Raw genomic sequence first — 57,671 nt, forward strand, 5'->3', positions numbered from 1 at the left:
TGGAGCAGACTCACCGCAAGGGCAGGCGACTGAGCATCCTCGGTCTGCTCCAACCGTTCGTGAGTTTCGCGTATGGATTGGTGATTGGCAGCTTCAACGCCGAGCGCTACATCCGGCTAATGGATGAGCAAGCCCGTCAGGCCAAGCCCCGGTTTAAGGCCAATGGATGCATTCGAGTCATTGTTCAAGATAACAGCCCCATTCATACCAGTCGAGCTGTGCAAGACAAATGGGCAGACTGGCAAGCTCAGGGACTTTACCTGTTCTTCTTACCCAAATATTGCTCGGAGCTCAATCCGATTGAACCCGAGTGGCATCAGGTGAAAACCCATGAGTTAAATGGGCAGATGTTTGAAGATGAATTGGATTTAGCCTATGCCGTTATCGACGGCTTTGAGGCGAGAGCTGAAAAAGCGGGATACTCCGTCGAGCGATTTCGATTTCCGTCTCAACTCGCTTCTTCATCATCTGTTATATAGATGCGCGTTTTTACCTTTACCTACTTAATTCTGAATATCGTTTGGGCTAACCCCATACTGTTGCTGCACTTGGCGAATGGCATCTTCCGTTGCTGCATCCGATTGGCCAGAATTAATCTGCATTTGCTGGAGTCGCTGCTGCAAGATCTGGGTACTGTAGGGCGAATCCTGATTAATCGATCCGGGAGCCGTCGGTACTAAATCGGCGGGTGGCAACTCAATCGAACCGGGTGCAACCTGGGGCATCACGGTTTGACCTGGACTTGTGGCCTGCACTGGAATCGGCGTGACGGGTTCAGCCAGAGGCTCAGCATGGACGGGAATCGGCGTAACCGGCACCGGCACATTGGTTGACGGCAAACTAAATGTGGGAGCCGTTGATACCGCTGGGCTGGGACTGGTAGACACCGCTGGGCCAGGCTCTGTGAACTCTGGTGTAATGGGTGCTGGAGTTGACGCGCTAGCGGTTTCAGTATGCTGCTCCAACGTCGCCCGAGTATTCGATCCGGCGATCCCATCCACCGTCAGCTCATACGCGGCTTGAAACTCGCGCACCGCCGCTTCAGTCTGCGGGCCATAGACCCCGTCAACGGCACCCGCGTAATAGCCAAGACTGGCTAAATCTTCCTGTAGCCGCCGCACCTGATCGGCATCCAAGCCCGGATTCAAGCTGGGCGGTTCAGCGCTCGCGGGATTACTTGAAGTCGAACGCAGTGCCGTCAACGTTTGCTGTCCGGCAATCCCATCCACGCCCAGTCCGGCTGAAGCCTGAAACTGACGCACAGCGGCATCGGTTTCTTCACCATAAAATCCGGTAATCGAACCGTTATAGATTCCCGCTTCGCGCAATAACGTTTGCAGTTCCGCAACACTTGGCCCCTGACTGCCCTGGGCCAATCCGCCTGTTTGACTCAAATCGCGGCCAGCTTCCGCTTCACTCACCGCCGCCGACAGGATTTCGAGGGTTTGATTGCCCGCAATGCCATCAACGGCCAAACTATAAGCAGCTTGAAACTGCTCAACCGCTGCCTGCGTCTGCGGGCCAAAGTAGCCCGTAATTGAGCCACTATAAAATCCAGCCGCCTGGAGCTGTCGCTGCAAATGCTCCACGTCTGCGCCACTATCTTCAAGCTGCAAAGCTGCGATCGCACTTCCACCGCATACACTGATCAGCATCACCGTTGCGGCCACACTTACAAATTTGGCGCTGACGAGAAAAATGCGATCGCGAATAGCTACAGCGCTCGTTGCATCTGGATTTTGATGTCTGTTTTTTGGCAGAACAATCATGGCTTTTCGATTGAGTCCCACAGTAATGGCTGCCATTCTAGGTCATCTCTCGAAAAGTGAATCACTGAATTTTGCCGATGCTACATAAGTTGATAAAAAAGGGAGCATGAGATCGTCTCATGCTCCCTTTTTTATCAACTTATACAGAGGCAGATAGCCATTTGCCCCTGCCTAGCCATAAATGGCTGGGGTCACTTAGTTCGCCGCTGCTGCTCGTGCTGCGGCTGCTTCGTCAGGATGAATGTTTAACCGAGTCAGGTTAATCCGGCCCTTGTTGTCGATGTCGCGAATCTTGACGATCACGTCTTCGCCCACTGACAATTCATCTTCAACTTTGCCAACGCGATAATCGGCAATTTGTGAGATGTGAATCATCCCTTCTTTACCAGGTAGCACTTCCACAAAGGCACCGATAGGAATAATGCGCGTCACCTTACCCGCGTAGACCTCGCCCGCTTCTAGCTTCTTGGTCATACCCTGAATAATTCGCTGGGCTTTCTCCGCACTCTCCCCGTCGATAGAGGAAACTGTAACGGTACCGTCATTATCGATATCGACCTTTGCGCCAGTCTGCTCAGTAATACCCTTAATCGTCTTACCGCCAGGGCCAATCACCATCCCGATCTGATCGGGATCAATCTTGAAGCTAATCAGACGTGGTGCATAAGCTGAAAGCTGGGGCCGAGGCTGATTGATCGTTTCGAGCATCTTGCTGAGGATGTGCAGACGAGCGGGTTTAGCCTGATGAATTGCATCAGCGATTACCTGCATAGGTAATCCCGTAATCTTCATATCCATTTGCAGCGCTGTGATACCGCTATCAGTACCTGCCACCTTGAAGTCCATGTCGCCCAGGAAGTCTTCGATGCCCTGGATGTCAGTTAAGATGCGAACCTCGTCGCCTTCTTTAATCAGACCCATCGCCGCACCGCTGACGGGCTTGGAAATGGGCACCCCGGCATCCATCAAAGACAAAGTGGAACCGCACACGGAACCCATTGAGGTGGAACCGTTGGAAGATAAAACCTCGGAAACCACCCGAATCACATACGGAAAATCAACTTGATCCGGTAAAACGGGAACCAGTGCCCGCTCAGCTAGCGCACCGTGACCAATCTCACGCCGTCCCGGAGAGCGCATTGGGCGCGTTTCCCCGACAGAGTAAGGTGGGAAGTTGTAGTGGTGCAGATAGCGCTTCTGCTCGTCGGGATGCAAGTCATCCATTTCTTGAGCATCGCCCGGCGTTCCCAGAGTGACAACCGACATCACCTGAGTCAAGCCCCGTTGGAATAGACCGGAACCGTGCACCCGTTTGGGCAGTAGCCCCACCTGACAGGAAATAGGTCGCACTTCGTCCAGTTTGCGGCCATCCACGCGCACATTGTCGTTGATGATCTGAGCCCGCATCAGCTGCTTGGTAACACTCTTGAAAACCTTGCCAACCGCCTTCGGATCTTCCACCGTGGCTAGATAAACCGGATTTTCGTCCGGTAATTCTTCAATTTCAATCGCGATTTGCTCTTTGACTTTGTCTAGCTCAGCGTCCCGCTCAGCCTTGGTGTACTTAAACTGAGTCAGAATGCTTTTAATCGGATCAGTGGCGCGATCGCGGATAAAGTCCTCCAGCGTCGAATCCACCTCTGGTGGTTCTTCCGTGACGATTTCTAGACCTAGCTCAGCGAGAATTTCCTTCTGCGCTTTGATTAAATCCTGAACAACCTCATAACCGAAGTCGATGGCTTCGATCATGTCCTGCTCCGGTAGCTGATTTGCACCAGCTTCCACCATGATTACGCCATCGGGCGAACCCGCAACGATCAGATCCAAATCCCCCTTCTCGACTTCATCGTAGGTGGGGTTAATCACAAAATCGTCGCCCAGCAAGCCGACGCGCACGGCAGCCATTGGCCCCTTAAACGGAATCTGCGCCAGCAGCACCGCCATTGACGCAGCGGTCACAGCCAGAACGTCCGGCGGCACGCCCTCATCCATTGATAAGGTGGTGGCAACAATCTGAATATCATCCCGCAGCCACGAGGGAAATAGAGGCCGCATGGGGCGGTCAATCAGACGGCTTACTAGAGTCGCTTTTTCAGGGGGACGACCTTCTCGCCGCAGGAAGCCGCCAGGGATGCGTCCGGCAGCGTAGAGCCGCTCTTCGTAGTCAACTAGTAGAGGTAAAAAGTCAATCCCTTCACGACCACCCGACCGGGTCGCTGTCACCAAAACAGCGGTGTCGCCGGATTCAATTAACACCGAACCACCTGCCTGAGGTGCGAGCAGGTTTAACCGGAGCCGAATATCCCGTCCATCAATGGATATCGACTTTTCAATTTCTGCCATTTAGAACTCTGTCCTTTTTTTCTTTCAACCTTTCTTCTTCTTGGCAAATCCTAGCATTGATACTGAAAGGCTGGACTGAACTATCACTAAACCCTTGACTTTTGTATCTGTTCGTGAGCGTGATGCAATCAAGCTCAACATATATTCAACTATTAGGCTACCTACTCATTTTGCTGGGTTCATGGTTAATGTAGCGCGCTGTACCAGCCGCCTGGAGCTGAAACATAACCTAATGCTTCAGCAAGTCTTTAGCTTCATTCAGTTGATTTTCCCAAACTCGTTCCCACAGGACAATTAGCAAAATTCCCGCCGTCATCAGACTAAACAGACCAGCGATCGCAAATTCACTGATAAACGGATGAACGCCGAGAGCGATCACCATTTCAGAAACGGCTAGGTAAGCAAAGTACAAAAAAATGCTGAGTTCTACCCAGGAACCAATCGCCGTAAACCGAGCTAATCCTCGCGGATCATCAAATTTATTGTCCTGCCAGTGTCTGCGAAGTGCGATCGCAGGCCACGCACTCAGCATCACCAAACCAAATACGACTAGGCCCACCAGAGGGAAACTGCCTAGCACCTGGGCTTGAGTCCACTGAGCAGTCGCAGCAGTTTTGCCGGGACCTGTCACCAGCGCATCAATGGAAACCGCCCAAACCGCTGCCCAAAATTTAGAGTGATTCGCCAAAAACTGGTAGAAAAAATCGTTTTCGACCTCGGCTTCATCCTCCTCATCGCTATCGCCACCTAGACCAGCGATTTCCCGGAGCACTTCAGCAATAAACCAAACCATCACCAAAAACCCCACCCCATAAATGCCCGCTTTTAGCGATGGGAAAGAACTGGCCGCATACCACAGCCCAATCAGCCCAATCATGGGAAAGACAGTGTGCGTCAACCCAATTGCAGCGGCCCAGGTTAAAGCATCCCGGATACTTTCAAAGCGCCGAAATCGGCCAACGGTAGCAATTACAGCATCAGCAGCAATCCCCACACCAATCGCGCCGTTAATCAGAAGATACTGTACATTTCCGGACGGATAGACCACAACCAGCAAAACTCCATTTTTTCCCACGAAATCCACAATAGCCCGAATTAGGGTAGACCATTTGTCAATTATGAGATAAATATGAAATATGAAACGATTATGAAATAAGTTCTCATTTTCTATGGCAACGTTTTTTTCCCCTAAAAGCATGCTTCTAGCAGCTGGTCTAATGCTGGGCGTATGGCTAGCGGGCTGCACCACCAACCAGGTTACGGCTCCCACCGATTCCTCTAGCAGTGCTCAAACCGCTACCAGTACGGACGCTGAAACTGAAGGCAAAAAAAAGGTTTTGACCACATTCACTGTTTTGGCCGACTTAGCGCAAAACGTAGCGGGAGACAAACTAGCTGTCGAATCTATTACCCGCATTGGAGCCGAGATCCACGGCTATGAGCCGACTCCCAGCGATATTGCCAAAGCCCAGGATGCTGACCTGCTGCTCTACAACGGGATGAATCTGGAGCGCTGGTTTGAACAATTCTTGGGCAATGTGGAGGATGTGCCATCCGTGCTGCTCACAGAAGGGATTGAGCCTATTCCCATCGCCGAAGGGCCTTACACCGACAAACCCAACCCTCACGCCTGGATGTCGCCCCGTAATGCCCTCATCTACGTCGAAAATATCCGCAAAGCTTTTGTGGAACTCGATCCTGAGAATGCTGAAACCTACAACGCCAATGCCGCAGCCTATAGCGAGAAACTGAGGGCCATTGATGCCCAGCTCGTAGCTGACCTAGAGCAGGTACCTGCTAATCAACGCTTTTTGGTGAGCTGCGAAGGCGCGTTTTCATACCTGGCGCGTGACTACAGCATGAAAGAAATCTACATGTGGCCAATTAACGCCGAGCAGCAATCTACCCCTAAACAAGTCCAAAACGTCATTGAGCAAGTCAAAGCAAATGACGTGCCCACCATCTTTTGCGAAAGTACGGTGAGCGATGAGAGCCAAAAACAGGTCGCACAGACGACAGGAGCCCGATTTGGCGGCAATCTCTACGTCGATTCTCTCTCCGCCCCAGAAGGCCCTGTACCCACCTTTTTAGACCTACTGGAATACGACGCCCGCGTCATCTCCAACGGCCTACTCGCGGGCAGCAAAACTCAGCAATGACAATCAGCAATAACGAAATTCCATATATTTTGCATATTCACTGAACCTTTTACCCCAATACCTAAAGCCCAAAACCTAAGACCTAAATCCCATGCAAACAACCCTCCCAAAACTCGACATCTCCATCGACAACATCAGCGTCACCTACAGCAACGCTCGACTTGCCCTCTACAACGCCACCTGTACAGTTGAACCCGGTACCATTACCGCCCTAGTCGGCCCTAATGGTGGCGGCAAGTCTACCCTGTTCAAATCCATTATGGGTTTTTTACAGCCCAGTCAAGGCCGTGTGCGGATTGGTGGCTTCCCCATCAAAAAGGCACAAAAGCAGCAGCTGATGGCCTACGTGCCCCAGTCTGATGAAGTGGACTGGAATTTTCCGGTGAGCGTATTTGACGTGGTGATGATGGGTCGCTATGGCTACATGAACCTGCTGCGCATTCCCAGCCCCAAAGATCGTCGCTTGGTGATGGAAAGCTTGGAGCGGGGGGGAATGGTAGAGTTTCGCCATCGGCAAATTGGAGAACTGTCGGGTGGCCAGAAAAAGCGAGCCTTTTTAGCACGGGCACTCGCGCAGGAAGGCAAAGTAATTTTGCTGGATGAACCCTTTACGGGAGTAGATGTAAAAACCGAGAAGGGCATCATCGACCTGCTCATGCAGCTCAGGGATGAAGGACACACCATTTTGGTTTCGACCCACGACTTAACCTCAGTTTCAACATTTTGCGATCGCACTATTCTACTCAACCGCACGATCCTGGCCTCTGGCACCACCGAAGAAACGTTTACCGAAGAAAATCTCTCAATGACCTTTGGGGGCTTACCCGTTGCGTCCCTGCGACAACAGACGCACAAGGAGGCTGACGCGTAATGGATCTGATTGCGACTTTTTCGCTCTGGAACTGGTTAGTAGAACCGTTGCAGTATGGATTTTTGATTAAAGCGATTTGGGTCAGCGCCTTTGTTGGCCTAGTCTGTGCCGTCCTCTCCTGTTACATTACTCTCAAAGGCTGGTCTCTCATGGGAGATGCTATTTCCCATGCCGTAGTGCCGGGAGTCGTAGTAGCCTATGCTCTCAATATTCCCTTTGCGATCGGCGCATTTCTGTTCGGCTTTGGGGCCACAGTGGCCATTGGTTACGTCAAATCCAAAACCCGCTTGAAGGAGGACGCCGTCATTGGCGTAGTGTTTACAGGCTTCTTTGCCTTAGGTATTGTGCTGGCGACGAAAATTCCCAGCAATATTGACCTGTTCCATATTCTGTTTGGTAATGTACTGGGCATCTCCCAATCAGACATCATTCAAACCTTGATTGCAGGCGGCATTACCCTAGTCGTCGTTTTGCTGAGACGCAAAGACCTGCTGCTATTTTGTTTTGACCCCAACCACGCCAAGGCTATTGGTCTGAATACCCAGATCATGTACTACACATTGCTGTCGGTGCTGGCTCTAACCATCGTGGCTGCACTACAGACCGCAGGCATCATTTTAGTCATCGCCATGCTAGTCACACCAGGATCGATTGCGTATCTGCTGACCGACCGTTTTGACCACATGTTAGGCATTTCCATTGTCAGCAGCGTTTTCTCTTGCGTAGCAGGCACCTACTTCAGCTATCACTTGGATATTTCAACGGGCGGTGCCATTGTAGTACTGCTGACCCTCCTGTTTATTGTGATCATGCTGTTTGCCCCCAAATATGGAGTTTTAGCCCAACCGTCCAAACATCCAATAAACCTAGGCCTCGACTGAAGAGAAGGAAGGCGAGAGGAGTGAAGAGTGAGGAGTTAAAGGCTGCAAAGACCCAACACCTAATACCCAAAACCCAGCACCTAGTACCCAAAACCTAAAATCCACCGCTCAGCCCTTCCTACTGGTTTATCAACGTTGTTTTGGTGGGTTTTGATGGTTGATATGTCGCGCAAAGCGCGACATATCAACCATCAAAGCTGATTTGACCCAGCACTACATCCATCTCACAAATTTCATCTGCCTCACAGATCCATAGACCAAATCTGTATTAAGGACGATCCGCAGCCTTGACCACAGAAAGAGGAGTTGGAGGCGCGAATCGAGGGAATATCGAATGAACTGAAATAAATAACGTTAACTAGGAAAAACCATGCGACTCAACTTAACGCTGCTGTGGGTAACGCTGTCATTTGTGATAGTTAGAGCCATCATGTTGCTGCTTCAGCCTCAAATCTCAGGATAGCGTCGGGAGCACGAGAATCTGCCAGCTCATTCCACGCAGTGAATTCTCAAACCGTTCCCCAAACTATTACTGAAGTCACAATAGGTTGCGATGACTGATTCCTCGGCCTCATCTCCCGCTGCGCTGCCTTGGTGGCGCGGAGCAGTACTCTACGAAATTTATTCCCGCTCCTTTATGGATAGCGACGGAGACGGTGTAGGCGATTTACCTGGCATCATCGCCAAGCTAGAGTACGTTGCCTCGCTCGGCGTTGACGGCATCTGGATTTGCCCGTTCTATCCGTCACCCATGAAGGACTTTGGCTATGATGTCGCTGATTACTGCGGCGTCGATCCTCGGTTTGGCACCCTGGATGATTTCCACCACCTGCTGAACCACGCCCACGAGCTGGGGCTGAAGGTCATTATCGATCAGGTTTGGTCACACACCTCTGACCAGCACCCCTGGTTTCAAACTAGTCATCAGAATCACACCAATGAAAAGGCTGATTGGTACGTCTGGGCCGATCCTAAACCCGACGGCATGCCGCCCAACAATTGGCTATCTCGTTTTGGTGGCGTCGCCTGGGCTTGGGATAGCCATCGACAGCAGTATTATCTACACAACTTTTTAGCGGCCCAGCCCGACCTTAATGTTCATCATCCCGACGTGCAGGCGGCCCTGCTGGATGTGGGTCGCTTTTGGCTGGAGTTGGGCGTTGATGGCTTTCGCTTTGATGTGGCCAATTACTTCATGCACGATCCGGCCTTGCCGGATAATCCAGTGAATCCCAAGCCGATTCGACTGGAGAAACCCTACTTTCGGCAAATTCATCAGCACGATATCACGCAGCCGAAAAATCTAGATTTCGTTGAGCGTATTCGCCGGGAGCTATTTGACCAGTACCCTGGCACGATGGGCTTAGCAGAGATTTTGAGCGCCGACGAACTGGAGGTAATGGCCAACTATACGGCGCGCGATCGCAGATTTCATACTGCCTATAGCTTTGTTTTCTTTGGCCCCAAGCTGACACCATCACTGATTCGCCAAGCAGTGGAAACCGTCTTTGAGCATGAACCAACTGCTTGGCCGGGCTGGGCCTTTTCCAATCATGATTCAATTCGTGCGGTCAGCCGCCTAGCTGGAGAAGATGGCGATCCTGCTGCCGCTAAGCTGCTGATTGTATTGGTCACAACCTTACCCGGCAACGGGTTCATTTACCAAGGAGAAGAACTAGGATTGCCCCACGGCGAAGTCCCCTTCGAGCGCCTTGTTGATCCGGCAGACATCGCCATGTGGCCACACCATCCTCGTCGCGATGGTGCCCGCACCCCCTTGCCCTGGCAAGCAGACCATCCCCACGGTGGCTTTTCCACAGTAGAACCCTGGTTACCTCTAGATGTACGCCACCGTCCGTTAGCAGTAGACCAATCTGAAGCAAATTCTCAGTCTTGTCTCTGGCTGACCCGTCGCTGGTTGGCTATCCGCAACCAGCATTTAGCTCTACGACACGGCGAATTTCGCTTCATTCGAGCAGATGATGCGATTCTCTGGTTTGAGCGCTGGAACGAAACTGAAACGTTGACCTGCATTTTCAATCTGAGCGCTGTAGAACAAACCGTGTCTCTCGATGCACCACTAGGAGAATGCTTGATTGCCGAAGCAGCAGAAGTTAAACGCGATCGCATTTATTTCAAACAGTATGGCTTTGCGGTTTGCCAAGAATTTCAGCCGCAAGAGGGTGAAAACTTATAAATGGCTGTAAATGGCTGCAAAGTCGCGTTCCTGGGGAAGCGCTGAGCGACTAAAAACTAAGCAGTGCCCCATGCTGTGGGCAAGCATCATCCTGAACAGGAAATATGCGATCGCACTTTTTGCCGACCCTGAGCTTTTGCCGCTTGCGATCGCAGCGAACTATAATAGTAGTACATAAAAACTATTATTATAAGTTTCTCGTATGACTGCTCAAGTTCCAAATCAAGACGGTAATATAAAGCTTCGACGGCAGCCATCACAGCACCGCCGTGCCCATCAATCTGAGCAAACCTCCTCGTCACCAATGGTTCAAGAGCCAAAGTTTCAAACCTATCTCGACCGTTTACCACCACAAAATATTGATGCTGAGGAGGCCATTTTAGGAGGAATTCTGCTCGATCCGGAGGCGATTACGCGGGTCATGGAAATCCTGCGCCCAGACGCCTTTTACATCAGTGCTCATCAACAAATCTACAAAGCGATGATTGCGCTGCATGCTCAAGGACGGCCTACAGATTTAATGAGCCTCACCGCTTGGCTAAAAGATCAAAATCAACTAGAAAAGGTCGGTGGTCAAAGCCGCCTCGCGCAGCTGGTTGATCGCACGGTCAGCGCGGTCAATATCGACCAGTACGCCGCCTTAGTGATGGACAAGGCGATTCGCCGCAAGATGATCCAAATCGGCGGCGAAGTGGCGCAGATGGGCTATGAGGGCGACGTACCCCTAGAGCAAATCTTAGATCTAGCCGAACAAAAGGTTTTCAGCATTACTCAGGATCGGCCCACTCAGGGTTTGACCTCCACGTCTGATATTTTGACCGACACCTTCGCCGATATCGAAGGACGGGCAACAGGCATGGTGATGCCAGGGATCTCCTGCGGTTTTTATGATTTAGACGCCATGACTCAGGGTTTTCAGCGTTCTGACCTGATTATCGCGGCTGGCAGACCGTCAATGGGTAAGTGCCTCAGCTATGACGCCGAGATTTTGCTCGCTGACGGTAGCATCAAAACCATTGCCGAAATTTATGCGGCCCAACAGGCCGATTTGCTGACGCTGGATGATCACTGGCGGTTTCAACTGACTCAGCCGAGTGCCTATGTCGATGATGGGGTTAAACCCGTTTTTAAAGTTCGAACTCGTTCCGGTCGCACAATTGAGACCACGCTCAGCCATCCTTATTTGACGATCCAAGGCTGGCAACCGCTGGCAAATGTGCAGGTTGGCCAAAAAATTGCGGTGCCTCGCTCTTTACCCGTGTTCGGTCAGGACGTTTGGCCGGAGCATCAGGTTAAGCTGCTGGCTTATCTAATTGGCGATGGCTGTTTGACAGGTACGTCACCCCAGTTCACGAATCAAAATTCTCAGCTACAAGAGGAGTTCACCAACGCTGCTTTACAGTTTCCGGGTGTCAAAGTTCGGCTTGAAACGTCTCAAGGTCAGCGTACACCGACGCTCTATGTTACAGCAGACAATGAGCAAGTTCAGCAGCAGCGACTCGCATTTGGACAAGCATTAAAGCAGCAGGTACAGCTAGCGGGCAAAACTGGGCGATGGCTAGCGGAACAGTTGAGTGTTAGTCCATCCCTCGTGACGCATTGGTTGCAAGGTGGCTGTGCTCCAAGTTTAGAGACATTTAATCAACTCTGTACGTTACTAGATGTCTCTCCAACTCATCTGGCCCCCAATGGTTTTGCAGCGATTCGTTGGATGAGTCCCAATTCCCTCGCAGTGTGGCTGCAAGAGCAAGGTTTATGGGGTAAGTCTGCTCATCACAAAACAGTGCCAGATGGCGTGTTCAAGCTGGTGCGATCTCAGTTAGCTCTGTTCTTAAACCGCCTGTTTGCCACTGATGGTTGGGCAACCCTATTGGCAAGCGGACAGGCACAGTTAGGATTTGCCTCAGTTAGCGAAAAGCTGGCCCGCCAAGTTCAACACCTACTCCTGCGGTTTGGCATTATTGCTCGGTTGAAAGCTCGTCAGGTTAAGTATCTCGATGGTCAGCGACCCGCGTGGCAACTGGATATCACCGATGCAAATTCCATCAAGACGTTTATTAGTGAGATTGGCATTTTCGGCAAAGAAACTGCGATCGCAACTGTCGAGGCAGCTCTGATGAATCGTCGCTATCAGACCAATCGAGATCTGATTCCAGTTGAAATTTGGGACGTGCTGCAAACGGCAAAAGGAACCGAGTCGTGGAAATCACTAGCAACTCGTGCAGGACTTCAAGGCACCAGCAATATTCATGTTGGTAAGCGGGCACTCAGTCGCGATCGCTTATTTGCGCTGGCGACCGTCTTGGAACATCGGGAACTACAGGATATCGCTACCAGTGATGTGTACTGGGATGAAATCGTCGCCATTGAACCCCAGGGCGAAAAACAGGTTTATGACTTGACCATTCCAGAAACCCACAACTTCGTCGCCAACGACATCTGTGTTCACAACACCAGCTTTGTACTCAACATTGCTCGTAATATTGCCGCATTTCATAAGTTACCCGTGGCGGTCTATAGCTTAGAGATGTCTAAAGAACAGCTCGTTTACCGGATGCTGTCAAGCGAGGTGCAAATCGAGAGCGGTCGCCTACGCGCCGGACGGATTAGCCAAAACGAGTGGGAACCTCTCGGACACGGTATTAGTGGCCTGTCGCAGTTACCGATTTTTATTGACGATACACCCAATATTTCTGTGACCGAAATGCGCTCAAAAGCGCGTCGCCTTCAGGCAGAGTCGGGTGGCGCATTGGGTTTAATCTTGATTGACTATCTACAGCTCATGGAAGGCTCCGGTGATAACCGGGTACAGGAACTGTCGAAAATAACGCGATCGCTAAAAGGGATGGCACGAGAATTAAATGTGCCTGTAATTGCCCTATCTCAGCTCAGCCGAGGTGTTGAATCACGTACCAATAAACGCCCAATGATGAGCGACCTGCGAGAATGCGTCACGGGTGACACGCTTGTGGTGCTGGCTGATGGTCGTCGAGTCCCTATTCAAGAGCTGGTTGGCACAACCCCTGAAGTGATCAGCATGGACGCGAAGGGTAAATTGGTCAAAGCCGAGTCTGATTTAGTCTGGGCTGTTGGTCGTAAACCAATCTATGAGCTAAAGACTCGCAGCGGTAAAGTTCTCCGAGCAACCGCAAAACATCGGCTCTATACCCTAGATGGTTGGCAGAGACTACAAGATCTGAAGCTTGGTCATCGGATTGCGGTTGCAAGGCAATTGCCAGAACCAAGCTATCCGGAGCAGTGGCCTGACTTAAGAGTGGCTTTACTAGGTCAGCTTATCGGCGATGGCAGCTACCTAAAAGGTCGTCCAATGCGCTATACCACGGCTTCTGAGGAAAACAGTGAGCTAGTTACGCAAGCTGCTATTCAGGAATTTGGTTGTACAGTCAAACGCTATCCAGGAAAAGGTAACTGGCATCAGTTACTAATTTCAGGTAACGGCAATCGGTGGCATCCAACTGGCGTTAATCAATGGCTGAGAGAGTTAGGGATCTTTGGCCAGCGATCAGCGGAAAAGCGCATTCCTGAAGCTGTGTTTTGTCTCTCTAATCAACAAATTGGCCTATTGCTTAGACATTTGTGGGCAACGGATGGCTGCATTTCTGTGCGATCGCAAGGACGAGGTGATCATGCCGTCTTCTTCTCGACAATCAGCCATAAATTGGCGCATGATGTGGCGGCTTTACTACTACGGTTAGGGATTCAATCAACAGTCCGATGGCAGCCAAGCCAGTGCTATTCCGTAAGCGTACAAGGTAGTGAGCAACAAAAGCGATTCTTAGATCAGGTTGGAGCATTTGGCCCACGAGTTAAGCCTGCTCAAGCTTTGTTAGAGCGATTAAGCCTAGTTCAAGCAAATCCGAATCGAGACACGCTTCCTCAAGAGGTGTTTAAGCTAGTCAAAGCTGAAATGGCACAGCAACAGATTTCTCATCGTCAAATGGCTGCAATGCGAGGAACAGCCTATGGCGGTAGCGCTCATTTCAAATTTGCGCCTTCTCGTACTGTTATGGCGAATTATGCTGAACTGCTCAACAGCAATGTTTTGGCAGACTTAGCTACAACTGATCTGTTCTGGGATGAAATTGTCTCCATTGAACCTGCTGGTGAAGAGATGGTTTATGACCTGACGGTTCCAGAAACCTCATCTTGGCTAGCCGACGGTCTTGTATCTCACAACTCAGGTGCGATTGAGCAGGATGCAGACCTGATCATGATGCTGTATCGGGAAGAGTATTACGATCCAGATACCCCCGATCGCGGTATTGCCGAGGTAATCATTACCAAGCACCGGAATGGCCCAGTCGGCACCGTGCGCTTGCTGTTTGAGCCGCAGTTTACGCTGTTCCGTAATCTGGCTGCTAGCCGGAGTTAATCACAGTGGCAATCAAGCCAAGAATGAGTGAGGCTTAGCAATGGTAAAAGGCACCGAAGTTGATCAGTCAAGCCCATACCACGCCGACTATCTCCAGTGGATTGAGGCAACGGTTGAGCAGTTGCAGCGTCGAGACTACGCCAGCGTTGACTGGGAGAATGTGATTGAGGAATTTAAGAACATGGCGCGACGGGATCGCCAAGCTTTGGAGAGCAATCTCGTGATCGTCTTGACGCATTTGCTGAAGTGGCAGTATCAGCCTCAACACCGCAGCGGTAGTTGGAATGGCAGCATTGTTGAACATCGCAGACGGATTCGCAAACTCCTGCGCGATTCCCCCAGCCTTAAGCCTTACCTAACAGAGGTATTTGCCGAATGCTATGCCGATGCAGTGGAACAGGCCAGTGCGGAAACGGAATTATCCCCAGATATGTTTCCAGAATCCTGTCCATATTCGGTTATAGACGTTTTAGACTCCAGCTTTCTACCACAGTAAGGATTATGGATTAAATAGCCTGTCAATCGTTTCATCTGTAGGGACACGGCAATGTGTCACGCGCTGTAAGGGTATGCCCCTGATGCGCCACAAAACTATACCCCTGTTGTCCGAATTCAGCGCTAATACAGAGGTAAGAGTTTCTCCGATATTGAGGAAGGAGAGAGCCATGGCTAAAGCAATTGCTGTGCCCATCCGGCATGAGATCATTGAACGGCATCAGCAGGGCGAGACCTTAGCCGCCATTGCCGGATCCCTCTCGCTGTCCTACTGGGGTGTGCGCCAGATCTGGCGACGGTACCGCGACAGGGGCGAAGCCGGACTCGCGTTGAGGGGAGAGGGGCGTCTGCGGCGGGGATTTGGCTGTGAGCGTTTGATCTATCGCAGTGCGCTGTGGTTGAAACGCCATCATCGAGGCTGGGGTGCAGGCTTGATTCGGGTGGTGCTCAGACAGCGGTATCAGGCGTTATGGGTGCCGCATGAGCGAACGTTGCAGCGTTGGTTTCGCCAGCAGCACCTCAACCCACTGCGGGAGCAGCATCCGCCTGTGACCCGAGAGCGAGCCCAGCAGGTGCATCAGGTTTGGCAACTGGATGCCACGTCTCATCAGCAGTTGGCTGACGGCACGCCAGCGAGTTGGATTTCACTCATTGATGAACACAGTGGAGCGCTCTTACAAAGCGAAGTTTTTCCCCCACTACGTCTTTGAAGCCGTCCCAGCCTCGGACGTGCAATCAGCCCTGCGCCGGGTATTTACCCGCTGGGGACGACCTCAAGCGCTGCGGGTCGATAACGGATCGCCATGGGGCAACTGCCACGCCCTGCCCTCGCCACTGACACTCTGGTTGAGCGGACTCGGCATTGAGGTGATCCACAATCGACCCTACTGTCCCCAGCAGAATGGCCAAGTTGAACGGGCTCATGGCGTGGTCAAAAGCTGGATTGAACCCGCCACCTGTGCCAACTTGCAGACGCTGCAAGCTCGATTAGACCAAGCGGCAACAGTCCAGCGCACGCTCTACCCCAGTTGTCCTCATCAGCGCCCTCGCGACCAATACTACCCCGCCTTAGCTCACGGCGGCAGAGCCTATGCGCCTGACACGGAAGCCGAGCAGTGGCATGTCGCGCAGGCATTGGCTCATCTAGCGGGCCATCGCTGGTCTCGCAAGGTGAGTCAGACGGGGCAGATTTCGGTGTACAACCGCAATTATTCGGTCGGTCGTCCCTATGCTGGACAGATGGTCACCGTGCATCTCGATCCGAGCGCTCTGACATGGGTGATTGAAAATCACTCTGGACAGGTGATTGCTCGACTTGTCTGCTCTGGCTTAGATGCTCATGCGCTTCGAACCTTGCAGATGACCTATCGCAAGTCCTGCCGCCGCAAATCGACATCGGGGGCATAACCTTACGTCGCACTAGGGGCATACCCTTACGTCGGGTGACACAATGCCGTGTCCCTACCAACGGGATGCACCTTATAAATCTGCGAGTCGAAGAATTACTGCATACGGTCAATCGTGCGGTATTGAATTGCTTCCGCGACATGGTGAGCCTGTAATTCGGCGACCCCCTCCAAATCAGCAATTGTGCGGGAAACCTTCAGAATGCGATCGGTGGCACGGGCAGAGAGACCAAGTTTGCGAATCGCATTTTCCAGTAGTGTGCGAGACGTATCATCAAGGGCACACCACTTGCGGATGTGACGGCTCTGCATTTCGGCGTTGCACTGGATCGGTTCATCCTGAAATCGCTGACGGGTGCGATCGCGGGCAGCCTGAACGCGATCGCGCACAGGCTGCGAAGGTTCGCCTTGGGGTTGCTGCGTCATTTCCTCTGGTTTAAGGCGATTGACCATCACCTGCAAGTCAATCCGATCCATCAGTGGCCCGGATAGCTTGGCCCAGTACTGCTCCCGGCCCCGTGGCGTACAGGTACAAGCCTGCACCGTATCGCCAAAGTAACCGCAGGGACAGGGGTTGGTGCTGGCAATCAGGGTGAACTGGGCCGGAAACTGGACAGTTTGGCGAGTGCGGGAAATTGTCACCATGCCGTCTTCTAGTGGCTGGCGCAGGAATTCCAATACGTCTCGCTTAAACTCGGTCAGCTCATCCAGAAACAGCACCCCACGATGGGCCAGAGAAATCTCACCCGGTTTAGGAAAGCTGCCGCCACCAACGAGGGAAGGGCCAGAAGCCGAATGGTGCGGACTGCGGAAGGGACGCTGACTGACCAAGCTGCCGCGATCGCGCAGTAGACCCGCTACGGAATGTACCTGGGTGACTTCCAGCGCTTCGGCAAAGTTGAGCGGCGGCAAGATCCCCGGTAAACGTCGCGCCAGCATGGTTTTGCCGCTTCCTGGCGGTCCCACGAAAATTAAATTATGCCCGCCTGCTGCGGCAATTTCGAGCGCTCGTCTCGCTTGAGCTTGGCCTTTGACATCTTTTAAATCCAGAACGTTAAGCTGCGATCGCACCAGCTCTTTTTCGCCATCCAGTTGAATCGGCTGATGCTGATGGGGATTATTTAGTAAATCGGCCACGTCTGAAAGGTGTTTGCAGCCGTATACGTCTAAGCCTTTGACCACAGCGGCTTCCAGGGCATTATCTTTGGGTACCACTAAGCCTTTGATGCCGAGTTGTTTCGCGGTAGCTGCGATCGCAAGTACGCCTGCCACAGGTCGCAAGCTGCCGTCGAGGGAAAGTTCACCCAGAAACAGGTAATCACCGAGTAGGAGGGGACTGACCTGTTCAGATGCGGCAAGAACAGCGATGCTAATCGGCAAATCAAAGCTGGGGCCTTCTTTACGCAAGTCGGCAGGGGTAAGGTTAATTACAATCTTCCGCATCGGGAAGACGTAACCGGAATTCTTGAGTGCGGCTTTGACTCGTTCGCGGGCTTCTTGAACGGCGGTATCGGGTAAGCCAACGACGACGATGCCAGGGAGTCCACCGGATACGTCCACTTCTACGCCAACTTTAACGGCCTCAATCCCAATCAGCGATGCACTCCACGTCCTAGCCAGCATAGATTTCTAGACACCCTGTAATATTGCGGGAGCATTGACCGCTCGGCAATTTGCTCTTTTAGTAGAGTGCCCTATCGATGTAGAGAATTAAAAGCCTTTTAGCAACTTAATACGACAAACAAAATCATTAAGCTCTGGAGCGTTTCATAAAACGTTGAACTTGACTATACTCTTTACCCTCAAGTCCTAAAAGTTCGTGATTGATGTCTTGAAGTTTCCCCAGCTTGCTGCTCCAAGTGCCATCACTCAACTGAATAGCTACATGTTTTGGGCGTCCAAATTCTGAACCGTAAATGGCCAATTTTTCGTATCCTGCTTCCAATTGTCCATCTTCACATAATTCAAAACCAAGTGTTTCATAGGCAGCAATAAATGAATCCCATGTGTTTTCTCTCGGAACTCCAGGGGGCCAATAATAACCAGGATAGGGCAACGGTGACCACCATCTGTCATTTTCACCTGCTGCATATGCAAAGCAGTTATATTCTTCTGAGTAGCAACTTGTTACCTCAAATTTGGTCTTTGATAAATTAGGCCAGCCTTCAATCAATTGAGCTTTGATTGCTTCAGAATCATCAGGATAATTGCTCGTGGACATATCCTTGATCCTTACCCCATTTCAACCAGGCTTCAGTCATTTTACAAATACGTCCTTCGTCTTCAGATTTAACTGGATTGACTCCAGTTATGACATGTAATGCCCAAAACCAATGAGTTAGGTTTTGCTTCATATCCTCCAGCATGAAAGGAATTGCCTTTGTTCCCATTGCAATGATTTGTTGATACGCAGGATGAAGAATCATGTCACTTGCAACTGAGATATGCTGAGTTTCCTCTTTCCATACATTTGATAAGCGCAGGAATTTTTGCAAAGGAGTTTCTGACTCTACAGGTATTGCAATAGAAGTGATATGCACATCTGTAGTTGCCTCTAAACAATCAGCTTGTTCGTCTTCTAACTCAGCAAGCAGTCGTGTTGCAATTTCATTTTGCTGTTCATCTGAGAGCTTTGAAATTTCTGCAAAGGCGTGCTGGAGTAGTTCAGTCATAATCTTCGACTAAGGGGGAAACGCGATGTCTCAATTTGAGGATTTAGGTCTATCCTAACCGACGGAATCGCCCCCCTCACTATCATTCTGGTCTATCCGGCAAATCTTATCCGCCACCGCCCGAAAGCATTGCCATGCTGCAAACGCCCTACTACTTCAATCATGAAATAGCGATCGCAATTTCCGGATGTAAAGCGGTCTGTGTGCCCACCAATGATCAGTATCAGTTGAGATTGGACGCGATCGCATAAGCCATCACGCCCCAAACCAAAGCGGATGAGCCTATGAGTACTTCACCTACGATGAAGTGCCCACGTTTCTCCCGGTTGGTCGGCCAACAGTCAAGAACACATATCTAATGTCCCGCCATTTTTTGACCAATCTCATTTAGATCGGCATCGTGAATTGTGCTTTCGTAGACAAACTCGCCTTCGCTAATTACCACCAGGCGATCCGCCAGAGTTAGCAGTTCATCCAAATCCTCACTGACCAGCAGCACGGCCACGCCGCGATTGCGGGCTTCCACAATCGAGTGATGAATAAAATCAACCGCCGAGAAATCCAGGCCAAAACAGGGATTGGCCGCGATTAGCAACTGGATGTCCTCCGACGACAACTCCCGCGCCAGTACCGTCCGCTGCACGTTGCCACCGGACAGGTTGCCAACGGGCGTATCCGGCGATGGCGTTTTTACCGAAAAAGTTTGAATTAGCCCCGCCGCCATTTCCCGAATCACCCGCCAAATTAGCCAGCTCGCCTTGGACTGGGGCGGACGGTCAAACGTTCGCAGCGCCATGTTCTCAGCCACGCTCATATGCGGCACACAGGCATTGCGCAGCGGTTCCTCCGGCAGGGCAAACACTCGATGGCGGAACATTTCTGCACGGGTCGCACCATAGGTTGCACCGTTGACCAGAACTTCGCCCTTGGTTTGAGATCGCTGCCCCGACAAAACCTCCACTAATTCCTTTTGACCATTACCGGATACTCCGGCAATGCCAACGATTTCACCAGCATGTACCGTTAGATTAATATCTGCGATCGCAGGTAAACCATTTTCTTTATTGGCGCAAAGATGGCGAATCTCCAGCACAGGCTTTTGCTCAGCTTGATCTGCTTTGGGAACGCTCTTAGTTTCACGCTCCTCGCCTAGCATCATCTGCGCCATATCTTCAATACTGAGATTCTTGACAATGCCCTGACCCGCTAGCGTACCGCGTCGCAGCACCGTCACCTCATCCGTGAAGGCCATCACTTCCCGAAACTTGTGAGTAATCAGCAACACGCTCAGCTTGCCAGCGGTGACTTCTTCTCGGATTAGCCCCAGCACCTCATCGGCTTCACCGGGAGTCAGTACCGAAGTAGGTTCATCCAAAATTAGAATTCGACTTTTCAGGTAAAGCTGCTTGAGAATTTCCAGCTTTTGCTTTTGGCCGGCAGCAAGTTGGCCGACGGGCGTTTTCAGATCAACCTGAAACGGTGACGACGCCATGAACGCTTCCAGCGCTTCGTACTCCTGCTTCCAGTTAATAATCGTGCTGGTGTCGTAGCGCGAGAGGACTAAATTTTCCGCCACGGTCATAGCCGGGACAGAGGTAAAGTGCTGATACACCATGCCGATGCCGTGCTCATGGGCATCTTTGGGACTGCGGATCGTTTTGGCCTGCTGATTGACTTTGATCTCGCCAGATGTCGGACTGTAAAAGCCCATGACGCATTTCACCAGCGTACTTTTGCCGGCTCCGTTTTCGCCTAGCAGAGCATGAAACGTACCGGGCTTTAACGTCATCGACACCTGATCGAGCGCGACCAAACTGCCAAACCGCTTGGTCATATTGACAATTTCTAATTCCGGTGGAGCGTCAATTTGAATAGCCTGTTGAAGGGTTACGGTATCCATATCTTTCCCTAGATGATCGCCTCAATCAGATCGGTGGACTCTGCCACAGCACCAAAAACGCCACCCTGCATCTTAACCATTTTTAGCGCCGCTAAATGATTACCATAATCAGTTGCGCCCGTGCAGTCTGATAACAGCAAACATTCGTAGCCCCGGTCGTTGGCATCACGCATGGTGGTGTGGACGCAAACATCGGTTGTAATGCCCGTCAGAATTAGGTTTTGAATGCCCCGACGATGCAGGACTAAATCCAGATCGGTCGCATAAAACGACCCTTTACCCGGTTTATCAATTACAACTTCTCCCTCTAGCGGAGCCAATTCGGGGATAATCTCCCAGCCCGGTTCGCCCCGCACCAAAATGCGACCGCAGGGGCCCGGATCGCCAATGCCCGCTCCAATTTTTTGGCTGCGCCAGCGCTTATTCGCAGGCAAATCGGCCAAGTCCGGACGATGACCTTCGCGGGTATGAATAATAAAATAGCCCTGCTGCCGCATCAGGCTGAGCACCGTTTTAATCGGGCCAATCGGCGCACGGGTGAGAGACAGGTCATAGCCCATTTGATCGACATAGCCACCCAGACCACAAAAATCGGTCTGCATATCAATAATAATTAGGGCCGTATTCTCAGGGCGCAAATTACCGTTATAGGGATAAGGATACGGATCAGCGTTAACGTAGCGTTCCATGCGTTACTTTTGGAATTGCGTTTGATTGTATAGCGACCCATAGCATTTCTCCCCAAATCAAAAGAGTTATCCACAAACTATTTTTAGATTTACTGCCTCATTTTTAGTCAGAAGTGCTATAGTTTTCGGGTTGTCTCGTAGACAGTGCATAATGGCACCAACGGCGGAGGAACTGTTTAATTCCGGTTTAGAGCGGTATCAGGCGGGCGAAGATGCCCAGGAATTGATTCCCGTGTTCAAAGAGGTGTGCGATCGCGCCCCTAAAAACAGTCCGGCATGGACCTGTTTATCCTGGCTGTATTTGCTAACGGATAAGCCAAACGCGGCCTATAAAGCAGCTCAGCGAGCCGTCAAGCTCAACCCTCAAGATCCCCAAGCGCGAATCAATCTGGCGATGGCGATGCTGGAAGCAGGGCAGAAGGGTGTGCGCCAGCATGTGGATACAGCAGGTCAAATTCTGAGCATGGTGCCAGAGCTGCAGGAGGAAATTGCCAACAATTTTGAAGATGGATTAAGACGTAAACCCGATTGGCCGAGCCTACAGCGTGTTCAAAGCTGGTTAGTTGGCTAGCCCTTGCAATCCCACAAAGCGTGTCAGGTCAGTCGTTTCCGGTAATAAATCTGGCCTGAACTTTACGATACGCAAAATTTACTTAAATAACTTCATGAGATATCCGAAAATCTAATGATAAGATTTGGTGAACAAAGAGATGAGGTTTCCTTTTAACTCGTCTTAAACTTGTTAATCTTATGGGGTTAGGTCATTATGGTCATTAAAAATATCGACGGCGTCGAAATCAAACCCGACACCAGAAATCACAAAGGCTTCTTTATTCAAGAAGGCTCATACAAATTAGTTAGCATCGACGAATCCGGATGGGCGCTAATTTGTGTGGATGACGCGACTTGCCACTATGTGGATCCAGATAATTTGCAGCTCCCACCCGATTCGGAGATTGTCTAAGGTTCGTTTGCGACGACAGCTTACCTAGACTTTATTTATTTCCACAGTGTGGCTATCTCGTTCAGCAGATAGCCATATTTTTTGTTTAAAAGCGCCAATGGTCACCGTAATACGGTGGCCATTGGCGCTTTGTCCACTAAGACCACAGGCTTAGCTGTGTAGGCGTTTCAGCTTCGACTTGATTCCACGGCAGGGGCGGCACGGGTACGGCATGGCGTTCGAGTTCTGCCTGGAGATAACGTGCGATCGCAGGTGATTGCACCTCCACCGGACAGTGAGCAAAGAAATAGATGCGAGTTCCCTGCTGAAGCTGAGCGGCAATCCAATTCACCCAAGCGGCCAGATAATTGCGATTGCGATCAAACTCCGGATGACTGATATACCGCACCAGGCTGAAGGGAGCCGTCACGACAGGCTGCAGCGGCACGGCAGGTTTGCGCCGTTGCGAAAACTGCTGTGGATTGTCGTCACACTCATAAACGGGCCGAGTATCCAGCAGCACGCGACCCATCCCCAAATCAGCTAACATCCGGTTTAACTGCTCCCGATACGGAGGTTTAAACCAGTCCGAATGCCGCACTTCCAGCGCCAGTTCTGCCTGGTCATGGGGCCATGCTTTCAGAAACGCCGCCAGATCAGCCAGCAGCGCCGGATTGTAGCTAGGCGGAAGCTGAGCAAAAAATGGCCCAGTGCGATCGCGCAGGGGTGCCATATGCTCCAAAAACGTAGTAATGGCCGGAATCATTGGCTCCAACAGGCCCGCATGGGTAATGCTCTTCGGCAATTTGGGACAAATGTGAAAACCCGCTGGAGTTTGCTTCACCCAGCGCTCCTGCGTTGCCTGATCGGGCAGCGCGTAAAAAATGGTATTTCCTTCAACCGCCGTTAATCGCCGACTGTAGAGAGACAAAAAATCTCGGCTTTGGCTACCCGGCGGAAACAGATCCCCAACCCACTCTTTGTAGCCCCATAGGGCACAGCCAAGCAAGAATTGGGATGTGGGCTGAATGAATGATCGAGACGAATGACGGCCCATTATTTCTGGCTGGCAATGCTGTAGAGTTCCGCATGCATGAACGCAATATCAGGATCGCGCTGGATGGCATGGTAGTAGCGCTGTTCATTCGCCGTACCATTTTCGTCTGCATGCAGGAGCGATCGCGCTTCGTTAATCAGCTCATTGGCCTGATCAAGGGTCGCTGGATCGCCTTTATTGCTGAGTAGCTCGTCAATTTGGACAATAAACTGCGAAAATGGTCGCAGCCAGCTAAACCACTCGTCTCCGACAACGAGTTGGAAAAATTCGCCTCTATTTCTAATTTGGCCGTGCTCCTGTTCATAAGCAACACGCTCGGACTCTAGTAAGGCTTTGTGCAAACGCAGCAAACCATTTCGCAGTTCACGTAAACGATGAAACGGACGATCAAGAGAAGAATCAGCGGCAGACATCAGTTACTCAACAGTTAATGAACATCATCAAATTACTGTCTCCTATCTTGTCACATCCTTTCATATATAGCGGTTTGCAACCGCATCATTAAACGCCCAGTTGGCTGCGAATCTCGTCTTCTTTGGCACGAAATCCCACCAGCACAGCGCTACCGTCTTTGACAAACAGCGGACGCTTCAGCAGCATGGCATCTTGGGCAAATGCATCCACCCACTGAGCATCGCTCCAGGTTTTCTTTTCCTCACCCAGTGCTCGGTAAGAACCACCGGATGTATTTCGCATGGGCTTCGATCCGAATGCCGTTACCCAATCTGCAATTTGCTCACGGCTGGGTGGCTGCTCTTTGGTGTTAATGAATTCATACTCAACTTGATTGTCATCTAACCATTTGAGCGCCTTTTTGCAGGTGCCGCAGTTGGGAATCCCATAAACCTCTAATGTCATGACTATTCTATTGCCTTTTGAGACGACCCAGGTTTGTTATCGCTGGGTTCCGTATGATAGCAGAGTAAAGACCGCTTCAGCCGTCAATGGTTTGGCAAACAGGTAGCCCTGACCCAGTTCACAGTCGAGTTCCTGTAGCCAATCAAGCTGTTGGGAGGTTTCGATTCCTTCTGCGATCGCATCTATTTCTAGCTGGTTGCTCAGTCCAATAATGGCCTCGACAATTTTATAATTCTTGTCTCCCTGTTGCATGGTGCGGACAAAAGACTGATCGATTTTCAAATAATCGGTCGGCAAGTTATAGAGATAGCTGAGCGATGAGTAACCTGTACCAAAATCATCGATACTGATTTGGATACCCAGTTCTCTCAGTTGTTCCAGCAGGCCGATTGTGCTCTCAATATCTTTAATCAGCATGCTTTCAGTAATCTCTAGTGTCAGATATTGAGCCTCCAGCCCGCTGCGTTCCAGACTCTGCACAATAGTTTGCAGTAAATCAGGTTGACGTAAATCCTGAAACGATAAGTTAATGCTGATCTTGAGATCAGACCGATCCGGAAACTGCGATCGCCATCCGGCAAGCTGTTGGCAAGCGGCCTGGAGTAGCCACTGATCGATGGCGACAATCAGCCCCGTTTCTTCAGCAATGGGAATAAAATCAGCCGGTGACACCAATCCCTGCGTGGGGTGCTGCCAGCGAATCAGTGCTTCGAATCCAATCAGGGTTTGAGAACTGAGCGTTACAATCGGCTGATAGTGAATAATGAGTTCTTGCTGTTCAATCGCTCGGCGCAGATCATGCTCCAGATTCATCCGCTTCAGCGCTTGAGTGTGCATATCTGCATCAAAAATTTCATACTTGGCTCGTCCCTGAGCCTTGGCTCGATAGAGGGCAATATCGGCATCTCGAAGCAGATCCGAGGCATCGCTATAGGCGGCTGAGCCTAAAACAATGCCGATGCTAGTCGTGGTAAAAATATTGCGCCCATCAATCAGGTGTGCTGTCTCAAACTCTGCAAAGATGCGCTCCGCGACCTGCACAGCGGTTTGAATTCCTTCAATTTCTTCTAACAGAATGACAAATTCGTCGCCACCGAGACGGGCTGCCAAATCGGTAGTACGCAGGATGTGCTGTAGTTTACTCGCCACCGTGATCAGTAACTGATCGCCAGCTAGATGCCCCAAGCTATCGTTGATGACTTTGAATTGATCCAAATCGAGGAATAGGACGGCAAATTGATAGTCAGGCAATCGCTGGGTGCGGTGAATCGCCAGTTCTAGTCGATTGATCAACAAGCTGCGGTTAGGCAAATCGGTCAGCGCGTCATGCAGCGCATTGTGAATCAGTTGGGCTTCAACCTGCTTGCGTTCTGTAATATCCAAATTGGCCCCTACCATCCGCCAAGGATGGCCGTTGGCATCTCTCTGCACCAGCGCATAGGAGGCTATGTGACGGACATTGCCGTCGGGCCAGATGATCCGAAACTCAATTTCATAGTCCTGTTCACCCGCCAGCGCCTTTTGCTCCATCGCTTGAACTGCCAGTAAATCATCCGCATAAACTCTGGCTTGCCACGCGTCGTAAACACTGCCAAATTCATCAGGACGGATGCCGTAAATTTCGTACATGCGGTCATCCCAGATCAAGCGATCGCTGACCAAATCCAATTCCCAGATGCCCATGTTGGCAGATTTTGCCGCTAGCCCCAGGCGATCGGTCAAATCCTGAAGCTGATCTTCGGTCTGCTTGCGTTCTGTAATATCCCGTGCCAGTCCGGCTCGTCGCGTCACCTTCCCATCTGCATCAAATACAGGAAAACCGCGATCGCGAATCCAGCGAATGCTGCCATCCGGGTGAACCACTCGGTATTCGATTTCAAACGGAACACCGGGCTGGCCAAGAGCCTGATCCACTCGCTGACGATCATCAGGATGAATCGTATCAAGAAACCCGCTCGGATCACGCGTCAAACTCTCGCAACTGCGTCCCCAGATTTGTTCGTAGGCTTGGCTGACATAAAGAAGCTGGTTAATCTCGGCATCGGTTAGCCAAAAGACTTCTTGAATATTTTCGGCCAGTTGGCGAAACTTTTCTTCGCTATCTCGTAAGGCTTGCTCAGCTCGGCTGCGTTCAGTCGTTTCCACCACAATAATACCGATGCCGATCGTCTGCTCAGACTCCGACTTCAAGGGAAAATAGGAGGCCAGCCAGGTGCGCGTGACGCCTGGCAATTTAGGCGTTTCACCAACGACTTCAAATCCAGGAATTGCTTCTCCTTTACTCAAAACCTGCTGGAATACTTCTCTTTGTTTGGGGGCTAGATCCGGCACAATATCCCACGGCGTTTTACCAATGTGGTCAGCCACTGGAACGCCATTGATTTCGGCTAATGCATCATTAATCAAGGTAAAACGCAACTGATCATCCATGACGCAGATCCCAACGGGGGAGCTGCTGACAAACGTATCCAGCAACCGCTGCTGTTCCAGTAAATCTTGCTCTAGCGCTTTGCGATCGCTAATGTCTACATTGGCTCCAATCATGCGTAGCGGGTGTCCTTCCTCATCTCGCTGAACTAATGCATACGCTTCGATATGGCGGACATCTCCATTTGGCCAGACAATTCGAAATTCAATTTCGTAGTCTTTCTCCCCAGTTAACGCTTGTTGCAGGGCCAATTGGCAGGCCGGAAAATCATCGGGGTGGACGCCAGCTTTCCAGGCGTCGTAGGTTCCGCTGAAATCTTCGGACCGAATGCCATACAGTTCATACATGCGATCGTCCCAGACCACAAAGTCATGAACAACACAATCCCAACTGCCCATGCGGGCAGATCTAAAGGCCAGCCGCAGTCGCTCTTCGTTGTTAACTAGCTCAGCATTCAAGGTTTGCAATTGGCCAAACGAAGCCTGCAGTTGGTCAGCCATTTGACTAAATGATCGGGCCAGCTCGCCCACTGCGCCGTTCCGAGCCGTCATGCCGGTGACTCGCTTTTTGCCTCGCTGAAAATCTCCTTGAGCCACCTCCTTTGCCGCCTGACTGAGTTGCAGTAGCGGTTGAGCCATCCAGCGAACCGTGAGCATACTGGAACCCGCCGCTAATACCAACGCTCCTAAACCAAACCAGATGATACTGCGCGTATTGGCATCAACTCCTCCGGCTGGCAAACTGTCATCTGTTTCCCATTGAGTACCGGGATAGTTGCCTTGAACATTGGCGAATAAGGTAATGCGAACTACTTCAATTCCGTGATGAGATCGCACCCAATGCGGGCTAAAGCTACAGAAATCTCTTGAAACATTGGAATACCCAAGTTCAATATCACAAACCGCCGTCTGTCCAGTACGAATCGATAACCATCCCGGCAGTCCCGCAGTCGGCGATATGTGAACAACAAAGGGAAAGATGAGAATATGCCGCAGGGAAACATTCGCTAGCCAACGACTTGCTCGATTTGCCATGTGAATAGGCTACTGCTCAGAAAATCGCAGAATAACGTCTACACTTAACCTACCCAACCTAACGGCTGACAATCGGCGGTATAACTGACCGTTACACGAAGTCCGGTTAAAAACCAATGGTTTAATTTTGTGAAAGCTTTGGCCTAGCCGAACTTTCACAAAATTAAATCAGGTTCTGATACAAGGACTTGATATTACATTGCCCGCTGATTGCACAGAAGAGTCATCAATCAAGCTATTGAGGAACACCAAAAATCTCGAAATCTCTATCTAGACTAGTCAACCGCTGCGCGAGAAGCAAACCACCACTTTTTTTATTTCAACACAAATTAAGGATGTAGAACCACCTCTACACCCTTATCTACACCTTACTCAATCCCTAACACCCAGCACCCAATACCTATCCCAGCACTGCCCCATCTACGGACGAGCAAACTCAGAAGGCGGCTTAAAGTACTGCACAGGTTGTCCCGCAAGTGCTCGACCCATAAAGTCCTGCCAAATGGGAGCCACATATGTTCCACCGGTCGCACCTGAACCGAGTGGACTGTAATCGTCATTACCGACCCAAACAGCGGTTGCCAGCTGAGGGACATAACCAACAAACCAAACATCCCGTTGTGAGTCAGTGGTTCCCGTTTTACCCGCAGCCGGACGACCAATTTGAGCACGAGTACCTGTACCGCTGCTGACCACATCCTGTAGAACGCTGGTCAATGCTGCAGTTGACCAGGGATCGAGAACTAACTGAGGTTTCGGCGTGTTATCTAGCAATATATCGCCTTGACTGTCGGTCACCTGCACGATAAATGTAGGCGTCGAATGCCAGCCATTGCTGGCGAAGGTAGCATAGGCTCCAGCCATTTCCATCGGCGTCAGGTCAACGGCACCCAGCGGCAGGGAGATCACTGGATCCATTGGACTCTTGATGCCTAGTGTTCGACAAATTTCAATGATCCGGCTAACGCCGACTTCTTGACCCAGCTTAATCGCTGGAACGTTACGAGACAGCTTCAGCGCCGTCCGAATGCTGATTGGTCCCGAAAATGAACCGTCATAGTTCCGTGGCGAGTACATTTCATAGCCATCGGGATAGCTGACGGGTGAATCATTAATGGTGGATTCTGGTGTATAGCGACCGGAGGCAAAGGCTGCGTAGTAAACGAATGGCTTGAAGGCCGAACCCGGCTGACGACGCGCTTGAATCGCTCGGTTGAACTGGCTTTCGTTGTAGTCTAGCCCACCCACCATTGCTTTCACATAGTGAGTCCGGGGATCGACTGCTACCAGGGAAATTTGATCAGCACTGCCGTAGAGTGAGGCATGACCTCGGCGCACAGTCTCTTCAGCAATTCGCTGTAAGCCTAAATCAATCGTTGTCTGAATTCGCATACCACCCTTGAGCAGGGCATCACGGCTAAACTGATCGGAAATTTCCTGAACGACTGCATCTGTAATGTAGGGTGCAGTGCTGCTGCGGAACGATTGAATTTCACCGATATACAGCGGCTCAACCTTGGCGGCCTCTGCCTGCTCAGGTGTAATCCAGTTCAGCTCTGCCATCCGGCTGAGCACGATGGCTTGCCGCTGCTTAGCGATTTGGTAATCCAAAAATGGACTAAACTCTTCCGGAGCCTGAATCAGTCCCGCCATCATGGCCGATTCAGCCAAGCTCAGCTCAGATGCGGATTTATTGAAATAGCTTTGAGCTGCCGTTTCTGCTCCGTAGTTGTTGTGTCCCCAATAAACCTGGTTGAGGTACATTTCCAGGATCTGGTTCTTCTCAAAAATCTGTTCCAGTCGCAGCGACAAAACCGCTTCAGCAACTTTCCGACTTATAGAGCGCTCAGGGCTGAGAAAGAGGTTTTTCACCAACTGCATCGTCAGCGTGGATGCACCTTCAACGGTGGAGCCTTCTTCTAAGTTGGCTACGAATGCACGAGCCACACTGCTGGGGTTAATGCCCTTGTGGGAGTAGAAGTAGCTGTCTTCAATCGCCAGGACAGCCCGCTTTAGATAGGGTGAAATTTCATCCAGTTCGACGACTTCTCGGTTGGCTTCATCGTGGATGCTGGTGAGTAAGGTGCCGTTAACGTCGTAAATATAGGATGTTTCGGTGGGAACGTAGTTGCGCAGCACCCGTACATCGGGCAGATTGCGGAAGCTGACGGCTAGGCCAACTAATCCACCTGCAGCCAGGGAACTTACCAACATTGTGACGCCCAACAAAGTTCCAGCCGTCACTTGTCCAACGTCTTGTACAAAGCTAAGGACACGGGGAAAGGATGGTTGCGGTGCGATCGCAGATCCAGATCCAGAACCTGGTTTTGGGGGATGAGATTGATCTTGTCGGAGGGTATTGGACGACACAGCAGGACTCCTCTCGCCTGAACAATGTGGGTTAATCCTAACGGATGACCATGATCAACGCTTATCGATTGCTCAACAATTGTTGATTATTAATACGACAGCAAACGAACCCAACAGGGACACTGTAAGGATCGCTAACGTTTATTTGCGTTTAGCCACGTTCTGGCACTCTCGGCTAACCTCGCAATTTAGAGATGATGCTGACAGTGATAGCAGATGCAGATATCGATAATCAGCCAATCAGCAAATCCCCAACTCAGGCGCAGAACGAGATTTTTGGCTATAGGTTAACGCAAAAATCGTGCGTTCTGTCCATGAGTTATGAAATTATAGTTGGGTCGGGCAATAAGCGTTAAAGATTAATCCGTGAACGTAAAGAACCTTGATCAGACTGCAGCTTCATTGGTGTCGTCTTCATCGAAAACTTCCTCTAATACTGCGCCTACTGCGCCAAATCCTACATATAAGTCGTCAATGGCATCATCGGCTGTAGGAGAGACATCGGTATCGTCTACTACATCGCTTATGTCATCATCTGTATCATCTACATCGGCCAGTGCAGCCATTCCGGCTGAACTGGCATGGATTTATCGGGGCGTTAGCGAAGTATTCCCCGATCAGACCAACTCCGAGAATCCACAGGAGAACTTGCTGGCTTGCCTCACCCAAATCGATCGGCCCCTGCGCGTCAAACTGGGCATTGATCCGACAGGGTCGGAAATTCACCTGGGACACAGCATTCCCGTCCGTAAGCTCCGGGATTTCCAGGATGCAGGCCATACGGCGATTTTGCTAATTGGTGACTTTACGGCTCGCATTGGCGATCCCTCCGGCAAATCAGAGGTGCGTAAACAGCTTACAGAAGCCGATGTTGCCCACAATGTCAAAACCTACCTCGATCAGGTGCGCCCAATTTTGGACTTCGACACGCCCGGACGGCTCGAAATCCGCTATAACGCCGAGTGGCTGGCGGGACTCGATCTGTCCAAAATTTTGGAACTGCTCACAACGATGACCGTCGGCCAGATGCTAGCCAAAGAAGGTTTCGCTGAGCGGATGGCGCAGGAAAAGCCGATCTATTTACATGAGTTTCTCTATCCGCTCATGCAGGGTTACGATTCGGTGGCGCTGGAAGCCGATGTTGAACTGGGCGGCACCGACCAGAAATTTAACATTGCCGTCGGTCGCGATTTACAGCGTCACTTCGGGCAGCGTCCCCAGTTCGGTATGCTAATGCCGCTGCTGCTGGGGACAGATGGCACTCAAAAGATGTCGAAGTCCCTCGGTAACTACATTGGTTTGCAGGAAGATCCGCTGACCATGTATTCCAAACTGGAAAAGGTGCCGGATACTCTGATCGAAAGCTACTTTGAGTTACTAACCAAGCAGGATTTGTCCAAGCTGCCAGAAAATCCCCGCGATCGCCAAAAGCTACTGGCGCTCGATGTTGTCACCCAGTTCCACGGTGAAGCTGCGGCGAAACAAGCGCAAAAGGATGCAGAAGCCATTGTCCAAGGTGGTGGAGCGGATGCAGCCGCCAATGTGCCTGAATTTTCCCTCAGCCAAGTCGAGTTTCCGGCCAAGCTGTTTTACATTCTGAACGCTAGCGGTCTTTGTGCCAGCAGCAGCGAAGCCCGTCGCCAGATCAAAGGGGGGGCGGTGAAGCTAGAGGGCGATCGCATTTCGGATGACAACTATGCAGCCGATATGCCTGATGATCTGGCTGGCAAAGTGCTCCAGGTGGGCAAAAAGAAATTTGTCCGCCTCGTGAAATAGTGAAAAACGTATGACACCAACAGAAAAAATTATTGTGGCGCTGGATGTGCCGACGGAAGCCGCTGCGATCGCACTAGTCGATCAGCTGCCACACGCTTCTTTCTTTAAGGTCGGGCTGGAGCTATTCATTAGCGCTGGGCCAAGCATCCTCGCCCAGCTGAAGGATCGGCAGAAGCAGATCTTTCTTGACCTCAAGCTGCACGACATTCCCAACACGATGGCGGGTGCCTGTCGCGTAGCGGCCCGGTACGGCGTAGACTTGCTGACGGTGCATGCGACCGCAGGCAAGGTGGCCCTGGAAGCTGCTGTAGAAGCGGCTCAGGCTGGAGCCGATCAGGCGGGGATACAGCCGCCCAATATGATTGCGGTCACCTTACTCACCAGTATCAGTTCCCGCCAACTAGCGTTTGACCTCAAAGTGCCGCTGGAGTTGCCCGATTACGTGCTGCAAATGGCGCTGTTGGCCCAGGACAGCGGTCTAGCAGGTGTGGTCTGCTCACCGCAGGAAGTGGCTGATCTAAAACGGAGCCTGGATTCTGGCTTTCTGTTTGTCTGTCCCGGTGTGCGACCCTCTTGGGCGGCCAAGGGAGATCAAGCGCGATCGCAAACTCCGGCAGAGACCGTAAAGGCAGGTGCAACGCATTTGGTAATTGGCCGACCGATTACGGCAGCAGATGATCCGGCAGCGGCATTTGAGCGTATTTGTGAGGAATTGGCGTAGTTCGATTTTGGATTTTGGCGTTGATTTAAGGCTGCTTGGGACACCAGGCTTCTAGTTCGGCGAGAAAGCGGCTGCGTGTGGCGTCGTCAAGGATGGCTTGCTGAAAGGCGTTTTGTGTCCAGCGTTTAAGGTCTTGGGGGGTTGCCTGTCGCTCGGTCATAAGTCGGGACAGTTCATCTGTTAAATTGCAGCCAAAGAAGGTTGGGTCATCGGAGTTGACGGTTACGGCGACGCCTGCTGCATCTAGATCAAAGATGGGATGATCTTGATAGGACGCGACGTTTTGCAGTCGCTCGTTGGATGTTGGACAGGTTTCAACGGTGACGTTGCGATCTCGCAGGAGCATAACCACATCTGGATTCTGAATGGCTGATGTGCCGTGGCCAATTTGGGTAATGCCCAATTGCTCAACGGCGACTTGAATACTCTCTGGGCCAGTCATTTCTCCGGCATGAACTTTGACCCGCTTGCCTGCTGTTCGAGCGAGATCAAACGCGGATTTAAACTGATCCGCTGGCCAACCGACTTCATCGCCCTGAAGGTCATATCCGGCGACAATATCAATCGGTTGCGTCTGCTTAACCCAAGTCATGGCTTCTTCTACACCATGCGATCGCATCAAACCAACGAATAGGCGGATGGTACAGTCGTGAGTCCGTGCCCGTGCCAGTTCCACAGCCAAACCATCCCAAATTTGATGGAGGGACGCGCCATGCCGCTCAGCCATCGAAGGCGAAAAATTAACCTCGGCATAGCGAATATTCTGCGCAATCAGGCTATCTACTACCTCCTGAATCAGCTCAGCATAACCATTTGGCGTTTGTAGCCACGGATGAATATACTGCTGAAACAGGGCTTGAAACTCACCAAAATGAGCAAACCGGAAGTCCGGCGAGTACCACGGTGGAACTTTTGGCAATTCGGTACCGTAATGATGTTGATGAGCGTCGCGAAGAATTGACCAGCGCGGTGCACCCTCTAAATGAAGGTGTAGCTCTGCTTTGGGCATTGTGGCAAGGTCAAACATTGTTACTAAGCACCATCATATCAATGGTGTTTATGGTGGCATTTATAGTGACTGAAGATTAGCTTTTTCTATTTACTCTCAACAAAGCCAACCAAATATATTGCTCTAAGGGTCAATGATTAACTGACTTCCTCAGTCAGATAACCGATTGGGAAAATCCTGCCGCTGATGGTGTTTGTATATCCACATGTCGGAACCTTTGGCATCAAGGTCTGATCCAGCAGATTTGCAATTGCATTGCAACAGAATTGTGGGAGAAGTGCGATCGCACTTTCCTCCCTACACAATAGGCTCTTCCAGTGGCTGAACAGGCAACTTCGAAGCAGCAGGTGAATAAACAACGCCTGCTGCTTCCCGTACCGTGTAGAGTGGTCGTCCTTTCACCTCTTCATAAATGCGGCCAATGTATTCGCCTAGGATGCCAATGCAGACCAGCTGCACACCACCGATAAAGAAGATTGCCATCGTAATCAGCGCTGCCCCAATCAGAGGCGAATCCGGTTCAAACAGTCGCCAGTACAGCACCAGCAGCATCATAATCAACGCTAAGGAAGCCGCAAACAGTCCAACATACGTAGACAGCTTCAGCGGCACTCGCGATAGAGAGATAATGCCGTCAATCGCCAGTAACCAGGACTTGAAAAACGTGTATTTGGGCTTACCGGCAAAACGGGGATCGCGCTGGAACTGAACAGCCGTTTGCCGAAAGCCGACCCAGGAACGTAGTCCCCGTAAGTAACGATTCCGCTCGGGCATAGCGTTCAGGATAATCACAACTCGCTGATCCATTAGGCAAAAATCGCCTGTATCAGTCGGAATCTGAACATCAACTAGCTGACGCAGAATTCGGTAAAACGCAAAGGCCATAAACCGCTTCAGCCATCCCTCTCGTCGCCGGGAGGTGCGCTGGGCGTAGACGACATCATAGCCTTCCTGCCAACGCTCAATCATCTCCGGAATCAACTCTGGCGGGTCTTGCAAATCCGCATCGAGAATCAGCACGCAATCGCCTTTGGCAAACTGGAGACCCGCAGTCACGGCAATTTGATGACCAAAGTTGCGCGCCAAGCTAATGTACCTGACCCGCTCGTCCTGCTCTCGCAGCTTGCGCATTTGGATCAAAGAGCGATCGCGGCTGCCATCATCGACCAAAATCAGCTCAAACATGCCCGGCAGCGGCTCCATCACCTGACAAAGCCGCCGATACATCTCCGGCAAGTTATCTTCTTCGTTATAAACCGGAATCACGAGCGAGTAGTGAACCGTGGTCATACTGTATTCATCTACCAGGAGCGCAAGGGAAAGGGATGAGAGATGTTGTCAATGATTGATGGTTATTGGTTGGCCGATAGGCTGGCGTATTTTGCAGCGCTTAGCACACCCGAGAGTAACCGTCCTAAGCATCCTTTTGATGGTGGACTTCCACGACGGTGTGAACGTTCCCGCGTGGGGTGAAGTCGCCTTTGACGGTCACTTCTAGAGGATCGCAGGCAGCCACAAAGTCATCCAGAATTTGATTGACCGCTTCCTCATGGGGAATATAGCGATCGCGGTAGCTGTTGATATAAAGCTTGATCGCTTTTAGCTCAACCACTCGCTCGTTTGGCACATACTGAATATAGATCGTGGCAAAGTCAGGATAACCGGAAAAGGGACATTTACAGGTAAATTCGGGCAGCGTAATGTCAATCGTGTAGCGGCGACCCACGCGAGGATTCGGAAAGGTAATCAGTTCCCCTTCTGCGATCGCACGTTCGCCATATTTCAGTTCAGTATTTGCAGCGGCTGCCGCTTCGTCATTTACGGCTGAATTCAGGCTTGGAGACAGATTGGAACTCGGCGAAGATTGGCTCATGGTCACAACTAGGATAGATCAATTAGCAAGAAGGGTTTAGTGACGGACAAACGGCTCGGTAGCCACCTAGCTCAATCACCTTAACCAGTATAGATAAGACCTGTTACCAAATTTAATGCAGACAGCTTGACGAATCCGAATCCGATTGCTCTAATTGCAACTATTCCACAACAGATTCACAGCCGATTGATGCAAGACGTCATGCAAAACGGCACAGTGCTGTGATTGTGTCTCAACATCCAAGTCTGATTGAAAAACCATAATTTATTTTTTGCGAAACGTTTGCTAAGCAAACGTTTCGCAAAAAATAAATTGGGTTCTTACACACAGACTTGATACCACAACAGCCAACGATAGTGGTGTCTCCTCTGCGTTATCCAGGGCGGAGTTCGGGTCTAAAATCTCAGTTCGGTTTTGGTGAAATGCATACTTAAGATTCTATTTCTCAAAGCTCGATAGGGTTCTAGCCGGATTCTGTATACCCCAACGTCTGGTGATATTTTTCAAACGTTTTGAGCTTAACCCATGAAATCTCCAGTCAATTTTGATATTCAGATGCCCAATTTAAATGCTCCGTCGCCCGCTGCGCCGTCGTCCACCGCTGCGTCTGATGCTTCGGGATCTGCAGCTTCGAAGTATGCACCATCGGTGCCAATTTCCGTCTATCGAGAACTAGCCGCAGAGCTACAAAATACGAAAGGAAAGCTCGATACCCTCAACGGCCAAAACCAGCAGCTTGTGCAGCAAAACCAGCGCTTGCGTCAGGAAATCCAAAAGCTGGCTCAATCGGCTGTCCAAACTCAACAGGTCGTGGAGGCACTGCCTGCCATTCGATTCGATCCGGCACGGATGTCAGCTCAAACTGCGCTAGATTTTGATCTGCCGCTGGACGCTGAACCGACAGCAACTTCTGTAGCCGAAGCGCGTCCGGCTGCTGCGTCACCTGCTCGTAAAAAGGTGGCGAAAGGCAATTCTCCCAGTGGGAAGCGCCCTGCCAATGGCAAAGCGCCCAAATCGGGTAAGGCTCCTGAGGTGTATGTAATTGAGCAAGAGGACAAGCGTCCGGTGCAGTCTTCGCCGAAAAAGGCATCGGATATGGGCGGTCTTTGGCTTGCGATCGCAATTATTTTGATCATCGTCAGCGCCTTCGGAGCCGGGTTCCTGATCGTTCGCCCCTTCCTGAGCGATTCAGCCCCCGAGTAATATAGCGGTAGCTATGTTGGTTAGGACATTTTTGTAGCGCGGCGGAGCCGCGCTACAAAAATGTCCGTGTTCTATATATAGAGGCCCGTAACCTGTTCAACAGGTTACGGGCCTCTAGCGTTTCAGATTAACCAAACCACCATAACCACAGGGGCAGCATTCCCAGTAAGCCAATGGTGCCCGTTACGATCGTAGTGACGGTTAGCTCTTGATCTAATTCAAACGCTTCTGAAATGACGAGGGTGGCAAAGGCTGGCGGCATAGCTGATTCGAGGATGATCACCAGTTCAGCCGCTGGATCGAGTGCAAATGATTGCAGTGCCAGCCCCAAACCCAAGGGCACAATCAGCATCTTAATACTGAGGCTGATAGAGGCTTTCGAGAGGTGTTGCCAAGACGACATTTGCCGCAGCCGAATACCGATCAGGATCAGCGAAAATGCGATCGCACTCCAGGCTAGGCTATTCAATACCCGATCAATCAGGATGGGAAAGACAGCCTCGTGTAGCAGTAATCCTAACCCAAAGCTCCAGAGCGTCGGATTGTAAAACAAGGCTTTGGTTGTTTGACCGAGGCCTTCCGCTGAACCAAACTGCGCGGCCAGGACGACTCCCAAACCATAGGCGGCCAACATAGTGCCCAGCAAATCATAAAAAATCGCCCAGCCAAAATATTGAGAACCCACCAGGGAAAGCACAACCGGATAACCCAGATATCCAGTATTGCCCACCATAGTCGTGAGTAGAAAACTTCCCTGGGTGGCACTGCTCCAATGGTTGTGTTTGGGATGGTCAGAATCCGGCAAAAAACAGGCTGAATTAGCAGGCTGTGAAGACTGTGATGAGATCCGTGATACCTGATTCCGAATCCACAACCAGGCCAGTATGAGGCTAATCAGGATAGCGATCCAGGCGGCGAGAGGAGCAATCCAGATACTGCCCGACAAATCTGCCTGACGCAGAAAGGCAAAGACGCTGATGGGTACACCCACCCAGTACAAGCTTTGGCCCAGCCAATGGATAAAGCGAGGTGATGTAACGCCTGCGAGTAGCCAACCACAGCCCGTTCCTGCAATTAGCGGCAGATAAAGGGAAAGGAGCTTATATCCGAAGGTCATAGAGTTGCCTAACAAAGTTTGTTACTGCTGGCAGGAAACGTTAGTCTACCTTAGAGAAGGCATTGCTTAATCTGGGTGGAATTGGGATGTGGGGGCAGTGTCTCCACATCCTGATTCGTACCTGAGGCAGCAATTCCTAAAGAAGGTACTAACAAAGGTTAGCGTTTCGATCTGTAGCATCTAACAAGTTCAGCCTTAAATGATGTCAGGCAAAGTTCAATCATAAAACCCTATTGTTTTTCATAAGTTGCTTGCAACATCAGCCTTTCGTCAAAATCTAAACTTGGGTTTTAAGGAGAGATTTGGGTTTTAAGGAGAGATTGCTGCAGAATTTACCGATACACCCAATTAAGTAGCCGCACATAAATAAATGCATATCTCAAAAACCCGGGGAATTCCCCGGAGGGAAACTCCCCGGGTTTTTAAGTGCGTTTATTTATGCCAACCTACTTATGTCCCAACTTGAGTTCACGACTAATGCCACAACAGGTGCCACACTCATGACGAATTCGACTGCCAATACTGAAAATACTGCTCAGCCCATGACAAACAGCACAACGAAAGGGGAAGCGAACGGTGCGATCGCAGATGCCGCACTGAATGGTCAATATGGATCGGCTGCTGCGGGTGATTTTCAACTGACTGCAGACGAATTAGCTCTAGGGGATAATTTTGCTCAGCGCCACATTGGGCCACGCTCGGTGGATATTCAAGAAATGCTAGCAACGTTGGGCTATGACAGCCTTGACGCGCTGATGAATGCGGCCATTCCCCCAGGGATTCGCCTGGGCCGCTCCCTCGATATCGGTGAGGGCTATACCGAATATCAGCTCTTAGAGCATCTCAAGGAAATTGCTGGCCACAACCTGGTGTATCGCTCCTACATTGGTCTGGGCTACTACAACTGCATTACCCCCGCCGTGATTCAGCGGAATATCCTGGAAAATCCTGGCTGGTATACCCAGTACACCCCCTATCAGCCGGAAATTGCCCAAGGCCGACTGGAGGCGCTGCTTAACTTCCAGACGATGGTGACGGACTTGACCGGGCTAGAAATTGCCAATGCGTCTCTGCTGGACGAGGGCACTGCCGCCGCTGAAGCCATGACCCTCAGCCATGCCGTTAGCAAGAATAAGAAAGCCAAGGCATTTTGGGTGTCTAAAGACTGCCATCCCCAGACGATTGAGGTGGTGCAAACCCGCGCCAATCCGCTGGGAATTGAGGTGATTGTGGGCGATCATCGGGAATTTAACTTCGATACGCCAGTATTTGGCGTACTGCTGCAGTATCCGGCCAGCGATGGGGCAATTTATGACTATGCCAAGTTTATTGAGCAGGCTCATGCCGCAGGTGCGATCGCAACTGTCGCCACCGACCTACTCAGCCTGACGTTACTGAAACCCCCCGGTGAATTCGGAGCCGATATCGCGGTCGGCAACAGCCAGCGGTTTGGCGTACCGATGGGCTATGGTGGCCCCCACGCGGCCTTTTTTGCCACCAAGGAAGCCTACGCGCGCAAGCTGCCCGGTCGTCTCGTCGGTGTCTCCAAAGATAAGCACGGGAAGCCCGCGCTCAGACTGGCGCTGCAAACTCGCGAACAGCATATCCGCCGCGACTCGGCCACCAGCAATATCTGTACGGCTCAAGTTCTGCTAGCCATCATGGCCAGTATGTACGCGGTCTACCACGGCCCCCAAGGACTGAAGCACATTGCCGAGCGGGTGCATGAAGTCACCCAAGTGCTGGCGCGGGGACTGGAAAAGCTGGGCTACGACATTGTCCACAAGCCCTTCTTCGATACGCTGCGGGTAAACGTGGGCGAGGGGCAAGCCAAACGAATTAAATCACGTGCGATCGCACATCATATTAATCTCAACTACATTGACGACAGCACCGTTGGCGTTTCGCTGGATGAAACAGTGTCGTCGGATGACCTAGTAGCGCTGTTTAAGGTATTTGCCTCCGGTGAAACAACGCCTCACTTCATGCCGGAAGACCTGATTAAAAAAGTGAAACCAGGCTATACCGATGCGCTGGCTCGTACCAGTGACTATCTCACTCATCCGGTGTTTAACCGCTACCATTCTGAAACCGAGATGTTGCGGTACATGTATCGGCTGCAGGCGCGAGACTTATCGCTAGCCAACGCCATGATTCCGCTCGGCTCCTGCACAATGAAGCTGAACGCAACCTCGGAAATGCTGCCCGTTACCTGGCCAGAGTTCAGCAGCCTGCATCCCTTTGTCCCCTTAGGACAGGCACAGGGCTACCGGATTTTAATCGAGCAACTAGAAAGCTGGCTAAAAGAAATTACTGGATTTGCCGCAATTTCGTTCCAGCCCAATGCTGGGTCGCAAGGAGAATATGCTGGCCTGCTGGTGATTCGGGAGTATCACCAGCAGCGGGGCGAAAGTCATCGCCATATATGCCTAATTCCCACCTCGGCTCACGGAACCAACCCAGCGAGTGCGGTGATGGCTGGCATGAAGGTTGTCGCCGTCGAGTGCGACGACGATGGCAATATCGACATTGCCGACCTGAAAGCCAAAGCCGAAAAGCATCAGGATAACCTGGCCGCACTGATGGTGACTTATCCCTCCACTCACGGCGTGTTTGAAACTGGCATTCGCGACATCTGCGGCATTGTGCATGAGTATGGTGGCCAGGTCTATATGGACGGAGCGAATATGAATGCTCAAGTGGGGCTGTGCCGCCCGGCTGACTTTGGCGCGGATGTTTGCCACCTCAATCTGCATAAGACCTTCTGCATTCCCCACGGCGGCGGCGGCCCCGGCGTTGGCCCGATTGGGGTGAAGCAGCACCTCAAGCCCTACCTACCCAGCCACAGTCTCGTCCCTGTGAATGGGCAAGAGGGCATTGGTGCGGTGTCCGCTGCGCCCTGGGGCAGTCCCAGCATCTTGCCGATTTCCTGGATGTATATTGCGCTGATGGGCAATCAGGGCCTAACCCAGGCAACTCAGGTGGCGATTCTGAACGCTAACTACATTGCCATGCGGTTATCGTCTCACTACCCCATTCTCTATAAAGGCAAAAACGGCCTCGTTGCTCACGAGTGCATCATCGACCTGCGCCGTTTCCGGAAGACGGCGGGGATTACGGTTGAAGACGTTGCCAAACGACTGATTGACTATGGCTTCCATCCGCCGACGATGTCGTGGCCCGTCGCCGGGACGGTCATGGTAGAACCCACAGAAAGCGAATCAAAGGAGGAGTTAGACCGCTTCTGTGATGCCATGATTGCCATTCGGGAAGAAATCCGAGCCATTGAAGAGGGCAAGGTGGATCAGGAAAACAACTTGCTCACCAATGCGCCCCATACCGTGGCGGATCTGGTCGCTGACGAGTGGGATCGCCCCTATTCTCGTTCCGAAGCCATCTATCCCACAGCCTGGACGCGGGAGCATAAGTTTTGGCCGTCAGTGGGACGGATTGACCAAGCTTATGGCGATCGCAACTTGATGTGCTCCTGTTTACCGATGGATGCCTATCAAGACGACGACTAGAGGACGGAAGCTACCTGCGATCGCACATTTCCCTCTGCTCCATAAACCTCCAAAAACCGAGCAGTGTGCCAAGCACCTTTGGATTAATTCACAAAGTCAGTTGACACAAAATTCCTGCAAAATGCTATCTATACAAAACAGTACCAACAGATTTGTTTTGGGCAGGTAGTGACATGCGGCGGTTTTTGAATCGTTTATTTCAGCAACTAGGGCAGGTGCGATCGCACCTGAGCCCACGGTTTAGCGCTCGTCTCAGGCGGCGATCGTTTCTTCAGTTTGCCACCTTGTTTGGGCTTTGCCTGGTCTTAACCGTCAGCTGCGGTAGCCAGTCCGCCTCGGATACTGATTCAACCTCCGGTGATACAGGCAGCGCTGCCAGTCCCGGCAACCGGATTACGATGGGCACCACTCAGAAAGTACGCACCATCGATCCGGCAGACTCCTATGAGCTATTTCCCGGTATTTTGCTGTTTAACTTGGGCGATCGGCTGTATACCTACGAACCGGGTACGACCAATCTCGTGCCGCAGTTGGCTACCGAGCTGCCCCAGTTGAGTGACGACAGCTTGACCTACACGATTCCCCTGCGCGAAGGCGTCGTGTTCCACGATGGCGAACCGTTTAACGCCGAAGCAATGGCCTTTTCGCTCAACCGCTTTATTGAAAATGGCGGTCGTCCCGCTTTCCTGCTGGGCGATAAAGTGGAATCCATCGAAGCGACGGGTGAATATGAGCTAACGATTCGGCTGCGGGAACCGTTCGCGGCGTTTCCCTCTCTGCTCTCCTTCTGGGGCATGACCGCCATTTCGCCCCAGGCATACACCATTGGTGCAGGCCAGTTTGAACCGACCTCCTTTGTCGGCACCGGCCCGTACAAGCTGACCGAACTTAGCTCTGACACCGTCCGGCTGGACGCCAACCCCGACTACTGGGGCGAGGCTCCGGCCAATGAGGGAGTAGACATTCAGCTAATCAGCAGCTCCTCAAACCTCTACAACGCGTTCCAAACGGGTGGCCTGGATGTGGCCTATCAGACGCTTGATCCAGATCAGATTCGCGACTTACAGGCTAAAGCCGATCAAGGTGGTTGGCAGGTGATTGAAGCAGGTGGAACTGCGATCGCATATATGACGCTGAACCAAAAGCAAGAGCCGCTGGATCAGCTACCTGTCCGAAAAGCGATCGCATCCATGATTGACCGTGAGCTACTGGATGAGCGGGTGTTTCAGGGACAGTCAGAAGCACTCTACAGCCTCTTGCCCACCAGCTTTGATATTTACGAGCCTGTCTTCAAAGAGGAGTATGGCGACGGCAACTACGAACAGGCGCGCCAGTACCTAGAGGAAGCGGGTTTCTCAGAGTCCAATCCCTTCCAGATGGAGATTTGGTATCCCTCTGCCTCTACAATTCGCAACCTAGTTGCCACCACGATTAAAGCTGCTATTGACCAGAACCTACCCGGCATCGTCAACGTAACGGTAAGAAACGAAGAAGGTACGACCGCTTTTGAAAATATTGACAAGGGCATCTACCAAACGTTTTTACTCAACTGGTACCCCGATTTCTACGATCCGGATACCTACTTCCAGCCGTTTATGGATTGCCAGCAGGGATCGGCTGAAACGGGTTGCGAAGTAGGCGGTAGCCAAACCAACGGCTCGTTCTACTACAGCGATCGCGCTCAAGAACTGATTGCCCAACAGCGGGCCGAGCAAGATCCAGACGCTCGCAAGGCCATTTTCAAAGAACTGCAAGAGCTGTTAGTCGAAGACGTACCCTATATTCCCCTGTGGCAAGAAAAAGATTTCGTCTTTGCTCAGGGCTATATGGAAAACGTAGCGATTCAGCCCACCCAGCAGTTCCTGTTCTGGCAGATGGAAAAAGCAAACAGCTGATCCCATTCTTGATTCAGACTGTATCGAATAAGGGCTAAACCCTGGTACTCGTTTAGCGCAACACTCTGCATAGATCCCCCTGAAATCCCCCTTATAATCCTTCGGGCATGGCTTCGCCTAGAAAAAGGGGGACTTTGAGCCAGAGTTGGAATAGCCCCCTTTTCAAGGGGGCGGCGACAGCGGGGGATCGTATAGCTGCGCTAAACACACACTTCGCCCCTTAAGCTAGAACCGACACTGCTCATCTTCAGTTGAAATAAATAATGTCTCGCTCTAAATCACTCCGCTATTACGTCCTGGTGCGGCTGATGCTTGCGCCGCTGATGCTGTGGTTGATTACGACCATTGTGTTTCTGCTGCTGCGAGCTACTCCTGGCGATCCAGTGGAAGCCGTTGTTGGTCCCCGTGCCCCCCAAGCAGTGAAAGATCAGATTCGGGAAACGCTCGGTCTGGGCGATCCGCTGTTTGTGCAGTACATCCGCTATCTGGGCAACTTGTTGCGGTTTGATTTGGGCAGTTCGCTGACCAGCCAAGGCCAAACCGTCTGGCAGATCATTCAAGACCATTTTCCAGCCACTGTAGAACTGGCCGTTTGCGCCATGATTGTGTCAGTTGTAGTCGGCGTAGCGGTCGGTTCCTTCGCCGCCTCGCGTCCCAATACCACTGCCGATGTCGGTGGCAGACTGTTTGGCATCATCACCTACTCGGTGCCCATGTACTGGTTCGGTATGATTCTGCAAATTATTTTTGCGGTCAAGCTGGGCTGGTTTCCCTTGGGCACCCGCTTTCCTCTAGCGGCCATGCCGCCCGCTGGGCCAACGGGACTTTATACCATCGACAGCCTGCTCAGCGGCAATCTGAATCAGTTTTTCACGACGCTCTATTATCTAACGCTGCCGAGTCTGACCTTAGGCTTGCTGATCAGCGGTATTTTCGAGCGCATGGTGCGGGTCAATCTCAAGCAAACCCTACGGGCTGACTACGTAGAAGCCGCACGAGCACGGGGCGTTCCTGAGTTTCGCGTGGTGATGATTCATGCTCTACGCAACGCGCTGATTCCGGTAATCACCGTTCTGGGCCTCACCTTTGCCTCCCTACTCGGCGGCGCAGTCCTGACCGAAGTCACCTTCTCCTGGCCGGGATTGGCGAATCGTCTCTATGAAGCGATCGCACTTCGCGATTATCCAGTTGTGCAAGGCATCATGGTGTTTTTCGCCTCAATTGTGGCGCTAGCGAGTATCGCGATTGATATCTTGAATGCGTATGTTGATCCGAGGATTCGGTATTAATAATGTCAATTTCTGCTCCTGCACTCTTAGCGCTTGATTTTGATGGTGTGATTTGTGATGGTCTGATTGAGTACTTTCAGACCGCGTGGCAAGCCTACTGCCAGATTTGGTCGGTAAATGATGAACCGTCAGACGAATTGGCGCAGCGGTTTTATAAGTTGCGTCCAGTAATTGAGACGGGTTGGGAGATGCCAGTCTTGGTGCGATCGCTAATTTTAGGCGAGACGGATGAGCAGATTTTGCAAAACTGGCCAGAAATTTCTCAACAGCGGGTAGAGGCCGATCAGCTTGATCCGAAGCAGGTTTCAGCGGCTGTAGACGGCAATCGCGATCGCTGGATTGAGACGGATTTAGACAACTGGTTAGCTCAGCATCGGTTCTACCCTGGCGTGATTGAACGGCTGGAGACCATGCTCAACGCTGACCTAAAGGTTTATATTGTCACGACCAAGGAAGAACGCTTTGCGCGGCAGCTCTTGGCACAGGCCGGAATTGAGCTGTCGCCAGATCAGGTGTTTGGCAAGGCGGTCAAGCAGCCCAAGTACAAAACTCTACTGGATTTAATGCACAAGCATGGGCTAACTCGTGCTGAGCAAGCATGGTTTGTGGAAGATCGGCTGAAAACGCTGCAACTGGTCAAGCAGCAAGCCGATCTGGACGGTATTGGTTTATTTCTAGCCGACTGGGGCTACAACATAGAGCGCGATCGCAACTTAGCCCAGCAGGACGACATCATTCACCTCATTTCCCTAGACCAGTTCAGCCAACCGTTCTCTGCCTGGTTAATCTAACGGATCTGGCTCGGTTCCCCTCTCCCGGCGGGAGAGGGGCTAGGGGTGAGAGCTTACCCGTTATTCAATGCCGTCAACGATAGCGTTTCGCCAGAATACAGCCACCGTTCAAAATTAGCCTTGCAGCGGGGCCATTCTTTATCAGTCATGGCAAACCAGTCGGTATCTCGGTTTCGTCCACGCACCATCATGTGCTGCCGAAAGCGGCCTTCATACAGAAAGCCCATGCGGGCGGCAGTGGTGCGGCTGGCATGATTGAGCGAGTCGCATTTCCACTCCACGCGCCGATACTGATGATGATCAAACAGATGGCAGAGCAGCAAAAACTGAGATTCCGTGTTGACCTTGCTCTTGTGCACCGCAGGCATAAACCAAACATGGCCAATTTCCGCCCGACCATGAGCAGCTGCGATCGCAAGTAGCGCCACAATTCCCACGGGTGAATCAGTCGCCGCATCAAACACCGTCCACGTCAGCGGATCAGCCTTACCGACCATCATTTGCATCATCCAGTCCTGCATGGCACTGGAATTCTCAAATGGCCCGTAGAACAGATAGTTCCAAACTGCTTCTTTTTCCGGACTACCGTGTGACCCCACATACAGCGCCTCAACATCCCGCTCCGGCACCAGCGGCTTCAGCGTGACAAATTGCCCCTCAAGTTGAACATGATTTGGAGATTGCCAAGTTTTCTGCATCGAATTGCGTTCCGTTTGCATATCGCGCTCGTAGGGCACGGCATGCCGTACCCCTACCTCATCACTTTAGTAGCAACTTTATCAGTACGACCGTATTCTAAAATTAACGATAATCGCGAATCCAAAATCCAAAATCGCCTCACAATCCCCCTCCTCAACACTTAGGAGTGTGGATTTAATCAGGTGGAAATCTTTGGGGTAGGGACACGGCATGCCGTGTCCCTACAGATGGAAAGGTTTACAGGCTATTTAATCCACACTCCTTAACGCTTCACGCTCCTATGCTTGACCTCACCAAACTGGCGCAGCAAATGCAGGGCATTAGCCAGCACCTCACCCAAGAAGCCGAAGCCTCCAAGCGGCGTTTAGACATTGCCGAAGCCCTGATGCGGGAAGCGCTTCAGCAGCAAGAGGTACTCGTGCAGCAGCGACAGCAGTGGCGCGATCGCATGGGGTTCACGGCAGCGGAACCAATTGAACCTCTGGATACGCGCATCGGCGTCCCCGTAGTACCGACAGCGCATACCGTAGTCGCCACAGACGGTTCCCAGATTGCGCCCAATCATCACGAAATTGCCTACTGCTACTTGCTGAACGTGGGGCGCGTCGTACTGCACTACGGTCAAGGTCGCCAGCCCATGCTGGATAGCCTGCCAGAAGTCTTCTACCGCCCCGAAGATCTCTACGTTTCCCGCCAGTGGGGCATCCGCACCGAAGAATGGATGGGCTACTGCCGCACCGTCTCCGAATCCGTCGCCCTCGCCGAACTGGTCGAATGGAGCTTAAGTGCGACCACACCCCACACGCCTCACGCCTCACCCCTCACTCCTCACTCCTCTTCCCACCAAATCCCCCTCTTCCCCAATCCCCCAACCCTGGCAATGGTGGATGGTTCGTTAATCTACTGGTTTTTAGAATCCCTACCCCAGGATGCCTGCGATCGCATTTTGCCGCCGATTTTAGCGGCGTGGTCAAAATTACAGGCATTACGAGTGCCGCTGGTGGGGTATCTCAGCGCCTCGCGCAGTGGCGAAATGCTCAACTTTTTGCGGCTGAAGCGCTGTCCCTATGCCAATCCGGACTGCATGACCCACTGTCCCGGTCAAACTGATCAGGCACCCTGCCAGGTGTTTGACCCGCTGCGGGATGTGACGCTGTGGGCGCGGCTTCTGGAGCCGGGACAGCGCAGTCCCCTCTGGAAAAGCTCAGCGCGCATTCTGGAGCAGTATGGAGCGCATGCCATTTACTTTTGCTATGTCCACGTCGGCCCCGAGGTGGCGCGGATTGAGATGCCGGAGTGGGTAGCGCTGGATGTAGAACTGCTGGATACGGCGCTGAGCCTGAGCTTGGCGCAGGTGCACAAGGGATTTGGCTATCCGGTGGCGCTAGCGGAGGCGCATAATCAGGCGGTGGTGCGCGGTGGCGATCGCACTCGCTTTTTTGCCTTATTGGAACGAGAAATGCTGCGGGCCGGACTGCAAAACATTGGCACGTCCTATAAAGAAGCCCGCAAGCGGGGCAGCATTGCCTAGAAACTCAACTGGGTTTTGCTACAGGATTTTTTCGAGTCCATAGACCAGCGATCGCAACCCAACCACTTTGCGAACGCAGAGCAGGACGCCGGGCATAAAGCTACTGCGATCGCTGGTGTCGTGGCGCAGGGTATATAGCTGGCCCGGTGCGCCAAACATCATCTCTTGGTGAGCAATCAGACCAGGGAGACGGACGCTGTGAATACGGATATTTTCGGGAGCGAGAGCACCCCGCGCGCCAGGAATATCCTCAGATTCTTCAACTTCAGCCGGATTAAAAGTTTTACCCAGTTCGGCCAGCATTTGAGCCGTTTTAATGGCTGTTCCACTCGGAGCATCAGCCTTTTGATTATGGTGCAGTTCAATGATTTCAACATGGTCAAAATACTGCGAGGCTTGAATCGCGGCCTGTTGCAGCAGTACCATGCCGATAGAAAAATTGGGAATAATCAAACAGCCCACGCTGGCTTTATCGGCAAAATCAGCCAGTTCACCAATTCGCTCCTCAGTTAAGCCCGTGGTGCCAACTACCGGACGAACACCATATGCGATCGCAGCACGAGTTGTCTCATAAACCGTACTAGGGTGCGTAAAGTCCACCATGACAGCATTCTTGCTGGCTTGACTAGCATAGGCCAGCATCCCTTCTAAATCATGGGTAACAGGAATTTCAACTGCTCCAATTCCCGTGATTTCGCCAATGTCTTGCCCTTGTAGACTAGGATGCTTATCAATTGCTCCAATCAAGGTCATGTCGTCCGCCTGCGAGACGGCTTTGACGACCTCGCGCCCCATCTTGCCTGCGGCACCGTTGACGACAACAACGATCTCTTCCTGGTTTGCCATTTGACCTAAACTCGCTCTCTAGAATCCTTTGAAGCTTGTTTATCTTACTGGATTTCCTAAGGGAGCGGTAGCGCCATTGTGAACAGTACCACATTTTTGGTGAAATCAACTATAATAGAAGTCAAGTCAATTCGTTCTATAGACGCTTACACCCTTTATTTGCCTGTGTTTACCACTCTTTCTCCCCACAATTCTGTTGAATCTACTGCTTTGCCGCGCGATCTATTTGGTGCAATTCAAGATTTAAAGCAGAAGATGAATGCGGTTATCTTGGCCCACTATTACCAAGAATCGGATATTCAAGATGTCGCTGACTACTTGGGTGATTCACTAGGGCTTTCCCAGCAGGCAGCCGAAACCGATGCGGATGTGATTGTCTTCGCTGGGGTTCACTTCATGGCGGAAACGGCCAAGATTCTCAATCCCGATAAGCTAGTGCTGCTGCCCGATTTAGCGGCAGGCTGCTCGCTGGCCGATAGCTGTCCAGCGGATCAGTTTGCGGCATTCAAGGCGGCTCATCCCGACCATATCGTAGTGTCTTACATCAACTGTACGGCTGAAATTAAAGCGCTCAGCGACATCATCTGCACCAGCTCGAACGCGGTCAAGATCATTAACCAGATTCCAGCCGATCAGCCAATTATTTTTGCCCCCGATCGCAACTTGGGTCGCTACGTAATGGCGGAAACGGGTCGAGATATGGTGCTGTGGGACGGTAGCTGCATGGTGCATGAAACCTTCTCAGAGAAGAAGATTGTGCAGCTCAAAATGGAGCACCCAGAGGCCGAGGTGCTAGCGCACCCAGAATGTGAGGAGCCTGTCTTGCGTCATGCAGACTATGTGGGTTCCACAACCGCGCTGCTGAAGTACTCGCAGCAGAGTGCGAGTCCATCGTTCATTGTGGCGACGGAAGCGGGCATTTTGCATCAGATGGAGCGGCAGGCCGCAGGTAAGCAGTTTATTCCAGCACCGCCAATGGGCAACTGTGCTTGTAACGAATGTCCTCACATGCGGCTAAACACGATGGAAAAACTGTACCTGGCAATGAAAAACCGCAGCCCAGAGATTACGATGCCGGAAGAAATTCGAGTGGCGGCACTGAAGCCCATTCAACGAATGTTGGAGATGAGCAAGTAATAATTTCAAGCGTTTAAAAACAACTAAAGAAGGCGTGCCAGATGGCACGCCTTCTTTAGGACTGTGAATTAAATAGCCTGCCAATCATTCCATCCGTAGGGACACGGCAATGCCGTGTCCCTACCCAAACGATTTCATCTTATTAAATCCGCGTTCCTTACTATCAAGACAGTAAACTATTCCTCTTCGCTGTATCCGTCGCCGTTATCATCAGCAGAGCTACTTCTACCAGATGCGATCGCAGATGCTCCGGCAATTTCTAGCTTTTCGCGTACCTGTCGCTCAATATCGGTGGCAAATTCAGGATTCTCTTCCATGTACCGAATCGAGTTATCGCGGCCTTGAGCGATGTTGTCACCGTTGTAGCTGTACCAAGCACCTTTGCGAGCAATGACGCCATGCTCTTCCGCTAGGTCAAGAATACAGCCCAGGGTCGAAATGCCCTGACCAAAAATGACATCAAACTCAGCGATCCGGAACGGGGGAGCGACTTTGTTTTTCGCCACTTTCACCTTGGCCCGAATGCCGAACTCCTCAGAGCCTTTCTTGAGCGTTTGAATTCGACGGATGTCGAGGCGCACGGAGGAGTAGAACTTCAGCGCATTACCGCCCGTGGTCACTTCAGGGTTACCGTAGGAGATGCCGATTTTCTGGCGTAGCTGGTTGAGGAAAACCACAGTACAACCAGATTTACCAATGTTACCCGTGATTTTCCGCAGGGCTTGGCTCATGAGACGAGCCTGCAAACCGACGTGGACATCGCCCATTTCCCCTTCAATTTCAGCCCGAGGAACCAGCGCTGCGACCGAGTCAATCACCACGATATCAATGGCGGCAGAACGTACCAGTTGATCGACAATTTCGAGCGCCGCTTCACCCGTATCCGGCTGGGAAACTAGCAGTTCCTCAATTTGGACACCCAGAGCTTGGGAATAGATCGGATCGAGAGCGTGTTCAGCGTCAACAAAAGCAGCAACGCCACCTTGCTTTTGCACTTCTGCGATCGCATGGAGCGCCAGAGTGGTTTTACCGGAACTTTCAGGGCCATAGATTTCAATGACTCGACCCTTGGGCAATCCACCGCCGAGAGCCAAGTCCAGTGTGAGTGCTCCAGTGGGGATCGTTTCGACCTTCATTCGGGTCGCATCCCCTAACCGCATAATGGTGCCTTTACCAAAGCTGCGCTCAATTTGGTTGAGCACCATGTTTAATGCTTTATCTTTTTCAGTATTGCCTGTGGTGGTGGATTTAGGCATGAGTGCTCCAAAGCTGGAAATTTTACAAGATCACGTGCAAGAAACGAATCGCCAAGCCGTGCCAATCTGCCGTCAGGTTGCCGGGATCTGCCACAGCTTGACATAAGCATAGCGACAGATTCGACATTGGCCTAAAGATCCTAACAATAGATTTCAAGTTTGATCGTTTACATCATTTACACTGACGGGCAAGCTTGAACGAGATGAATTTCTATACAAACGTACTATAATTCTACTCGAAAATCGACTAAATTGGTTTTGCTGTACTAGTCTTTCCTAACATTCATCTGACGGGGTTGAGATCTAGTATCATGCAACTTCACAGCTAGCCCCAAATCTAGTGGTCTGCCGACTTTATTTGGATGGGTCTTAATAGTTGATGTGCCGCGCGGCGCGCGGCACATCAACCACCAGAATTTATTTAGCAAAACACCAGAGCTAAACCTTAAAGCCAAATTTAGAGCCAAGCACCTGCCCCATGACTTCAACATTTCGCCATCTGGCCGTTTTAGACCGCGCCGTCAGCGTGGGAGGACTCACCGAGTATATCCGTGAGCTACTGGAAGAGGATCACCAACTGCACCAGGTTTGGGTAACGGGCGAAGTTTCCAGCACCAAACCGCACCGCAGCGGCTTATTTTTCACGCTGCAAGATCCCGATACGGGAGCATCAATTGATGCGGTGATTTGGCAAAGTCAGCTCAATCAGGTGGCCGTTCTACCGAAGGCGGGCGAAGAAGTGATTGTGCTGGGCAGTCTGCGACTCTATGCGAAGCGGGGGCAGTACAGCCTACATGTGTGGCAATCGCTGCCAGCGGGTGAGGGACTGCAAGCGCTGCGGCTGCGCCAGCTCCGGCTGCGCTTGGCAGCAGAAGGGTTGTTTGACGATGAATTGAAGCAGCCATTGCCGTCATATCCGACAACAGTTGCAGTTGTCACCTCGCCCCATGCTGCCGCTTGGGGTGACATTCAGCGCACGCTGCGGCAGCGCCATCCGGGACTGCGGGTGCTGTTAGCGCCAGCGACGGTACAGGGGGATCAAGCACCGCGCTCGATTACAACTGCGATCGCACGTGTAACCGCCCATAGCCAAGCCGAGGTATTAATCCTGGCACGGGGCGGTGGTGCAACTGAGGATTTAGCTTGTTTTAATGATGAGCGCGTCGTGCGGGCCGTGGCAGAATGCTCAATTCCCGTGATTACCGGGATCGGGCACCAGCGGGATGAAACGCTGACGGACTTGGTGGCCGATGTCTGTGCTCATACGCCGACCGCCGCTGCTGAGTATGCCGTGCCCTGTCTGGCCGATCTCTATGCTGAGCATCGCTACCGGAATGCTGCATTAGTCGCTGCCGTACAGGATGCATTGCAGTTTGAATGGGATCGGCTAGCTCAACTTAAGCGAACGCTGCGACACCTCAATCCTGATCGCCAACTGCGTCAAGAACAACGTGCGATCGCATGGCAATATGAGCGACTGGTGCAGGTGACTCAAAATCGCCTGGTGCGATCGCAGCAGCAGTGTCAGCTTCTGCGCCAAAAGTTAAACGATATTGATCCCAATACGATTCTGCGACGCGGCTACGCCTTGGTGCGCGATCAAAAAAAGGTCGTGCGCTCAACGACAGCGCTATATCAAGGACAGCAGCTAACCGTGCAGCTAGCTCAAGGGGAAATCGGCGTTACAGTTGACACAATTTCAGCAGATGTCTCCACCGATCCCAGCGCATCGCTCTAGGCCCTGTCAGGTTGCTCGCTCCTTCTTGACTTATACTAAGCCCCTAAATTGTGGCTATGAAAATAGCTCCCTAGCTCCCTAGCTCCCCTGCCCCACCAGAAAAAATAGTTTTAGGAGATTTAAGCCGATGGCTAAACGTGCTCGCTCTACCCAATCCACCCCGACAGCTAACGTGGCTCAACTGGATGACAACTGGCGCTACGAAGCTGCCGTTGATCAAGTTGAGTCCATTGTGAGCCAAATCGAGTCCGGCGAACTGGAACTGGCCGAAGTTTTTGAGCAGTTTGGAATTGCAGTCGAGCAGTTACAGCGATGCGAAACGTACCTATCGCAACACCAGCAGCAGCTTGATCTTGTGGTCGAAACGCTGTCGGATACCGTCGATGATCGGGCAGAAGCGATAGACGATTTCTAACTGACTTTCTCTAGTGGCTTTTTGCCAATCAACTGCCACCCAGCCATCGGGATCAGAGTGGTCAGCGCGATCTCTACCTTGCCAAAGATGCCCAAACCAGGTTTGTGTGGTATGGCTTACATTGCAAGGAAAGAGCGCCAGTACATTTTGTTCAGCAGCAACATAATTAGTGCCGAAAAAGCGGGGGAATCTACCCGTTTCACAGCGTTGGTAGTCGGATTTACAGCTACAGGGATCAGGCGGTGTTAACGTTCAGATGTAACGCTAATACCTGTGTAGCAATCCTTTAATAATCATGGCTCAGATTATAGATCCAATTCCGTCAAATAACTCGGATAAAATACTGTGCTGCTACGTTAATGCCACGAGCAAGATCCAGATTGCTCGGATTACAAACATCCCAAATTGGTACTTTGAGCGGGTGGTTTTTCCGGGACAGCGGTTGATGTTTGAAGCTCTGCCGGAAGCACTCCTGGAAATTCATACGGGCATGATGGCAAGTGCAATTCTGTCTGATACGCTCCCGTGTCATCGCTTAGCACTGGAAGACGAGCCGCAGCCCTTAGTAGAGGATACTGACTTAGAGGACATCCACTCTGCGTCAAGTGTATCTGCTGCGACTGAGCCTCAAGCAATGGCTTCGGCTTCAGTCGCAGCGTTATCGGTTGGGGCATCGGTTGGTACGGTGTCCACGGGTATTGAAATTGGGCGCATTGCCTAGCTGAAGACAGTTGGCGAAAGTCGATTTGCGATCGCGTTGCCGTTCCCTACGTTAGTATCCAAATCGGCTAATCTCACGCTGAACGATTCAACCCAAGTTAGCCTGTCATCACAGTATCCAAGCTCCTTCACACACTAGTTTGGTACGTTTGCACAGGTATTTCCAGAAAGGATTCGGTGTTCAATGTGTACCCGTTGCATCGGCTGCATCTTCGTAGATGCAGCCTTTTTACTGGCTGATGAAGAATCCAGCTTTACGTTCAGTTTTAGGTCGTTTTTGTAGTGCGCTCCACACGGCTTCTACAAAAAACATCGGCCTGGTTCTAAGGAACGCGGATCTACCAAGTTGAAATCTTTGGGGTAGGGACACGGCATTGCCGTGTCCCATGAATGAAACGGTTTACAGGCAATTAATCCGCAATCCTAAGCGCCTAGCGCTATGACAAGTCGAGTTGGGAGGATGTGCTGGAGGGCAAGACGGTTTTAAAGTAAAGTACTTAAATCAGCAGTAGCGTTTACGAATTTCTTTTGGATTTACCGTCTTTCTTATGGCTTTGGAGAATAGCAGCGTGGTCGATGGGATTGTCCGTTACGGCCTACTGTATCTTGGCCGCTAGCGGCGGCTGGATTCTCTACGCGCGGAAAAACAAGCAGTCGCGTCCCAACTGGCTGCGGCCTTTTCACTACACCATCGGCGGCATTTTAGTAGCCCTGGTGTTGTTATTGCTGTCAGTTGGCATCATCGGCACCTTGGGCTACTACGGCAACTTAGGGCATTCGGTACATTTGCCTGCAGGACTGACCGTTGTTGCGTTGGTACTGGCATCCGCTTGGAGCGCCACCCGCATTAGCCCCAAACGACCCTGGGCACGACAGCTACACCTTGGCATCAATGGTGTTTTGCTGCTGGGTTTTATTGCCGTGTCGCTCAGTGGTTGGTCGGTGGTGCAAAAATATTTGCCTTGAGGAATTTGCTTTAGGATAAAGAGAATTGTTGTTGTGAACCGTTCTCTGCTTGTGTCTAAAATCGCGGCTGAATCCACACATTCCTCCATGCCGACCACTTCAGAAACCTTTCGGCTCTCGCCGATTGTCCGCATTACGCTGCTGAGTTTGTACGTGGCGCTGACGGCTCCCTTACCAATTCTGGCCCGTGTCACTCACGCGCCGGTGCCGCCGACGTTATTAGCACTGGGATTGCTGCTGGGTGCGATCGCACTTTTTGCGGCTCTATCAGAACGAGTCAATGTAGATAAAAACGGCATTCGCGTCACCTATCCTGTTTGGGTACCTGGCTTTTTCCGGCGCGGCTGGCAGCTCAACTGGTCAGAAATTCAAGCGCTCAAACCCCGCTCGACGGGGCAGGGGGGACTTGTCTACTACTTTGTCAGTCAAGATCAGAAGGCGTATTTGCTGCCCATGCGCGTCGCGGGGTTTGCCCGTCTCGTTCGTCGAGTTGAACAGGAAACCGGGATCGACACAACCGACGTGCGTCCGCTGGCTCAGCCCTGGATGTATCTGATTCTGTTTGGCTTGACCAGTTTGCTTTTACTGGTAGATGCCTGGGTCTTTTGGACGGCATCGACAGGTGAGATCGCAACTAACGGGGCATTCTAAATCGTGTCAACTGGGTTAACTTCCACCACTGCTGCCACCTCACTTCGGCTGAACCAAGTTCACGTCTCCGCACCCAACGGCTCTACGGAAATCCTGCACAACCTGACGTTTGATGTTCCTGCCGGAGCGTTTGCCCTGATTGTTGGCCCTTCAGGATCAGGCAAAACGTCTCTGTTGCGATTACTCAATCGGCTCAGCGATCCTGACCAAGGCAGCATCTTCCTGGGCGGACAAAACATCCGTCAACTGCCCGTCTTGGAACTGCGGCGACAGATTGTTCTCGTACCGCAAGAACCCAAGCTGCTGGGGATGACCGTGGAAGAAACGCTGCTCTATCCCCTCAAGCTGCGCGGCGTTGCCCCACGAGCCGCTCAAGCTCAGATGCAGCCTTGGCTAGAGCGCTTGCAGATTCCATCTGAATGGCTAGAGCGCAATGAATTACAGCTTTCCCTCGGTCAGCGCCAGCGAATTGCGATCGCACGTGCCCTCATCCTTTCTCCTCCAGTCCTGCTCCTCGACGAACCTACGGCTTCTCTGGATTTAGGCCAAGCGACTAGTTTATTAACGCTGATTGCTGAACTGACGCAGTCGGGCAACATGACCGTGCTGATGGCCAACCACCAGGTTGAACTAGCGAGATCGCACTGTACCTATGTGGTTCAGCTCCAGCAGGGCAAACTGGTTCGCTCCGCACCCGCCGATCAAATTAACTGGGATGAAGTGAAATCCGACATTATCAAAGCTGAGCAGCGTGCCCAGGATGAATGGGATGATGCCGATGAAGAGGGATTTTAGGATTGGCTCAACAGCAGTCGAGGTGGCGTCAGCCAAAATAGCTCACTGTTTCCCAATGCGGTTGCAAGATCATCCGGTAAACTGAGGCCGATAATGCCTGCTTTCTTAAGCTGGATATTTCCGCGTACCGTACTGCCAATTAGCTGTTCGGCCCACATACTCAGGTCAGGCTCGTGACCTACAAAAGCGATTTGAGTGGGTTGATCCAGTGATTTTAGAATAGTTGAGAGATCGGCTAAGGCGCGATCGCACATTCCGCCCGGTGCAAGCTGATTAAACACCTGCACCGATGAACCGAGTCCAACCGCTTGCAAAATATCAGCCGTTTGCCGAGCGCGCACCAGCGGACTGGTCAAAATCAGGTCAAACGTGATCCCCAATTCCTTTAGTCGCTGCGCTACCTGCTGCGTTTTCTGTTCGCCTTTGGGAATCAGCGGACGTTCATCATCGTTTGCATAGGTGCCTCGCTCGGCAGCGATGCCGTGTCGAATCAAGTAAAGCTCAATTGCCATCAGTTTAGTAATCAGGTCTTTCGGCGTTGCCAAAGCGCAATTTGCTGATGTTCACCAGCACTTAAAATGTATTGTCCATCCGGGCTAAAAGCAACTGCATAAATAGGACGCTGACCCCAAATTTTTTCTTCTGCCTGCTGGCGTTGCGCTGGATCATTCGGAAAACTATCGGGATGCCACTGCTTTGCTAGCTGCCGATACGCCTGTTTGATTTCTGTAACGGAAGCTCCAGGCTGTAGACCCAAAAGCGCATAATATTCGCTAAAACTCTGCATGAACGCTGCTTTTACCAAACGCCTTGAGATCAGAATTCCCCAATTGTCCTCTTGCATAGCTCGGACACAAAAATGCACCCAGAGCGCACAAAACCTCTGGGTGCATTTTTTGAAAGACTCAGCTCAGTTTGAACCTAAATTGATTAGGGAATATGCGATCGCATTAATCGCGAAGACTAATCGTGAGAGATCAAATCTTTATCCGGATTTACTAGACTCATCAGCTTTTGCTTAATTTGCATATCAAAAGCTTCCCACTTGAGTTTGGTGTAGTTGCTGTCTTCATTGTTCCCAGAAAGAAAACCAACTGGGATTTCAAAGCCACCCGCCATTGCTCGTCCGCCACCGAAGAAACCGCCCTGCTGGTTTTTGCCAAACGCTTCCTTGATGAACTCATCAGGATCGAGGGTGATATTGGATGTGCGCAGCGAACCAATTACCAGCTCTAGTTCTTCGTCTTCATCGTG

48 protein-coding genes and 1 pseudogene (2 of these 49 only partly in view) are annotated in these 57,671 nt (G+C 51.5%); 26 read left to right on the top strand and 23 right to left on the bottom strand.

What is annotated here, in order from left to right:
• Nucleotides 1-479 (top strand): annotated as a pseudogene (locus AC286M_RS23495) (IS630 family transposase); it begins 606 nt to the left of the window's first position.
• 24 nt (nt 480-503) lie between these two features.
• Here the strand turns inward: AC286M_RS23495 and AC286M_RS23500 are convergent.
• From AC286M_RS23500 to AC286M_RS23510, 3 genes are all read right to left on the bottom strand, one after another.
• Nucleotides 504-1,805 carry a peptidoglycan-binding domain-containing protein gene (locus AC286M_RS23500; RefSeq protein WP_488206698.1) on the bottom strand — a complete coding sequence of 434 codons (1,302 nt, stop codon included), beginning with the start codon at nt 1,803-1,805 and terminating at the stop codon, nt 504-506.
• Between the two features lie 159 nt (nt 1,806-1,964).
• On the bottom strand, nt 1,965-4,112 hold the full coding sequence (locus tag AC286M_RS23505; RefSeq protein ID WP_488206699.1) for a polyribonucleotide nucleotidyltransferase: 2,148 nt from the start codon (nt 4,110-4,112) through the stop codon (nt 1,965-1,967).
• A 229-nt stretch (nt 4,113-4,341) separates the two neighbouring features.
• Nucleotides 4,342-5,160, bottom strand: coding sequence for a hypothetical protein (locus AC286M_RS23510; protein ID WP_488206700.1), 819 nt, complete (start codon nt 5,158-5,160; stop codon nt 4,342-4,344).
• 148 nt (nt 5,161-5,308) lie between these two features.
• On the opposite strand from AC286M_RS23510, the gene AC286M_RS23515 reads away from it, so the two are divergent.
• The 8 genes from AC286M_RS23515 (at nt 5,309) to AC286M_RS23550 (ending at nt 16,515) form a co-directional block, all read left to right on the top strand.
• On the top strand, nt 5,309-6,271 hold the full coding sequence (locus tag AC286M_RS23515) for a metal ABC transporter substrate-binding protein (protein ID WP_488206701.1): 963 nt from the start codon (nt 5,309-5,311) through the stop codon (nt 6,269-6,271).
• A 91-nt stretch (nt 6,272-6,362) separates the two neighbouring features.
• Nucleotides 6,363-7,142: a metal ABC transporter ATP-binding protein gene (locus AC286M_RS23520; RefSeq protein ID WP_488206702.1), complete on the top strand. Its 780-nt coding sequence runs from the start codon at nt 6,363-6,365 to the stop codon at nt 7,140-7,142.
• On the top strand, nt 7,142-8,023 hold the full coding sequence (locus tag AC286M_RS23525; RefSeq protein WP_488206703.1) for a metal ABC transporter permease: 882 nt from the start codon (nt 7,142-7,144) through the stop codon (nt 8,021-8,023). The genes AC286M_RS23520 and AC286M_RS23525 overlap by 1 nt, the downstream gene beginning before the upstream one ends.
• A 553-nt stretch (nt 8,024-8,576) precedes the next feature.
• Nucleotides 8,577-10,220 carry an alpha-glucosidase gene (locus AC286M_RS23530; protein WP_488206704.1) on the top strand — a complete coding sequence of 548 codons (1,644 nt, stop codon included), beginning with the start codon at nt 8,577-8,579 and terminating at the stop codon, nt 10,218-10,220.
• 202 nt (nt 10,221-10,422) lie between these two features.
• Complete coding sequence (gene dnaB, locus AC286M_RS23535) at nt 10,423-14,613, top strand: replicative DNA helicase (RefSeq protein ID WP_488206705.1); 4,191 nt, start codon at nt 10,423-10,425, stop codon at nt 14,611-14,613.
• A gap of 40 nt (nt 14,614-14,653) precedes the next feature.
• The gene (locus AC286M_RS23540) at nt 14,654-15,109 is read left to right on the top strand and encodes a DUF29 domain-containing protein (protein WP_488206706.1); all 456 of its coding nucleotides are present in this window, start codon (nt 14,654-14,656) and stop codon (nt 15,107-15,109) included.
• A 169-nt stretch (nt 15,110-15,278) separates the two neighbouring features.
• Nucleotides 15,279-15,818 carry a transposase family protein gene (locus AC286M_RS23545; RefSeq protein ID WP_488202997.1) on the top strand — a complete coding sequence of 180 codons (540 nt, stop codon included), beginning with the start codon at nt 15,279-15,281 and terminating at the stop codon, nt 15,816-15,818.
• A complete protein-coding gene (locus AC286M_RS23550; RefSeq protein WP_488206334.1) occupies nt 15,763-16,515 on the top strand; it encodes a hypothetical protein in 753 nt (250 codons plus the stop codon). The genes AC286M_RS23545 and AC286M_RS23550 overlap by 56 nt, the downstream gene beginning before the upstream one ends.
• Nucleotides 16,516-16,610: 95 nt before the next feature.
• On the opposite strand, the gene AC286M_RS23555 is transcribed toward AC286M_RS23550, so the two are convergent.
• The 5 genes from AC286M_RS23555 to biuH form a co-directional block, all read right to left on the bottom strand.
• Nucleotides 16,611-18,137: a YifB family Mg chelatase-like AAA ATPase gene (locus AC286M_RS23555; protein WP_488206707.1), complete on the bottom strand. Its 1,527-nt coding sequence runs from the start codon at nt 18,135-18,137 to the stop codon at nt 16,611-16,613.
• A 127-nt stretch (nt 18,138-18,264) separates the two neighbouring features.
• Nucleotides 18,265-18,735, bottom strand: coding sequence for a DUF7689 domain-containing protein (locus AC286M_RS23560; protein WP_488206708.1), 471 nt, complete (start codon nt 18,733-18,735; stop codon nt 18,265-18,267).
• Nucleotides 18,713-19,186 (bottom strand): hypothetical protein, encoded by a 474-nt coding sequence (locus AC286M_RS23565; protein ID WP_488206709.1) that lies wholly within the window; start codon nt 19,184-19,186, stop codon nt 18,713-18,715. The genes AC286M_RS23560 and AC286M_RS23565 overlap by 23 nt, the downstream gene beginning before the upstream one ends.
• 355 nt (nt 19,187-19,541) lie before the next feature.
• A complete protein-coding gene (locus AC286M_RS23570; RefSeq protein ID WP_488206710.1) occupies nt 19,542-21,086 on the bottom strand; it encodes an ABC transporter ATP-binding protein in 1,545 nt (514 codons plus the stop codon).
• A gap of 8 nt (nt 21,087-21,094) precedes the next feature.
• On the bottom strand, nt 21,095-21,775 hold the full coding sequence (gene biuH / locus AC286M_RS23575) for a biuret amidohydrolase (protein ID WP_488206711.1): 681 nt from the start codon (nt 21,773-21,775) through the stop codon (nt 21,095-21,097).
• A gap of 151 nt (nt 21,776-21,926) precedes the next feature.
• Between biuH and AC286M_RS23580 the strand changes: the two genes are divergently transcribed.
• Nucleotides 21,927-22,346: a tetratricopeptide repeat protein gene (locus tag AC286M_RS23580; RefSeq protein ID WP_488206712.1), complete on the top strand. Its 420-nt coding sequence runs from the start codon at nt 21,927-21,929 to the stop codon at nt 22,344-22,346.
• A 195-nt stretch (nt 22,347-22,541) separates the two neighbouring features.
• Entirely contained in the window at nt 22,542-22,739 is a 198-nt protein-coding gene (locus AC286M_RS23585; RefSeq protein WP_488206713.1) for a hypothetical protein, read from the top strand.
• 136 nt (nt 22,740-22,875) lie between these two features.
• On the opposite strand, the gene AC286M_RS23590 is transcribed toward AC286M_RS23585, so the two are convergent.
• The 5 genes from AC286M_RS23590 to AC286M_RS23610 all read right to left on the bottom strand — a co-directional run bounded on the left by AC286M_RS23590 (nt 22,876) and on the right by AC286M_RS23610 (nt 30,465).
• A complete protein-coding gene (locus AC286M_RS23590; protein ID WP_488206714.1) occupies nt 22,876-23,775 on the bottom strand; it encodes a DUF72 domain-containing protein in 900 nt (299 codons plus the stop codon).
• Nucleotides 23,775-24,188, bottom strand: coding sequence for a hypothetical protein (locus tag AC286M_RS23595; protein WP_488206715.1), 414 nt, complete (start codon nt 24,186-24,188; stop codon nt 23,775-23,777). Before AC286M_RS23595 ends, AC286M_RS23590 begins: the two co-directional genes overlap by 1 nt.
• Nucleotides 24,189-24,276: 88 nt before the next feature.
• Entirely contained in the window at nt 24,277-24,633 is a 357-nt protein-coding gene (locus AC286M_RS23600) for a Spx/MgsR family RNA polymerase-binding regulatory protein (RefSeq protein WP_488206716.1), read from the bottom strand.
• A gap of 36 nt (nt 24,634-24,669) precedes the next feature.
• Nucleotides 24,670-28,095, bottom strand: a complete 3,426-nt coding sequence (locus AC286M_RS23605) for an EAL domain-containing protein (RefSeq protein WP_488206717.1) — start codon at nt 28,093-28,095, stop codon at nt 24,670-24,672.
• A 420-nt stretch (nt 28,096-28,515) separates the two neighbouring features.
• Nucleotides 28,516-30,465 carry a transglycosylase domain-containing protein gene (locus tag AC286M_RS23610; protein ID WP_488206718.1) on the bottom strand — a complete coding sequence of 650 codons (1,950 nt, stop codon included), beginning with the start codon at nt 30,463-30,465 and terminating at the stop codon, nt 28,516-28,518.
• 525 nt (nt 30,466-30,990) lie between these two features.
• Here AC286M_RS23610 and tyrS point away from each other — a divergent pair.
• Together tyrS and pyrF are read left to right on the top strand one after the other, a co-directional pair.
• Nucleotides 30,991-32,241 (top strand): tyrosine--tRNA ligase, encoded by a 1,251-nt coding sequence (tyrS, locus tag AC286M_RS23615; protein ID WP_488206719.1) that lies wholly within the window; start codon nt 30,991-30,993, stop codon nt 32,239-32,241.
• 10 nt (nt 32,242-32,251) lie between these two features.
• Nucleotides 32,252-32,962 (top strand): orotidine-5'-phosphate decarboxylase, encoded by a 711-nt coding sequence (gene pyrF / locus AC286M_RS23620; protein WP_488206720.1) that lies wholly within the window; start codon nt 32,252-32,254, stop codon nt 32,960-32,962.
• Between the two features lie 25 nt (nt 32,963-32,987).
• Here the strand turns inward: pyrF and add are convergent, their stop codons facing one another.
• From add to queF, 3 genes are all read right to left on the bottom strand, one after another.
• On the bottom strand, nt 32,988-33,971 hold the full coding sequence (gene add, locus AC286M_RS23625) for an adenosine deaminase (protein ID WP_488206721.1): 984 nt from the start codon (nt 33,969-33,971) through the stop codon (nt 32,988-32,990).
• A 297-nt stretch (nt 33,972-34,268) separates the two neighbouring features.
• Complete coding sequence (locus tag AC286M_RS23630; protein WP_488206722.1) at nt 34,269-35,261, bottom strand: glycosyltransferase family 2 protein; 993 nt, start codon at nt 35,259-35,261, stop codon at nt 34,269-34,271.
• A gap of 124 nt (nt 35,262-35,385) precedes the next feature.
• Nucleotides 35,386-35,844, bottom strand: a complete 459-nt coding sequence (gene queF / locus AC286M_RS23635) for a preQ(1) synthase (RefSeq protein WP_488206723.1) — start codon at nt 35,842-35,844, stop codon at nt 35,386-35,388.
• Nucleotides 35,845-36,369: 525 nt separating this feature from the next.
• On the opposite strand from queF, the gene AC286M_RS23640 reads away from it, so the two are divergent.
• On the top strand, nt 36,370-37,047 hold the full coding sequence (locus AC286M_RS23640) for a hypothetical protein (RefSeq protein WP_488206724.1): 678 nt from the start codon (nt 36,370-36,372) through the stop codon (nt 37,045-37,047).
• A gap of 127 nt (nt 37,048-37,174) precedes the next feature.
• On the opposite strand, the gene AC286M_RS23645 is transcribed toward AC286M_RS23640, so the two are convergent.
• On the bottom strand, nt 37,175-38,164 hold the full coding sequence (locus tag AC286M_RS23645) for an AEC family transporter (protein ID WP_488206725.1): 990 nt from the start codon (nt 38,162-38,164) through the stop codon (nt 37,175-37,177).
• Between the two features lie 500 nt (nt 38,165-38,664).
• On the opposite strand from AC286M_RS23645, the gene gcvP reads away from it, so the two are divergent.
• The 4 genes from gcvP to AC286M_RS23665 all read left to right on the top strand — a co-directional run bounded on the left by gcvP (nt 38,665) and on the right by AC286M_RS23665 (nt 45,663).
• The gene (gene gcvP, locus AC286M_RS23650; protein ID WP_488206726.1) at nt 38,665-41,688 is read left to right on the top strand and encodes an aminomethyl-transferring glycine dehydrogenase; all 3,024 of its coding nucleotides are present in this window, start codon (nt 38,665-38,667) and stop codon (nt 41,686-41,688) included.
• A 173-nt stretch (nt 41,689-41,861) separates the two neighbouring features.
• Complete coding sequence (locus AC286M_RS23655; protein WP_488206727.1) at nt 41,862-43,583, top strand: ABC transporter substrate-binding protein; 1,722 nt, start codon at nt 41,862-41,864, stop codon at nt 43,581-43,583.
• 263 nt (nt 43,584-43,846) lie between these two features.
• Complete coding sequence (locus AC286M_RS23660; protein ID WP_488206728.1) at nt 43,847-44,872, top strand: ABC transporter permease; 1,026 nt, start codon at nt 43,847-43,849, stop codon at nt 44,870-44,872.
• Between the two features lie 2 nt (nt 44,873-44,874).
• Complete coding sequence (locus AC286M_RS23665) at nt 44,875-45,663, top strand: HAD family hydrolase (protein ID WP_488206729.1); 789 nt, start codon at nt 44,875-44,877, stop codon at nt 45,661-45,663.
• A 53-nt stretch (nt 45,664-45,716) separates the two neighbouring features.
• On the opposite strand, the gene AC286M_RS23670 is transcribed toward AC286M_RS23665, so the two are convergent.
• Nucleotides 45,717-46,400: a GNAT family N-acetyltransferase gene (locus AC286M_RS23670; protein ID WP_488206730.1), complete on the bottom strand. Its 684-nt coding sequence runs from the start codon at nt 46,398-46,400 to the stop codon at nt 45,717-45,719.
• A gap of 242 nt (nt 46,401-46,642) precedes the next feature.
• Here AC286M_RS23670 and AC286M_RS23675 point away from each other — a divergent pair, with 242 nt between their 5' ends.
• Entirely contained in the window at nt 46,643-47,893 is a 1,251-nt protein-coding gene (locus tag AC286M_RS23675; protein WP_488206731.1) for a DNA double-strand break repair nuclease NurA, read from the top strand.
• An 18-nt stretch (nt 47,894-47,911) separates the two neighbouring features.
• Here AC286M_RS23675 and dapB read toward each other — a convergent pair whose 3' ends face one another.
• Complete coding sequence (gene dapB, locus AC286M_RS23680; protein WP_488206732.1) at nt 47,912-48,739, bottom strand: 4-hydroxy-tetrahydrodipicolinate reductase; 828 nt, start codon at nt 48,737-48,739, stop codon at nt 47,912-47,914.
• 165 nt (nt 48,740-48,904) lie between these two features.
• Between dapB and nadA the strand changes: the two genes are divergently transcribed.
• Nucleotides 48,905-49,876: a quinolinate synthase NadA gene (nadA, locus tag AC286M_RS23685; protein ID WP_488206733.1), complete on the top strand. Its 972-nt coding sequence runs from the start codon at nt 48,905-48,907 to the stop codon at nt 49,874-49,876.
• Nucleotides 49,877-50,052: 176 nt separating this feature from the next.
• Here the strand turns inward: nadA and recA are convergent, their stop codons facing one another.
• Nucleotides 50,053-51,132, bottom strand: a complete 1,080-nt coding sequence (recA, locus tag AC286M_RS23690) for a recombinase RecA (protein WP_488206734.1) — start codon at nt 51,130-51,132, stop codon at nt 50,053-50,055.
• 478 nt (nt 51,133-51,610) lie between these two features.
• Here recA and xseA point away from each other — a divergent pair, with 478 nt between their 5' ends.
• From xseA to AC286M_RS23720, 6 genes are all read left to right on the top strand, one after another.
• Nucleotides 51,611-52,870, top strand: coding sequence for an exodeoxyribonuclease VII large subunit (gene xseA, locus AC286M_RS23695; RefSeq protein WP_488206735.1), 1,260 nt, complete (start codon nt 51,611-51,613; stop codon nt 52,868-52,870).
• 127 nt (nt 52,871-52,997) lie between these two features.
• Nucleotides 52,998-53,285 carry an exodeoxyribonuclease VII small subunit gene (gene xseB / locus AC286M_RS23700; protein ID WP_488206736.1) on the top strand — a complete coding sequence of 96 codons (288 nt, stop codon included), beginning with the start codon at nt 52,998-53,000 and terminating at the stop codon, nt 53,283-53,285.
• A gap of 295 nt (nt 53,286-53,580) precedes the next feature.
• A complete protein-coding gene (locus tag AC286M_RS23705; protein ID WP_488206737.1) occupies nt 53,581-54,006 on the top strand; it encodes a DUF1830 domain-containing protein in 426 nt (141 codons plus the stop codon).
• A 527-nt stretch (nt 54,007-54,533) separates the two neighbouring features.
• Entirely contained in the window at nt 54,534-54,971 is a 438-nt protein-coding gene (locus AC286M_RS23710) for a DUF4079 domain-containing protein (protein ID WP_488206738.1), read from the top strand.
• An 87-nt stretch (nt 54,972-55,058) separates the two neighbouring features.
• The gene (locus tag AC286M_RS23715; protein WP_488206739.1) at nt 55,059-55,622 is read left to right on the top strand and encodes a hypothetical protein; all 564 of its coding nucleotides are present in this window, start codon (nt 55,059-55,061) and stop codon (nt 55,620-55,622) included.
• 3 nt (nt 55,623-55,625) lie between these two features.
• Nucleotides 55,626-56,417 carry an ABC transporter ATP-binding protein gene (locus tag AC286M_RS23720; RefSeq protein ID WP_488206740.1) on the top strand — a complete coding sequence of 264 codons (792 nt, stop codon included), beginning with the start codon at nt 55,626-55,628 and terminating at the stop codon, nt 56,415-56,417.
• Here AC286M_RS23720 and sixA read toward each other — a convergent pair.
• From sixA to AC286M_RS23735, 3 genes are all read right to left on the bottom strand, one after another.
• Entirely contained in the window at nt 56,414-56,962 is a 549-nt protein-coding gene (gene sixA / locus AC286M_RS23725) for a phosphohistidine phosphatase SixA (RefSeq protein ID WP_488206741.1), read from the bottom strand. The genes AC286M_RS23720 and sixA overlap by 4 nt on opposite strands.
• Entirely contained in the window at nt 56,941-57,204 is a 264-nt protein-coding gene (locus tag AC286M_RS23730; protein WP_488206742.1) for a J domain-containing protein, read from the bottom strand. The genes sixA and AC286M_RS23730 overlap by 22 nt, the downstream gene beginning before the upstream one ends.
• A 176-nt stretch (nt 57,205-57,380) precedes the next feature.
• On the bottom strand, nt 57,381-57,671 hold the 3' end of the coding sequence (locus AC286M_RS23735) for a DHH family phosphoesterase (RefSeq protein WP_488206743.1). 897 nt of this gene lie beyond the right edge of the window; the window shows 291 of its 1,188 coding nt (coding positions 898-1,188); its start codon lies off the right edge, out of view — the gene reads right to left on this strand; the stop codon is at nt 57,381-57,383.

It is taken from the genome of Thainema salinarum CENA647 (assembly GCF_057732415.1).

Bases quoted from the DNA above. Each gene is read 5' to 3' on its own strand.
- AC286M_RS23520 (WP_488206702.1), top strand. From the start codon at position 6,363: ATGCAAACAACCCTCCCAAAACTCGACATCTCCATCGACAACATCAGC.
- AC286M_RS23570 (WP_488206710.1), bottom strand. From the start codon at position 21,086: ATGGATACCGTAACCCTTCAACAGGCTATTCAAATTGACGCTCCACCG.
- AC286M_RS23530 (WP_488206704.1), top strand. From the start codon at position 8,577: ATGACTGATTCCTCGGCCTCATCTCCCGCTGCGCTGCCTTGGTGGCGC.
- AC286M_RS23550 (WP_488206334.1), top strand. From the start codon at position 15,763: ATGAACACAGTGGAGCGCTCTTACAAAGCGAAGTTTTTCCCCCACTAC.
- AC286M_RS23660 (WP_488206728.1), top strand. From the start codon at position 43,847: ATGTCTCGCTCTAAATCACTCCGCTATTACGTCCTGGTGCGGCTGATG.
- AC286M_RS23715 (WP_488206739.1), top strand. From the start codon at position 55,059: ATGCCGACCACTTCAGAAACCTTTCGGCTCTCGCCGATTGTCCGCATT.
- AC286M_RS23675 (WP_488206731.1), top strand. From the start codon at position 46,643: ATGCTTGACCTCACCAAACTGGCGCAGCAAATGCAGGGCATTAGCCAG.
- dapB (WP_488206732.1), bottom strand. From the start codon at position 48,739: ATGGCAAACCAGGAAGAGATCGTTGTTGTCGTCAACGGTGCCGCAGGC.
- AC286M_RS23505 (WP_488206699.1), bottom strand. From the start codon at position 4,112: ATGGCAGAAATTGAAAAGTCGATATCCATTGATGGACGGGATATTCGG.
- gcvP (WP_488206726.1), top strand. From the start codon at position 38,665: ATGACGAATTCGACTGCCAATACTGAAAATACTGCTCAGCCCATGACA.
- AC286M_RS23705 (WP_488206737.1), top strand. From the start codon at position 53,581: ATGGCTCAGATTATAGATCCAATTCCGTCAAATAACTCGGATAAAATA.
- AC286M_RS23560 (WP_488206708.1), bottom strand. From the start codon at position 18,735: ATGTCCACGAGCAATTATCCTGATGATTCTGAAGCAATCAAAGCTCAA.
- AC286M_RS23730 (WP_488206742.1), bottom strand. From the start codon at position 57,204: ATGCAGAGTTTTAGCGAATATTATGCGCTTTTGGGTCTACAGCCTGGA.
- AC286M_RS23640 (WP_488206724.1), top strand. From the start codon at position 36,370: ATGAAATCTCCAGTCAATTTTGATATTCAGATGCCCAATTTAAATGCT.
- AC286M_RS23605 (WP_488206717.1), bottom strand. From the start codon at position 28,095: ATGGCAAATCGAGCAAGTCGTTGGCTAGCGAATGTTTCCCTGCGGCAT.
- biuH (WP_488206711.1), bottom strand. From the start codon at position 21,775: ATGGAACGCTACGTTAACGCTGATCCGTATCCTTATCCCTATAACGGT.
- AC286M_RS23545 (WP_488202997.1), top strand. From the start codon at position 15,279: ATGGCTAAAGCAATTGCTGTGCCCATCCGGCATGAGATCATTGAACGG.
- dnaB (WP_488206705.1), top strand. From the start codon at position 10,423: ATGACTGCTCAAGTTCCAAATCAAGACGGTAATATAAAGCTTCGACGG.
- AC286M_RS23580 (WP_488206712.1), top strand. From the start codon at position 21,927: ATGGCACCAACGGCGGAGGAACTGTTTAATTCCGGTTTAGAGCGGTAT.
- AC286M_RS23585 (WP_488206713.1), top strand. From the start codon at position 22,542: ATGGTCATTAAAAATATCGACGGCGTCGAAATCAAACCCGACACCAGA.
- AC286M_RS23655 (WP_488206727.1), top strand. From the start codon at position 41,862: ATGCGGCGGTTTTTGAATCGTTTATTTCAGCAACTAGGGCAGGTGCGA.
- AC286M_RS23665 (WP_488206729.1), top strand. From the start codon at position 44,875: ATGTCAATTTCTGCTCCTGCACTCTTAGCGCTTGATTTTGATGGTGTG.
- AC286M_RS23595 (WP_488206715.1), bottom strand. From the start codon at position 24,188: ATGTCTGCCGCTGATTCTTCTCTTGATCGTCCGTTTCATCGTTTACGT.
- AC286M_RS23555 (WP_488206707.1), bottom strand. From the start codon at position 18,137: ATGCTGGCTAGGACGTGGAGTGCATCGCTGATTGGGATTGAGGCCGTT.
- xseB (WP_488206736.1), top strand. From the start codon at position 52,998: ATGGCTAAACGTGCTCGCTCTACCCAATCCACCCCGACAGCTAACGTG.
- pyrF (WP_488206720.1), top strand. From the start codon at position 32,252: ATGACACCAACAGAAAAAATTATTGTGGCGCTGGATGTGCCGACGGAA.
- xseA (WP_488206735.1), top strand. From the start codon at position 51,611: ATGACTTCAACATTTCGCCATCTGGCCGTTTTAGACCGCGCCGTCAGC.
- queF (WP_488206723.1), bottom strand. From the start codon at position 35,844: ATGAGCCAATCTTCGCCGAGTTCCAATCTGTCTCCAAGCCTGAATTCA.
- add (WP_488206721.1), bottom strand. From the start codon at position 33,971: ATGCCCAAAGCAGAGCTACACCTTCATTTAGAGGGTGCACCGCGCTGG.
- AC286M_RS23500 (WP_488206698.1), bottom strand. From the start codon at position 1,805: ATGGCAGCCATTACTGTGGGACTCAATCGAAAAGCCATGATTGTTCTG.
- tyrS (WP_488206719.1), top strand. From the start codon at position 30,991: ATGTCATCATCTGTATCATCTACATCGGCCAGTGCAGCCATTCCGGCT.
- AC286M_RS23600 (WP_488206716.1), bottom strand. From the start codon at position 24,633: ATGACATTAGAGGTTTATGGGATTCCCAACTGCGGCACCTGCAAAAAG.
- AC286M_RS23515 (WP_488206701.1), top strand. From the start codon at position 5,309: ATGCTTCTAGCAGCTGGTCTAATGCTGGGCGTATGGCTAGCGGGCTGC.
- recA (WP_488206734.1), bottom strand. From the start codon at position 51,132: ATGCCTAAATCCACCACCACAGGCAATACTGAAAAAGATAAAGCATTA.
- AC286M_RS23525 (WP_488206703.1), top strand. From the start codon at position 7,142: ATGGATCTGATTGCGACTTTTTCGCTCTGGAACTGGTTAGTAGAACCG.
- AC286M_RS23630 (WP_488206722.1), bottom strand. From the start codon at position 35,261: ATGACCACGGTTCACTACTCGCTCGTGATTCCGGTTTATAACGAAGAA.
- AC286M_RS23590 (WP_488206714.1), bottom strand. From the start codon at position 23,775: ATGGGCCGTCATTCGTCTCGATCATTCATTCAGCCCACATCCCAATTC.
- AC286M_RS23645 (WP_488206725.1), bottom strand. From the start codon at position 38,164: ATGACCTTCGGATATAAGCTCCTTTCCCTTTATCTGCCGCTAATTGCA.
- AC286M_RS23540 (WP_488206706.1), top strand. From the start codon at position 14,654: ATGGTAAAAGGCACCGAAGTTGATCAGTCAAGCCCATACCACGCCGAC.
- AC286M_RS23565 (WP_488206709.1), bottom strand. From the start codon at position 19,186: ATGACTGAACTACTCCAGCACGCCTTTGCAGAAATTTCAAAGCTCTCA.